Annotated in this window: 51 protein-coding genes (1 of these 51 cut by a window edge); 31 read left to right on the top strand and 20 right to left on the bottom strand. The window is 66.2% G+C overall.

Annotation, left to right across the window (positions count from 1 at the left end; translation table 11 throughout):
* From atpA to ABE463_RS17705, 4 genes are all read left to right on the top strand, one after another.
* Nucleotides 1-244 carry the end of a F0F1 ATP synthase subunit alpha gene (gene atpA, locus ABE463_RS17720; RefSeq protein ID WP_123730108.1) on the top strand. It extends 1,304 nt beyond the left edge of the window, so only the last 244 of its 1,548 coding nucleotides appear in the window; its start codon lies off the left edge, out of view; its stop codon occupies nt 242-244.
* 76 nt (nt 245-320) lie between these two features.
* A complete protein-coding gene (atpG, locus tag ABE463_RS17715) occupies nt 321-1,184 on the top strand; it encodes a F0F1 ATP synthase subunit gamma (protein WP_123730109.1) in 864 nt (287 codons plus the stop codon).
* A gap of 37 nt (nt 1,185-1,221) precedes the next feature.
* Nucleotides 1,222-2,628, top strand: coding sequence for a F0F1 ATP synthase subunit beta (gene atpD, locus ABE463_RS17710; protein ID WP_121040078.1), 1,407 nt, complete (start codon nt 1,222-1,224; stop codon nt 2,626-2,628).
* A gap of 112 nt (nt 2,629-2,740) precedes the next feature.
* Nucleotides 2,741-3,163 (top strand): F0F1 ATP synthase subunit epsilon, encoded by a 423-nt coding sequence (locus tag ABE463_RS17705; RefSeq protein WP_005411127.1) that lies wholly within the window; start codon nt 2,741-2,743, stop codon nt 3,161-3,163.
* A gap of 84 nt (nt 3,164-3,247) precedes the next feature.
* Here the strand turns inward: ABE463_RS17705 and ABE463_RS17700 are convergent, their stop codons facing one another.
* Nucleotides 3,248-3,631 carry a GtrA family protein gene (locus ABE463_RS17700; protein WP_259259010.1) on the bottom strand — a complete coding sequence of 128 codons (384 nt, stop codon included), beginning with the start codon at nt 3,629-3,631 and terminating at the stop codon, nt 3,248-3,250.
* A gap of 84 nt (nt 3,632-3,715) precedes the next feature.
* On the opposite strand from ABE463_RS17700, the gene glmU reads away from it, so the two are divergent.
* Nucleotides 3,716-5,080 carry a bifunctional UDP-N-acetylglucosamine diphosphorylase/glucosamine-1-phosphate N-acetyltransferase GlmU gene (glmU, locus tag ABE463_RS17695; protein ID WP_346469050.1) on the top strand — a complete coding sequence of 455 codons (1,365 nt, stop codon included), beginning with the start codon at nt 3,716-3,718 and terminating at the stop codon, nt 5,078-5,080.
* Between the two features lie 90 nt (nt 5,081-5,170).
* Here glmU and ABE463_RS17690 read toward each other — a convergent pair whose 3' ends face one another.
* The 6 genes from ABE463_RS17690 to ABE463_RS17665 all read right to left on the bottom strand — a co-directional run bounded on the left by ABE463_RS17690 (nt 5,171) and on the right by ABE463_RS17665 (nt 12,567).
* Nucleotides 5,171-6,514, bottom strand: a complete 1,344-nt coding sequence (locus ABE463_RS17690) for an ATP-binding protein (protein WP_346469049.1) — start codon at nt 6,512-6,514, stop codon at nt 5,171-5,173.
* The gene (locus tag ABE463_RS17685) at nt 6,511-7,851 is read right to left on the bottom strand and encodes a sigma-54 dependent transcriptional regulator (protein WP_346469048.1); all 1,341 of its coding nucleotides are present in this window, start codon (nt 7,849-7,851) and stop codon (nt 6,511-6,513) included. Before ABE463_RS17685 ends, ABE463_RS17690 begins: the two co-directional genes overlap by 4 nt.
* Before the next feature lie 131 nt (nt 7,852-7,982).
* Nucleotides 7,983-9,203, bottom strand: a complete 1,221-nt coding sequence (locus tag ABE463_RS17680; RefSeq protein ID WP_346469047.1) for an FtsX-like permease family protein — start codon at nt 9,201-9,203, stop codon at nt 7,983-7,985.
* A 16-nt stretch (nt 9,204-9,219) separates the two neighbouring features.
* Nucleotides 9,220-10,524, bottom strand: coding sequence for an ABC transporter permease (locus ABE463_RS17675; RefSeq protein ID WP_346469046.1), 1,305 nt, complete (start codon nt 10,522-10,524; stop codon nt 9,220-9,222).
* An 8-nt stretch (nt 10,525-10,532) separates the two neighbouring features.
* The gene (locus tag ABE463_RS17670) at nt 10,533-11,258 is read right to left on the bottom strand and encodes an ABC transporter ATP-binding protein (RefSeq protein ID WP_123730117.1); all 726 of its coding nucleotides are present in this window, start codon (nt 11,256-11,258) and stop codon (nt 10,533-10,535) included.
* 43 nt (nt 11,259-11,301) lie between these two features.
* Nucleotides 11,302-12,567: an efflux RND transporter periplasmic adaptor subunit gene (locus ABE463_RS17665; protein ID WP_346469045.1), complete on the bottom strand. Its 1,266-nt coding sequence runs from the start codon at nt 12,565-12,567 to the stop codon at nt 11,302-11,304.
* Nucleotides 12,568-12,771: 204 nt separating this feature from the next.
* Here ABE463_RS17665 and glmS point away from each other — a divergent pair, with 204 nt between their 5' ends.
* On the top strand, nt 12,772-14,613 hold the full coding sequence (gene glmS / locus ABE463_RS17660) for a glutamine--fructose-6-phosphate transaminase (isomerizing) (RefSeq protein ID WP_346469044.1): 1,842 nt from the start codon (nt 12,772-12,774) through the stop codon (nt 14,611-14,613).
* Between the two features lie 382 nt (nt 14,614-14,995).
* Complete coding sequence (locus tag ABE463_RS17655; protein WP_123730120.1) at nt 14,996-15,427, top strand: CBS domain-containing protein; 432 nt, start codon at nt 14,996-14,998, stop codon at nt 15,425-15,427.
* Between the two features lie 62 nt (nt 15,428-15,489).
* On the opposite strand, the gene ABE463_RS17650 is transcribed toward ABE463_RS17655, so the two are convergent.
* The 3 genes from ABE463_RS17650 to ABE463_RS17640 all read right to left on the bottom strand — a co-directional run bounded on the left by ABE463_RS17650 (nt 15,490) and on the right by ABE463_RS17640 (nt 18,759).
* On the bottom strand, nt 15,490-16,941 hold the full coding sequence (locus ABE463_RS17650; protein WP_346469043.1) for a UdgX family uracil-DNA binding protein: 1,452 nt from the start codon (nt 16,939-16,941) through the stop codon (nt 15,490-15,492).
* 1 nt (nt 16,942) lies between these two features.
* Nucleotides 16,943-18,250 carry a putative DNA modification/repair radical SAM protein gene (locus ABE463_RS17645; protein ID WP_346469053.1) on the bottom strand — a complete coding sequence of 436 codons (1,308 nt, stop codon included), beginning with the start codon at nt 18,248-18,250 and terminating at the stop codon, nt 16,943-16,945.
* Between the two features lie 74 nt (nt 18,251-18,324).
* Entirely contained in the window at nt 18,325-18,759 is a 435-nt protein-coding gene (locus ABE463_RS17640; RefSeq protein ID WP_346469042.1) for a VOC family protein, read from the bottom strand.
* Nucleotides 18,760-18,942: 183 nt separating this feature from the next.
* Between ABE463_RS17640 and ABE463_RS17635 the strand changes: the two genes are divergently transcribed.
* The gene (locus ABE463_RS17635) at nt 18,943-19,305 is read left to right on the top strand and encodes a hypothetical protein (RefSeq protein ID WP_346469041.1); all 363 of its coding nucleotides are present in this window, start codon (nt 18,943-18,945) and stop codon (nt 19,303-19,305) included.
* Nucleotides 19,306-19,353: 48 nt separating this feature from the next.
* Here the strand turns inward: ABE463_RS17635 and gloA are convergent, their stop codons facing one another.
* Entirely contained in the window at nt 19,354-19,881 is a 528-nt protein-coding gene (gene gloA / locus ABE463_RS17630; protein ID WP_346469040.1) for a lactoylglutathione lyase, read from the bottom strand.
* A 111-nt stretch (nt 19,882-19,992) separates the two neighbouring features.
* On the opposite strand from gloA, the gene ABE463_RS17625 reads away from it, so the two are divergent.
* The gene (locus ABE463_RS17625; protein WP_346469039.1) at nt 19,993-21,105 is read left to right on the top strand and encodes a PLP-dependent cysteine synthase family protein; all 1,113 of its coding nucleotides are present in this window, start codon (nt 19,993-19,995) and stop codon (nt 21,103-21,105) included.
* A gap of 118 nt (nt 21,106-21,223) precedes the next feature.
* Nucleotides 21,224-23,257, top strand: a complete 2,034-nt coding sequence (locus tag ABE463_RS17620) for a M3 family metallopeptidase (RefSeq protein WP_346469038.1) — start codon at nt 21,224-21,226, stop codon at nt 23,255-23,257.
* Nucleotides 23,258-23,296: 39 nt separating this feature from the next.
* Here the strand turns inward: ABE463_RS17620 and ABE463_RS17615 are convergent, their stop codons facing one another.
* Nucleotides 23,297-24,097 carry an SDR family oxidoreductase gene (locus tag ABE463_RS17615; protein ID WP_346469037.1) on the bottom strand — a complete coding sequence of 267 codons (801 nt, stop codon included), beginning with the start codon at nt 24,095-24,097 and terminating at the stop codon, nt 23,297-23,299.
* On the bottom strand, nt 24,088-24,666 hold the full coding sequence (locus ABE463_RS17610; protein ID WP_259259040.1) for a DUF1415 domain-containing protein: 579 nt from the start codon (nt 24,664-24,666) through the stop codon (nt 24,088-24,090). The genes ABE463_RS17615 and ABE463_RS17610 overlap by 10 nt, the downstream gene beginning before the upstream one ends.
* Nucleotides 24,667-24,877: 211 nt before the next feature.
* Between ABE463_RS17610 and ABE463_RS17605 the strand changes: the two genes are divergently transcribed.
* From ABE463_RS17605 to ABE463_RS17595, 3 genes are all read left to right on the top strand, one after another.
* On the top strand, nt 24,878-26,341 hold the full coding sequence (locus ABE463_RS17605) for a benzaldehyde dehydrogenase (protein ID WP_259259041.1): 1,464 nt from the start codon (nt 24,878-24,880) through the stop codon (nt 26,339-26,341).
* Between the two features lie 14 nt (nt 26,342-26,355).
* A complete protein-coding gene (locus ABE463_RS17600; RefSeq protein WP_346469036.1) occupies nt 26,356-27,483 on the top strand; it encodes an NAD(P)-dependent alcohol dehydrogenase in 1,128 nt (375 codons plus the stop codon).
* An 88-nt stretch (nt 27,484-27,571) separates the two neighbouring features.
* Entirely contained in the window at nt 27,572-28,672 is a 1,101-nt protein-coding gene (locus ABE463_RS17595) for a helix-turn-helix domain-containing protein (RefSeq protein ID WP_346469035.1), read from the top strand.
* Between the two features lie 306 nt (nt 28,673-28,978).
* Here ABE463_RS17595 and ABE463_RS17590 read toward each other — a convergent pair whose 3' ends face one another.
* Nucleotides 28,979-29,461, bottom strand: a complete 483-nt coding sequence (locus tag ABE463_RS17590; protein WP_123730133.1) for a YajQ family cyclic di-GMP-binding protein — start codon at nt 29,459-29,461, stop codon at nt 28,979-28,981.
* Between the two features lie 79 nt (nt 29,462-29,540).
* On the opposite strand from ABE463_RS17590, the gene ABE463_RS17585 reads away from it, so the two are divergent.
* The 3 genes from ABE463_RS17585 (at nt 29,541) to ABE463_RS17575 (ending at nt 32,263) form a co-directional block, all read left to right on the top strand.
* The gene (locus ABE463_RS17585) at nt 29,541-30,437 is read left to right on the top strand and encodes a DMT family transporter (protein ID WP_346469034.1); all 897 of its coding nucleotides are present in this window, start codon (nt 29,541-29,543) and stop codon (nt 30,435-30,437) included.
* Between the two features lie 132 nt (nt 30,438-30,569).
* Nucleotides 30,570-31,577, top strand: a complete 1,008-nt coding sequence (locus tag ABE463_RS17580) for a methionine ABC transporter ATP-binding protein (RefSeq protein WP_346469052.1) — start codon at nt 30,570-30,572, stop codon at nt 31,575-31,577.
* Nucleotides 31,574-32,263, top strand: coding sequence for a methionine ABC transporter permease (locus ABE463_RS17575; protein WP_121039992.1), 690 nt, complete (start codon nt 31,574-31,576; stop codon nt 32,261-32,263). The genes ABE463_RS17580 and ABE463_RS17575 overlap by 4 nt, the downstream gene beginning before the upstream one ends.
* A gap of 132 nt (nt 32,264-32,395) precedes the next feature.
* Here ABE463_RS17575 and ABE463_RS17570 read toward each other — a convergent pair whose 3' ends face one another.
* Entirely contained in the window at nt 32,396-33,007 is a 612-nt protein-coding gene (locus tag ABE463_RS17570) for a lipocalin family protein (protein ID WP_346469033.1), read from the bottom strand.
* 197 nt (nt 33,008-33,204) lie between these two features.
* Between ABE463_RS17570 and ABE463_RS17565 the strand changes: the two genes are divergently transcribed.
* Both ABE463_RS17565 and ABE463_RS17560 read left to right on the top strand, forming a co-directional pair.
* Complete coding sequence (locus tag ABE463_RS17565; protein ID WP_346469032.1) at nt 33,205-33,537, top strand: hypothetical protein; 333 nt, start codon at nt 33,205-33,207, stop codon at nt 33,535-33,537.
* Nucleotides 33,538-33,571: 34 nt separating this feature from the next.
* Entirely contained in the window at nt 33,572-35,668 is a 2,097-nt protein-coding gene (locus ABE463_RS17560) for a prolyl oligopeptidase family serine peptidase (protein WP_346469031.1), read from the top strand.
* A gap of 165 nt (nt 35,669-35,833) precedes the next feature.
* On the opposite strand, the gene ABE463_RS17555 is transcribed toward ABE463_RS17560, so the two are convergent.
* Complete coding sequence (locus ABE463_RS17555; protein ID WP_346469030.1) at nt 35,834-37,030, bottom strand: pyridoxal phosphate-dependent aminotransferase; 1,197 nt, start codon at nt 37,028-37,030, stop codon at nt 35,834-35,836.
* A gap of 111 nt (nt 37,031-37,141) precedes the next feature.
* Between ABE463_RS17555 and ABE463_RS17550 the strand changes: the two genes are divergently transcribed.
* From ABE463_RS17550 to hslU, 8 genes are all read left to right on the top strand, one after another.
* Nucleotides 37,142-39,259 (top strand): S9 family peptidase, encoded by a 2,118-nt coding sequence (locus ABE463_RS17550; RefSeq protein WP_346469029.1) that lies wholly within the window; start codon nt 37,142-37,144, stop codon nt 39,257-39,259.
* Between the two features lie 89 nt (nt 39,260-39,348).
* Nucleotides 39,349-39,771 (top strand): YbaN family protein, encoded by a 423-nt coding sequence (locus tag ABE463_RS17545; RefSeq protein WP_259259054.1) that lies wholly within the window; start codon nt 39,349-39,351, stop codon nt 39,769-39,771.
* 65 nt (nt 39,772-39,836) lie between these two features.
* Nucleotides 39,837-40,082, top strand: coding sequence for a lipoprotein (locus ABE463_RS17540; protein ID WP_019183672.1), 246 nt, complete (start codon nt 39,837-39,839; stop codon nt 40,080-40,082).
* The gene (dapF, locus tag ABE463_RS17535) at nt 40,075-40,929 is read left to right on the top strand and encodes a diaminopimelate epimerase (protein ID WP_346469028.1); all 855 of its coding nucleotides are present in this window, start codon (nt 40,075-40,077) and stop codon (nt 40,927-40,929) included. Before ABE463_RS17540 ends, dapF begins: the two co-directional genes overlap by 8 nt.
* A complete protein-coding gene (locus ABE463_RS17530; protein ID WP_346469027.1) occupies nt 40,926-41,603 on the top strand; it encodes a DUF484 family protein in 678 nt (225 codons plus the stop codon). Before dapF ends, ABE463_RS17530 begins: the two co-directional genes overlap by 4 nt.
* 22 nt (nt 41,604-41,625) lie before the next feature.
* A complete protein-coding gene (gene xerC, locus ABE463_RS17525) occupies nt 41,626-42,516 on the top strand; it encodes a tyrosine recombinase XerC (RefSeq protein ID WP_121039965.1) in 891 nt (296 codons plus the stop codon).
* Between the two features lie 91 nt (nt 42,517-42,607).
* A complete protein-coding gene (gene hslV, locus ABE463_RS17520; RefSeq protein ID WP_019183676.1) occupies nt 42,608-43,159 on the top strand; it encodes an ATP-dependent protease subunit HslV in 552 nt (183 codons plus the stop codon).
* A 148-nt stretch (nt 43,160-43,307) separates the two neighbouring features.
* Nucleotides 43,308-44,681 (top strand): ATP-dependent protease ATPase subunit HslU, encoded by a 1,374-nt coding sequence (hslU, locus tag ABE463_RS17515; RefSeq protein ID WP_121039962.1) that lies wholly within the window; start codon nt 43,308-43,310, stop codon nt 44,679-44,681.
* A 219-nt stretch (nt 44,682-44,900) separates the two neighbouring features.
* On the opposite strand, the gene ABE463_RS17510 is transcribed toward hslU, so the two are convergent.
* Nucleotides 44,901-45,569 carry a TetR family transcriptional regulator gene (locus ABE463_RS17510; protein WP_346469026.1) on the bottom strand — a complete coding sequence of 223 codons (669 nt, stop codon included), beginning with the start codon at nt 45,567-45,569 and terminating at the stop codon, nt 44,901-44,903.
* Nucleotides 45,570-45,799: 230 nt separating this feature from the next.
* On the opposite strand from ABE463_RS17510, the gene smeD reads away from it, so the two are divergent.
* The 3 genes from smeD to ABE463_RS17495 are packed head-to-tail and all read left to right on the top strand — an operon-like array spanning nt 45,800 to nt 51,530.
* Nucleotides 45,800-46,978 (top strand): multidrug efflux RND transporter periplasmic adaptor subunit SmeD, encoded by a 1,179-nt coding sequence (gene smeD, locus ABE463_RS17505; protein WP_346469025.1) that lies wholly within the window; start codon nt 45,800-45,802, stop codon nt 46,976-46,978.
* Nucleotides 46,979-46,990: 12 nt separating this feature from the next.
* On the top strand, nt 46,991-50,137 hold the full coding sequence (gene smeE, locus ABE463_RS17500) for a multidrug efflux RND transporter permease subunit SmeE (RefSeq protein ID WP_259259062.1): 3,147 nt from the start codon (nt 46,991-46,993) through the stop codon (nt 50,135-50,137).
* Nucleotides 50,130-51,530: an efflux transporter outer membrane subunit gene (locus ABE463_RS17495; RefSeq protein ID WP_346469024.1), complete on the top strand. Its 1,401-nt coding sequence runs from the start codon at nt 50,130-50,132 to the stop codon at nt 51,528-51,530. The genes smeE and ABE463_RS17495 overlap by 8 nt, the downstream gene beginning before the upstream one ends.
* Nucleotides 51,531-51,622: 92 nt before the next feature.
* Here ABE463_RS17495 and ABE463_RS17490 read toward each other — a convergent pair whose 3' ends face one another.
* From ABE463_RS17490 to ABE463_RS17480, 3 genes are all read right to left on the bottom strand, one after another.
* Nucleotides 51,623-51,955 (bottom strand): hypothetical protein, encoded by a 333-nt coding sequence (locus ABE463_RS17490; RefSeq protein WP_123730151.1) that lies wholly within the window; start codon nt 51,953-51,955, stop codon nt 51,623-51,625.
* Nucleotides 51,956-52,017: 62 nt separating this feature from the next.
* Nucleotides 52,018-52,296, bottom strand: coding sequence for a hypothetical protein (locus tag ABE463_RS17485; protein ID WP_346469023.1), 279 nt, complete (start codon nt 52,294-52,296; stop codon nt 52,018-52,020).
* Between the two features lie 254 nt (nt 52,297-52,550).
* A complete protein-coding gene (locus tag ABE463_RS17480) occupies nt 52,551-53,003 on the bottom strand; it encodes a nucleoside deaminase (RefSeq protein WP_019186053.1) in 453 nt (150 codons plus the stop codon).
* 78 nt (nt 53,004-53,081) lie between these two features.
* Between ABE463_RS17480 and ubiE the strand changes: the two genes are divergently transcribed.
* Entirely contained in the window at nt 53,082-53,843 is a 762-nt protein-coding gene (ubiE, locus tag ABE463_RS17475; protein WP_070471930.1) for a bifunctional demethylmenaquinone methyltransferase/2-methoxy-6-polyprenyl-1,4-benzoquinol methylase UbiE, read from the top strand.
* Nucleotides 53,844-54,004: 161 nt separating this feature from the next.
* The gene (locus ABE463_RS17470; protein WP_346469022.1) at nt 54,005-55,945 is read left to right on the top strand and encodes a M1 family metallopeptidase; all 1,941 of its coding nucleotides are present in this window, start codon (nt 54,005-54,007) and stop codon (nt 55,943-55,945) included.
* Nucleotides 55,946-56,299: the final 354 nt, after the last annotated feature.

Genomic DNA, 56,299 nt, shown 5'->3' with positions numbered 1-56,299 from the left:
GAAGCAGTACGCGCCGATGTCCATCGCCAACCAGGCGCTGACCATCTACGCCGTCAACGAGGGTTACCTCGACGACGTGCCGGTCAGCAAGCTGCTGGCGCTGGAAGAAGGCCTGCATGCCCACTTCGCCAACACCCAGGGCGAGCTGATCGAAAAGGTCAACGCCACCGGCGGTTGGGACAACGATATCGAGGCTGCCTTCAAGAAGGGCATCACCGAGTTCAAGACCACCGGCAGCTGGTAAGCCGCATGTAGAGCGGGGCTCAGCCCCGCTTCACTGTGACAAAGCGGGGCACCCCTCCGCTCTACGGGAATAAGAGATGGCAAGCGGACGCGAAATCAAAACCAAGATCAAGAGCGTGCAGAACACCCGCAAGGTGACGCGCGCGCTCGAAATGGTCTCGGCCTCCAAAATCCGCAAGGCGCAGGAGCGGATGAAGACGTCGCGTCCGTATGCGCAGGCGATGAAGCAGGTGATCGGTCACCTGGCCCAGGCCAGCACCGATTACCAGCATCCGTTCCTGGTCCAGCGTGACGAGGTCAAGCGGGTCGGTTACATCGTGATCTCCTCCGACCGCGGCCTGGCCGGTGGCCTGAACAACAACCTGTTCCGCAAGATGCTGGGCGAAGTCCGCCAGTACCAGGAAAAGGGCGCCGAGATCGATGTGGTCACCGTCGGCCAGAAGGCCTCGACCTTCTTCCGCCGGGTCAAGGTCAACATGGTCGGCAGCGTCACCCACATGGGCGATGTGCCGCACCTGGAACAGCTGATCGGCGTGATCAAGGTGATGCTCGATGCCTTCACCGAGGGCAAGGTCGACCGCGTGTACCTGGTCTACAACCGCTTCATCAACACGATGACGCAGAAGGCCAGCTTCGATCAGCTGCTGCCGTTGCCGGCCGCTGAGAAGCAGGTCGCGCATCACGACTGGGACTACCTGTACGAACCCGACGCCGCGACCGTGCTCGAGCACGTGATGACGCGTTACGTCGAGTCGCTGGTGTACCAGGCCGTGCTGGAAAACGTGGCCTCCGAGCATGCGGCACGCATGGTGGCGATGAAGTCGGCCAGTGACAACGCGAACAAGCTGATCGGAACCCTGCAGCTGGTCTACAACAAGGCCCGCCAGGCAGCGATCACCCAGGAAATCTCCGAAATCGTCGGCGGCGCGGCAGCAGTCTGACGCGCACAGTCAAAGCACACATTAGAGGATTGCAGCAATGAGTCAGGGCAAGATCGTTCAGATCATCGGCGCCGTCGTCGACGTCGAATTCCCCCGCGAGTCGGTGCCGAAGGTGTACCACGCGCTGAAGGTGGACAACACCGAAATCACGCTGGAAGTGCAGCAGCAGCTGGGTGACGGCGTGGTCCGCTGCATCGCGCTGGGCTCCACCGACGGCCTGAAGCGCAACCTGGTCGCCACCAACACCGAACGCGCCATCTCGGTGCCGGTCGGCGCGGGTACGCTGGGCCGCATCATGGACGTGCTGGGTCGCCCGATCGACGAAGCCGGTCCGGTCACCGCCAGCGACACGTGGGAAATCCATCGTGCCGCGCCGTCGTACGAAGACCAGTCCCCGGCCACCGAGCTGCTGGAAACCGGCATCAAGGTCATCGACCTGATGTGCCCGTTCGCCAAGGGCGGCAAGGTCGGCCTGTTCGGCGGCGCCGGCGTCGGCAAGACCGTCAACATGATGGAACTGATCAACAACATCGCCAAGGCGCACAGCGGTCTGTCCGTGTTCGCCGGCGTGGGTGAGCGTACCCGTGAGGGCAACGACTTCTACCACGAGATGAAGGACTCCAACGTCCTGGACAAGGTCGCGATGGTGTACGGCCAGATGAACGAGCCGCCGGGCAACCGTCTGCGCGTTGCGCTGACGGGCCTGACCATGGCCGAGTACTTCCGCGATGAGAAGGACGAAAACGGCAAGGGCAAGGACGTGCTGCTGTTCGTCGACAACATCTACCGCTACACCCTGGCCGGTACCGAAGTGTCGGCACTGCTGGGCCGTATGCCGTCGGCCGTGGGTTACCAGCCGACCCTGGCCGAGGAAATGGGCGTCCTGCAGGAGCGCATCACCTCGACCAAGAATGGCTCGATCACCTCGATCCAGGCCGTCTACGTGCCCGCCGATGACTTGACCGATCCGTCGCCGGCCACCACGTTCGCCCACTTGGATTCGACCGTGACCCTGTCGCGTTCGATCGCCTCGCTGGGTATCTATCCGGCCGTGGATCCGCTCGACTCGACCAGCCGCCAGATGGATCCGCTGGTCATCGGCCACGAACATTACGACACCGCCCAGCGCGTCCAGCAGACCTTGCAGAAGTACAAGGAACTGAAGGACATCATCGCGATCCTGGGCATGGACGAACTGTCCGAGGAAGACAAGCAGGCCGTGACCCGCGCCCGCAAGATCGAGCGCTTCTTCAGCCAGCCGTTCCACGTGGCCGAAGTGTTCACCGGTTCGCCGGGCAAGTACGTGTCGCTGAAGGACACCATCCGTGGCTTCAAGGCCATCGTCGATGGCGAATACGACCACCTGCCGGAACAGGCGTTCTACATGGTCGGCAGCATCGAAGAAGCGGTCGAGAAGGCCAAGAAGATGGCCGAGAAGGCCTGATGCGGCAGGGACGGGCTCCGGTCCGTCCCGACCGTGACACGGGGTGGGCATCTGCCCACCGCTGCGGAATACCTGCGGTGGGTTCAACCCGCCCCCTAGCGAAGAGAGTTACATGAGCACCATTCGTTGCGACATCGTCAGCGCCGAGCAGGAAATCTTCCGTGGTGAAGCGACCCTGGTCGTGGCCACCGGCGAGCTGGGCGAGCTGGGCATCGCGCCCAAGCACGCTCCGCTGATCACCCGCCTGAAGCCGGGCAAGGTGGTAGTGACCACGCCGAACGGCGAACAGCTCGATTTCGCCATCTCTGGCGGCATCCTCGAGGTGCAGCCGCAGGTCGTGACCGTGCTGGCCGACACCGCGATCCGTGCCCAGGACATCGATGAAGCCTCGGTCCGCAAGGCCAAGGAAGAAGCCGAACGCATCCTGGCCAATCGTGGCGAAGCGATGGAAGTGGCCGAAGCCCAGCAGAAGCTGGCCGAAGCCGTGGTCCAGCTGCAGGCGCTCGAACGCCTGCGCAAGACGCTCAAGCACTGAGTGGAGCGGCGCGACGGCGCCATCCACGAAGGGAAAGACGCCGGCTTGCCGGCGTTTTTTTTTGGCCTGCAGGCGGCGGCCGCGTCAGCGGAAGATCAAGGTCCGCATCAGCAGGAACGACACTGCGGCCAGCCCGCCCTCCACCAGCGGTTTGGCCAGCCACGCATAGCGCAGGCCCAGATGCTCGGCGGCCAGCGTCACCAACAGCGTGCTGATGGTCGTCAGCACGGCCCACAGCAGCAGGAAGCGCGCAAACCGCGCCCAGCCCAGCCGATGTGCACCGTCGCGCGCGAACGTGTAGCGACCGTTGAGCCAGAACCCCAGCACCATGCCTGCCACCCGCCCCAGCAGATTGCCTGGCACGATCGGCATGCCCAGTGCGGTCGCGCCGACGAACACCGCCCAATCCAGCACAAGCTGGACAAGACCGATCACGAGGTAGCTGCTGCCTTGGCGGAGGAGGCTCACGGAGGATTCGCGGCGGACAATCCCACATGTTAACGAGCGGCGCACTAGAATTCCCCTCAACGATTCCCGGAACCCGATCTACCCATGACCCAGCCCCTGCACGTGATCATCCTGGCCGCCGGTGCCGGCAAGCGCATGAAGTCGGCCCTGCCCAAGGTGCTGCAGCCGATTGCCGGCCGCCCGATGCTCGCCCACGTCATCGAGACCGCGCGCCAGTTGCAGCCCGAGGCGATCCACGTGGTGTACGGCCATGGTGGCGAAGCGGTGCGGCAGGCGTTCACGGACCAGCCCGACCTGCGCTGGGCCGAGCAGAGCCAGCAGCTGGGCACGGGCCATGCGGTGCTGCAGGCCATGCCGGAAGTGCCGGATGCGGCGACCGTGCTGGTGCTGTACGGCGACGTGCCGCTGATCCGCGGGGAAACGCTGCGCCACCTGCTGTCGCAGCCGGGCCGCTTGGCCGTGCTGGTGGCCGAGGTCGCCGATCCGACCGGCTATGGCCGCATCGTGCGCAATGCCGAGGGCAAGGTCGGCGCGATCGTCGAGCAGAAAGACGCCACCGATGAACAGCGCAGCATCCGCACCATCAATACCGGCATCATCACCGCCGAATCCACGGCACTGCGCCGTTGGTTGTCCCAGCTCTCCAATGCGAACGCGCAGGGCGAGTATTACCTGACCGACATCTTTGCCGCGGCGGCCAGCGATTACACGCCGGCGGAGATGGCGTTCGTGCAGGACCCGCAGGATGCCGAAGGCGCCAACGATCCGTGGCAGCTGGCGCAGCTCGAACGCGCCTGGCAGCTGCGTGAAGTGCGTGCGCTGTGCGCGCAGGGCGCACGGGTGCTCGATCCATCACGACTGGATATCCGCGGCACGGTCACCGTCGGCAGTGATGTGCAGATCGACGTCAACGTGATCCTGGAAGGGCGCGTGGTGCTGGGTGACGGTGTCAGCATCGGGGCCTTCACCCGGCTCAAGGACGTCACCCTGGCGGCGGGCACCGTGGTCAAGCCGCACTGCGATCTGGACGGTGTGATCAGCGAAGGCGCGGCCGAGATTGGTCCGTTCGCCCGCCTGCGTCCCGGTACCGTGTTGGCCGAAGGGGTGCACATCGGCAATTTCGTTGAGACAAAGAAGGTGGTGCTGGGCGCGGGCAGCAAGGCCAACCACCTTACCTATCTGGGCGATGCCGTGATCGGCAGCAAGGTCAACATCGGCGCCGGCACCATCACCTGCAACTACGACGGCGTGAACAAGTCACAGACCACCATCGGTGATCGTGCCTTCATCGGTTCCAACAGCTCGCTGGTGGCGCCGGTGGTGATCGGCGAGGGCGCGATGGTGGCGGCCGGTTCGGTGATCACCCGCGGCGCACCGGCGGACAAGCTGACTGTCGCACGTGCCCGCCAGGAAACCATCGACGGCTGGAAGCGCCCCACGAAGAAGTAGTGCCGGCCGCTGGCCGGCAACCAAGCAATCCCGGGTTCACGACGGTGCCGGCCAGCGGCCGGCACGACTGGGCGTGCAAGCCGGCTTGCCTCAACCCGCGGGCAGGAAGATCGCGACGCACAGTCCGCCTTCGCGGCGGTTCTGCAGCGAGATCCGGCCGCCATGCGCTTCCACGATTTCCCGGGTCAGCGCCAGGCCCAATCCGGTCCCGTTGCGCTTGGTGGAATAGAACGGCATCAGCGCGTTCTGCAGCACGGCCTCGTTCATGCCCTTGCCGCGATCGAGAACCTCCAGCCGCAGCCACTGCGGCAGGCGGGTCAAACGCACCTCGACGTCATCGGTGGGCGGCTCGGCGTCGGCACATGCCTCGTGTGCGTTCTTGAGCAGGTTCAGCAGTGCCTGGCCCAGCTGGGCGATGTCCACCCGGCTGTGCAGGTCGTCTGGAATCTCCGCCATCCGGAACGGAATCTGGTGCTGCAGTCCGGTGAGGAACATATTCCACTGCACGGTCTGCAGCTGCGGCTGCGGCAGCTTGGCGAACCGCGCATAGCCGCGGATGAAGCCTTCGAGGTGACGTGCGCGGTCTTCGATGGTGGCAAAGACCTCCTCCAGGCGTTCGACCTTGCCACGCCGGACCAGCTCGCCGCCGGAGTGCGCCAGCGACGCGATCGGGGCCAGCGAGTTGTTGAGCTCGTGGCTGATTACCCGTATCACCTTCTTCCAGGTCTGCACTTCCTGCCGGCGCAGTTCCGCCGTCAACAGGCGGATCAACAACAAGTCATGCGGGCGACCATTGAGGTGGAAGTTGCGCCGTGACAGGTGGTAGACCTGTTCGTCGTCCTCATCGCCGTCTTCTTCGCGCACCGCGAACAGGCTGTCGCCGCCGCGGGCGATGGCGTCGCGTAGTTCGACCGGCATGGTCTCCATGACATCGTGCATGCGCTGGCCTTCCAGCTTCCAGCCGTTGTGCAGCAGCTTGCGCGCGGCCAGGTTGGAAAACACCACCCGCTGCAGACCGTCGCCACCGTGGGCCAGCAGCAGCATCGACACGGGCGTGTTCTGCACCATGGTATCGAGCAGCAGCTCGCGCTGGACCAGCTCCTGACGCTGCGCCCGCAGCACATCACCCAACTCGCGATGGGCCTGGACCAGATCGCCCAGCTCGTCGTTGGCGGGCCAATAGATGCCGAAGTTGTACTCGCCATCGCGGTAGCTGCTGGTCGTGCCGGACAGGGCGCGCAGCAGTGAGCGGATCGGTGCGGTGGCACGGCGCAGGCTCCACCACATCAGCGACAACAGCACGATCAGCGAGATCACGGTGACGCCCCAGCCGTGGTCCATCCAGAATGCGAGGTACCACGGGAATGCCGCCGCCAGTGCCAGCACCGGCAGCAGGCGCAGGAACAACCGGAAGGTGAAAGAACGCCGTTTCATTCGCGCGGGATGCCGTAACGGTCCATGCGCCGGTACAGCGCCTGGCGGCTGAGACCGAGTTCGGCGGCGGTCTGCGCGATGATGCCGTGGTTGTGGGCCAGCGCGTTCTCGATCCGGCTGCGGTCCGGATCCACTGCCGTGCTGGTGGCTCGGGGCGCGCTAGTGCGCGGCAGGTTGAGATCGCCCACCTCGATGCGCGGGCCGGTGGACAGCAGTTCGGCGCGTTGCAGCACATTGCGCAGTTCGCGCACATTGCCCGGCCACGGGTGGCGCTGCAGCGCGGTGGCCGCGGCCGTGGACAGCGGCTTGCCACTGTCCAGGAAGCGCTCGGCCAGCGGCAGGATGTCGCCGGGGCGCTCGGCCAGCGGTGGCAACGCCAGCTCGACGGTATTGAGGCGGTAGTACAGATCCTCGCGGAACTGGCCGTCGCGGATCATCGCCGGCAGGTCGGCGTTGGTAGCGCTGATGACGCGCACTTTGACCTGCCGCTCGCGGTTGGAACCCAAGCGTTCGAAACGACCGGTTTCGAGCACGCGCAACAGTTTCATCTGGCCGCTGGGGGAGAGATTGCCGATCTCGTCCAGGAACAGCGTGCCGCCATCGGCGGCCTCGAACTTGCCTTCGCGCGCCTTGTTGGCGCCGGTGTAGGCACCCGCTTCGGCACCGAACAGCTCGGCTTCGATCAGCTCGGAGGGAATCGCACCGCAGTTGAGCGCAACGAACGGGCCCTTGGCGACCAGCGAATTGGCCTGGATGATCTCGGCGATCTTCTCCTTGCCCGCGCCATTCGGGCCGGTGATCAGCACCGGCAGTGCCGAGCGTGCGACCTGGCAGGCCAGGCTCACCACGCGCTCGCTGGCGGCATCGGCGACAACGGCGCCGCGCAGGTCGTAACGGGCTTCCAGCGCCGAACGGTTGCGTTGCTCACGGTCGCGGCGGCGATCAAGTTCCCGGCGGGTTTCAGACAGTTCCAGCAGGTTGTTGACCGTGATCAGCAGTTTGCGGTCGTCCCACGGCTTGGCCAGGTAATCGGCGGCGCCGGCCTTGACCAGATCGACCGCGCTGCTCAGATGCGTCCAGGCGGTCAACAGGATCACCGGCAGGTCCGGGTGGCGTGCACGGATCTGCAGGAACAGCGCTTCGCCTTCTTCGCCGGAGGTCGTGTCTTCGGTGAAGTTCATGTCCTGGATCACCAGGTCCACCGGCTGCTGTTCCAGCAGGGCCAGGCCCTGCTCGGGCGAGAGCGCGTGCAGGGTGTCGATGTCGTGCAGCGAGAACAGCACGTTCAGTGCGGTGCCGACGCTGGCGTTGTCGTCAATGATCAGGATCGAGGGCATGCGGCAGCGTAGGACCGGAAGTGGGATCAAGAGTACCGGAGCGCCGGGCCAAGAGGCAGATGGCCCGGCGAGCGGTGGCCGCCGGACGACAGGCCCCGCGGGAGCGGGGCCGTCCGGGGCGGAGGTGCCGGTCAGGCACTCCGGGTGGCAACAGCGGGTGGAACGGCGGCGGCACGACGTGCCGGGCCGAAGACAGCGATCTGGCCCAGCAGCCACAACAGCACCGCGCCGATCGGCAGGTAACTGATGGGCATGCGCGGCAGCTCGTAGTTGTTCATCAGCCACAGATTGATCGTGTAGGCCATCAACATGCCCAGCACGATGCCGACCGTGGCCAACAGGAAGTTCTCGGTCTGGAAGTACCGCAGGATCTGGCCGCGGGTCGCACCCAATGCCCGGCGGATGCCGATCTGCTTGGTGCGCTGCTGCACCCAGAAACTGGCCAGGCCGACGATGCCCAGCGCGGTGACCACCAGCAGTGCCACGCAGACGGTGATCAGCAGGCCGACCATGGCGCGGTCGTTGGCGAAGTACTTGTTGCGTTGCTCCTCGTAGGTGGATTTGCCGCGGATCAATCGGCTCGAATCGACACGTTCCAGTGCCGTCACCGCCGCTTTGATCACTTCGTCCCGACGCGCGGGATCGGTGACACGGATCAAGTAGAAGCCTTCCTCATAGGTGGCTCGCAGCGGCAGCATGATCGAATACTGCATGTCGCCGTCAACCTGATTCGGCCGGGCCAGCACCTTGACGACACCGACGATGCGCAGTGGCATGGAACCGCTGTAGACCGTCTTGCCCAAGGCATCCCCGCCGGGGAACATCTTGTCGGCAATCGCCTTGGTCACGATGATCGCCGAGCCGGATTTCTCAGCGTCTTCATCGGTCAAGGCGTCCGCTGCGTCGCGGTACTCGTCGCTCTGGAAATCGCGGCCGGCGATCAGGTCCACGCCCAGTGTCTCCAGCGCGCCTTCGCGGGCGAAGTATTGAGAGGTGCTCAGTGTCGAGCGTTCCTGGTTGGGTGTCAGTCCCAGGCCCGTGTTCCAGGAGCTGTTGCGGAACGGAATCTGGTTCAGGGTGACGGCACTCTTGATGCCCGGAATGGCGTGCAATGCCGCCAGGTCTTCGCGGGTGCGCGCAGCGGCATTGACCTGGGTGCCGATGCCACCCAGCCGGACTTCGATCAGTTCAGTCTCGGCGATGCCGCTGGGCTGGTTGATCTTTTCGATGCGCTGCCCGATCAGGAACAGCGCGTTGCAGACGATCGCGCAGGTCAGGGCGATCTCCAGCACGATCAGCGCTGCGGCGGTCTTGTGCCGGCGCAGGGTGGAGAGGATGGGACGGATATCCATGATGTGCTCCGGATCCTTACTGCGATTTGAGTTGGATGGCGGGCGTGACCTGCATGGCGCGCAGCGCCGGCAGGAAGCCGGCCAGCAGGCTGGCCACGAGGGTCAACGCGAAGGTCATCAGCAGCATCTGTCCATCCAGCGTGGCCAGCTTGGCGTAGTCCACCGGCTGCTGGCGCACCGCGTACAGGCCCAACATGGCCAGTACCAGGCCAAGCAGTCCACCGGCCAAGCCGACGGTGCCGGCTTCGATGAGTGATTGCATGAAGATCTGGCCGCGGCTGGCACCCAGTGCCCGACGCACGCCAATCTCGCCGCTGCGGCGCAGGAACTTGGCCAGCAGCAGGCCCACGGTGTTGATCAGGCAGACCAGCAGGAAGCCCATCGCCAGCCACAACTGCAGGCGCACGTCACCGGGGACAACCTTCTTGAAGTCCAGCCACTCCATGACATTGCGCAGACGGACGTTGTTGGGACGCTCGAAGCGGCCGGCCGCACGCTGCTGGTCGGAGTAGTTCTCCAGGTAGCGGCGGTACTCCGCAGCCTGCCCGGGGTTCTCCAGCTCTACCCAGTACTGGATCCAGGTGCAGCTGGCGGTCGGGCCGGTCGGGTCGGGTTCGTTGCGGCGACCGAAGCAGTCCATGCTGCCGCTACGGTCGAACTTCAGCTCGATGGCCGTGGTGAAGGGAACGAACACGTCCTCGCTGTCGCCATAGCGACCGGTATTGAGATCGTAGAAGTGTGGATTGGGGTGCCAGTCGTCCAGCACGCCGACCACAGTCATCGTGTTGCCATTGATGCGAAGCGACTTGCCGACGCTGTTGGCGCCATCAAACAGCTTCTGGTTGAGCGTCTTCGTGATCACCGCGACCCTGCCGCGGCCTTCGTCATCTGCTTCCTTCCATCCCTGGCCGTACTTGAACGGGGTATCGAACATCGGGAAGAAGTCGCCAGAGGTGTAGCGCGAATCCGTTACGAATGGACGCAGCGTGCTGCTGTCCGGTTCGATGGTGACACCGCCGCCGGTCATCATCGCCTGGCGCTTGGCATGTTTCTCGCTCAGCAGTTTGGTGGCGTCGAAGCGGGTCAACTGGTCGGCCGGCTCTTCGCCAGGCTGATAGCCAAGCGCCGACTGCGGATCAATCTGCACGCTGAAGAGCCGATCACTCTTCTGCGGAATCGGATCGCCGGACAGCACGTGGAACACGGTCAGCGTGGTCATCGAGGCGCCGATCCCCAGCGCGATGGCGACCACCATCAGCGCGGTCAGCACCTTGTTGCGCCGGAAGCTGCGCAGGGCCAGTCGGAAGTAGTAGGCGAGCATGGCGGGCCTCAGTCGTTGGCAATGGCGGCGGCGACGGACGGACGCGGCGTGGCAAGCACCGGATCGCGCAGCAGGTCGGTGACCTGGCCATCGACGATATGCACGTTGCGCTTGGCGCGCGCGGCCAGTTCCGGATCATGGGTGACCATCACGATGGTGGTGCCCTTGGCGTTGATCTCTTCCAGCAGTTCCATCACGCCACGCGCCATCTGGCTGTCCAGGTTGCCGGTCGGTTCATCGGCCAGCAGCAGGCGGGGGCTGCCCGCCAGGGCACGCGCGATCGCGGCGCGCTGCTGCTGACCGCCCGACAGTTCGGCCGGGTAGTGCTTCATGCGCGAGCCCAGGCCCACCTGGGCCAGCGCATGTTCGATGCGCTGCTTGCGCTCTGCCGCCGGCATGCCGCGGTAGCGCAGCGGCACATCGACGTTGTCGAACAGGTTGAGGTCGGAGATCAGATTGAAGCCCTGGAAGATGAAGCCGATCTTCTGATTGCGCAGCCGGCTGCGCGCGTCGTCGCCGAGCTGGCTGACGTCCTGGCCATCGAGCAGGTAGGTGCCGCTGGTGAAGGTCTCCAGCAGACCGGCGATGTTGAGGAAGGTGGTCTTGCCCGAACCGGACGGACCGGTCACGGCGACGAATTCCCCTTCGCGGACGTGCAGGTCCAGCGACCGCAGGGCATGGGTTTCCACCTGTTCGGTGCGGAAGACTTTGGCGACCGAGCGCATTTCAAGCATGGCTGTGTTCCTTTGAAGGCCGAGAAGATCGAAAGGGAGTGAATCAGTTGATGGACACGCGCTCGGCATCGCCGAACAGATCGCTGCCGGACACCACGACACGATCGCCGGGTTGCAGGCCAGAGAGGATTTCAACTTCGCCCAGGCTGCTCACACCGAGCTTGACCGGGCGGCGGACGGCACTGCTGCCGTCCATGACATAGGCGTAGCCGTTGCCCTGTTCAACGAACGGGCCACGCTCGATTTTCAGTGCGTTGCGACGGGTATCAAGCAGCACGCGTGCCTGCATCCGCTGGCTCTGGCGCAGGCCCTGCGGCTGCTTTTCGGAGAAGCGGATGCGGGCGTTGACCTCGCCAGCGACCACTTCCGGAGACACGGCGGAGATCTCGCCGGCGAACTGGCCGCTGCCGCCGGTGAGCTGGGCGGGCATGCCGATCGACAGCTCACGCGCGAAGCTCTCCGGCACCTTGATCTCGATCTCGAAGCGGGACAGATCGACCACGCCCAGGATCGGTGCATTGGCGACCACGTTGGTGTGCTGGGTGGCCTGCACCTGGCCGACCTGGCCATCGAACGGGGCACGCAGGGTGAGCGCATCGACCTGACGTTCGACTTCGGTCACCACGGCGCGCTGGCGATCGGCCAGCAGGCGCTTGTTGCGCGCGTCCAGATCGGCACCCTGTGCTTTCAACATCGCATCCTTGCGGGCATGTTCCAGCTGGATGTCGCTCTTCTTGACCGTGTCTTCAGCCTTGGCGACATCGACCTGCGGTACCGCGCCGCCATCGAAGCCGCGCTTGTAGCGCTCCAGATCGCGCACTGCGGCCTGGCGTTCGATCACGGCCTGGTCGGTGTCTTTCTGGGCAGTGGCGCGGGCGAGGGTGGCATCCAGGGTGGCGCGGCTGGCCTCGGCCTGCAGGCCGGCCAGCGTGGCCTGTTCCTGGGCCAGTTTGCTGCGCAGTTCCGGGCTGTCGATCACGGCCAGCTCCTGGCCCTGCTTGACCACGTCACCGGCCACGACCTTCAGGGTCACCGTACCTGCGGAGATCGCATACAGCACCGGATTGTTGGCGGCGATCACGCGGCCGTCGGCGGCGATGTCGCGGACCATGTCACCCCGGGTGACCTCTGCGACGCGGACACGGGCGCCGTCAAAGGAGCGGCTGGCGCCGAGCCACGCGCGGGCGGCGAAGCCGATCGCCAGCAGCACGACCAGGGCGGCGACCGCCGGCCACAGCCAGCGCTTCCACGGGGCGGGCGCGGCGTGCGAGGAAAGGGTCTGGTCCTGGGCGGAAGTGTCGCGGATCATCGGGCTCGTTCGCGGTTGGGTTGTGAAGTACGAAAGCAGACTTCGTGCCAACTTTTCACCCTTTGAAAACAAGGGCTTGCGAATCATGCGGCGTGTCCGGGTGTCCGCGGACACCGGACCGGACACTTTCGTTAAGCGGACAGCGCCCAAGCCGCCCGGGTCGCCACGCTAGAATGCGAGGCTAACCAGCAGGGATAAGAATCTATGTGCGGCATTGTGGGAGCGATCGCGCATCGCGACGTGGTACCGGTACTCATCGAAGGACTGAAGCGACTGGAATACCGGGGCTACGATTCCTCCGGCATTGCCGTGATCGACACCTCCGCGGCCGAGCCCGATGTCCGCCGCGTACGCCGTACCGGCCGCGTGGCCGAGATGGAGAAGGCGGCGGCGAACGAAGGCTTCCAGTCGCTGCTCGGCATCGGCCACACCCGCTGGGCCACCCACGGTGGCGTGACTGAAGCCAATGCCCACCCGCACATCAGCCACGGTGTGGCGCTGGTCCACAACGGCATCATCGAAAACCATGAAGAGCAGCGCGAGAAACTGCGCGCGCTGGGCTACACCTTCGAGTCGCAGACCGACACCGAAGTGATCGCGCACCTGATGCACCATCACCTCAAGGAAGGCGACAGCCTGCTCTCGGCGCTGCAGCGCACGGTCAAGGAGTTGACCGGTGCGTACGCGCTGGCGGTGATGAGCCGTGCAGAGCCGGACCACTTCGTCTGCGCGCGCATGGGCTGCCCACTGCTGGTCGGCCTGGGCGAGGGCGAGAACTTCGTCGCCTCCGATGTCTCGGCGATCATCCAGGCCACCCGCACGGTGATCTTCCTGGAAGAGGGCGATACTGCCGACATCCGCCGCGACGGCGTGCAGGTGTACGACGAGCACAACCAGCCGATCGTGCGGGATGTGCACCTGTCCGATGTCTCGCTCGCGTCGCTGGAGCTGGGCCCGTACCGCCACTTCATGCAGAAGGAAATCCACGAGCAGCCGCGCGCGCTCGGTGACACCATCGAAGCGGCGATCGATGCCGGTGGCTTCCCGGCCACGCTGTTCGGCAAGAACGCCGAGGCGGTGTTGTCGGGTATCGAAGGTGTGCAGATCCTCGCCTGCGGCACCAGTTACTACGCCGGCCTGACGGCACGCTACTGGATTGAATCCATCGCCGGCCTGCCGTGCAGCGTGGAGATCGCCAGCGAGTATCGCTACCGTGCGGCGTACGCCAATCCCAAGCATCTGATCGTCACCATTTCCCAGTCCGGCGAAACGCTGGATACGATGGAAGCGCTCAAGTACGCCAAGTCACTCGGCCATCTGCACACGCTCTCGATCTGCAACGTGCCGGAGAGCGCGATTCCGCGTGCCAGCGAACTGGTCTGCTACACCCGCGCCGGTGCCGAGATCGGCGTTGCCTCGACCAAGGCCTTCACCACCCAGCTGGCCGCGCTGTTCCAGCTCACCGTGGTGCTGGGCAAACTGCACGGCCGCATCGATGCCGCGCAGGAAGCGGACTATCTGGAGCAGCTGCGCTTCCTGCCGGGCAGTGTGCAGCACGCGCTCAACATGGAGCCGCAGATCGCCGCATGGGCCGAGCGCTTCGCACGCAAGAGCAGTGCACTGTTCCTGGGGCGTGGCCTGCATTACCCGATCGCGCTGGAAGGCGCGCTCAAGCTCAAGGAGATCACCTATATCCACGCCGAGGCGTACCCGGCCGGTGAGCTCAAGCACGGCCCGCTGGCGCTGGTGGATGAGGACATGCCGGTGGTGGTGATCGCGCCGAACGACAGCCTGCTGGAGAAGGTCAAATCCAACATGCAGGAAGTGCGTGCGCGCGGTGGCGAACTGTTCGTGTTCGCCGACCAGGACAGCAATTTCGTCGAGTCCGATGGCGTACACGTGATCCGCACGCCGCGGCATGTGGGCGCGCTGAGCGCGGTGGTGCATACCATCCCGGTGCAGCTGCTGGCGTACCACACCGCATTGGCCCGCGGGACAGACGTGGACAAGCCGCGCAATTTGGCCAAGAGCGTGACAGTGGAGTGATGTGCCCGCCGCCCAGGCGCTGACTCGTATCTAGGGTGGCCCTGCGGGGGCACCCTTTTTTTGTGCGATCACCCGGTTGTAGAGCCACCCCATGGGTGGCTGCGGGAGCCGGAGCGAAGAGCAGCCACCCATGGGGTGGCTCTACACGGCCGTCTGCACCGGAACTTTAGTCTCAGTCTGCGGCGGCATTCAGCGACGGTTTTACTCACGGTGCCATTCTCAGGGTCGTGCACCGCGTTCCACGACGAACCGTCCCAGATTTGCAAACTCCTGGGCCCGGGTGCGGTCGTAGAATCGAGTGACCGAGGCAGGTGCATCGCCACCGACCTCGCTGCAATCAGGCGCATCTCTCGACTTCAGTACCCTGCACCAGGAAACAAGAATGAACGTCCGCGAACTCCTGCAATCCAAGAAAGAAACGATCGTCACCATCGATGTGGAAGACACCATCGGTGCAGCGGCCCACAAGATGAGCGCGCACAAGATCGCTGCCCTTGTGGTCATGAAAGACGATGCCCCGGTGCGTATCATTTCCGAGAAAGACATCGTGCGCACGCTGGCCGACGACGGCCCGCAGGCCGGGCGCCGGGTGATTTCCACGCTCCCGTCGGCAGGGTTGGAAGGGATCGGGCCGGACGCGACGCTCAAGCAGGCGATGGCGCTGATGACCTACTCGCGTCACCGCCATCTGATGGTGACCGAAGACGCCAAGCTGGTCGGCATCCTGAGCCTGGGCGATATCGTGAAGAATCTGCTCAGCGAGCTGGAGCTGGAAAAAGCGGTGCTGCAGGACATCTACATGGCGGCGCACTGACACTGCCCGTGTCCTGCTGACGGGTAACGCCGGCCGCCGGCCGGCAACCCCACGCTGGAGAATCAACGCCGGTCTTCAAGGCCGGTCAGCCGCTGAAGGTCCGACAGCAGCAGCCGATAGGCTGCCTGCTGTGGCTCACCTGCCGGCTGCCGCAACACCCACGACGGATGCACCGTCGCGAATGCGCGGGTGCCGTCCTCCAGGGAGTGCCAGCGTCCGTGGTTCGCCATCAGGTTGAACCCGGCGCCGAACACCGCGGTGGCTGCACTCGCCCCCAGGCAGACGATCACCTGCGGTCGCACGTTCTCGATCTCGCCCATGAGCCACGGCCGGCAGGCGTTGATGTGGGTGATCTGCGGCTTGCTGTGAATGCGACGCTTGCCGCGCCGTTCAAAGCGGAAGTGTTTGACCGCGTTGGTCAGATAGAGCGCGCGGCGATCCATGCCAAGCTCGCGCAGGGCGCGATCCAGCAGCTGTCCGGCGGGACCGACGAACGGGTGCCCGCTGAGGTCCTCGCTGTCGCCGGGCTGCTCGCCCACCAGCATGATCCGTGCGTCGTGCGGGCCTTCGCCGAACACGGTCTGCGTGGCCGGCTCCCAGAGTGGGCAGCGTCGGCACGCGGCGGCCGCATCGCGCAGGGCATCGAGTGTGGCAGGTGGGGTATCCGATACTGGCGTGGGTGAGGCGATGGCCTCGGGGATACGCCGTCGCGGGGCCTGTGCTTCACGGTCGTGCATCTCCTGCACCCGGTCGCCGGCATCGCGGACGAGCTGTGGCAGCAACGACGCCTCCGGCAGGTGCTTCCAGTATCTGGCCGGCATCTCCTGCTGCATCATCCGCGTGTTGAGGCGCGCCGGATTGAAGATGTTGGCGTAGTAGGTGCGCCACAGTTCCTCGCGCGCATCCTCCACGGGCGCATCGCTCTGGCGCCCGCCCGGACCGAACGACAGCGCCTGCCCATCCCAGTGCACGCTGCGGTACGGCGTCAGGATCGCCCAGCGCATGCCGGCGAAGCGCCGCGCGAAGAACGGCGCCACGCGGTCCACGATAGGGTGATCCGGTTCGAACCAGGCAATGAAGGCATCCTGCTCACCGGGCACTTCGCGGAAGCGGACGAACGCTTTCATTTTGTGCGTGTCGCGGCGGACTGCCTGGCTCAGGGCCATGGCGCGCAGCACGTCGGGATCGGCGGGGTTGGACAGCAGGCTGCGCTCGCCATGGGTGATGCGCCAGAGCATGCGGTAGAGCAGCGACATCCGTTGCGGATCGCGATGGCACAGGCAGATGGCGGCCAGCTCGACAAACGCTTTGGAGACATACCTCTGCGGCTCGTCGCGTACTGCGCTGCCGTCGTCCAGCGCGGTCAGCGACGGTGCATCGAGCAATGACGCCCCCTGATCCTGCAGCCAGTCCAGCTGATCCGGTGGCACCGCGTGGCGCAAGGCCAGGCGCGCGGCCGCGCGCCATGCATCCAACGACCACGCCGGGTCGACACGCACACTCCAGCGTGACATGTCAGTGGGCAGCAGCGTCGGGGAACAATGCGCCCTGTCGCGGCGGTGGCGCCAGCCGCGCCCGCAGCGCCGCCGGGTCATCCAGTGCACGCCGCGGATGATGGTCGGCCAACTGCACGAACGGCAGCAGCTTGCTCATCGGTGCACGCAGGCGGGCCACATCGGCCACGCGCAGGCGTCCATGGCGTCGCGCCATCAGCACCCGCTTGACGTTGCGCACGCCGAGCCCGGGCACGCGCAGCAGCAGTTCCTTGGGGGCGATGTTGAGATCGACCGGGAAGCGCTCGGGGTGGCGGATCGCCCAGGCCATCTTCGGGTCGATGTCCAGGTCCAGCATGCCGCCCTGGGTGGTATCGGTGATTTCCTCCACACCGTACCCGTAGAAGCGCAGCAGCCAGTCGGCCTGGTAGAGGCGATGCTCGCGTGCCAGCGGTGGCGCCTGCAGGGGCAGCGCCTTGCTGGCATCGGGAATAGGGCTGAAGGCGGAGTAGTAGACGCGGCGCATCCGATAATTACCGTACAGATTATCGGCCGCGCTGAGGATCTGATTGTCGCTGGCACCGTCTGCACCGACGATCATCTGGGTGCTCTGCCCGGCAGGGGCGAAGCGGGGCGCCCGCGCGCGCCGCCCGCGCGGGGCCGGTGACGGTGACGGTGCAGCGACCGTATTTCCGTCTGGAGGATCGGACTTGCGCGCCTCTTTGGCTTCCTCGATCTGCCAGCGCAGCTCACCCATGGCGCCCCGGATCGACGGCAGTGACTTCTCCGGTGCGAAACTGGCCAGCCCGGCTTCGGTGGGCAGCTCGATGTTGATCGACAACCGATCAGCATGGCGTCCGGCGGCGGCGAGCAGCTCCGGTGATGCTTCGGGAATGGTCTTGAGGTGGATGTACCCGGCGAACCGGTGTTCCTCGCGCAGCACCCGCGCCACTTCCACCATCCGCTCCATGGTGTAGTCGGCGTTGCGGATGATCCCACTGGAGAGGAACAGGCCTTCGATGTAGTTGCGCTTGTAGAAATCCATCGTCAGCGCGACCACTTCGTCCACGCTGAAGCGGGCCCGCTGCACGTTGCTCGACACGCGGTTGACGCAGTACGCGCAATCGTAGATGCAGAAGTTGGTCAGCAGGATTTTCAGCAGCGACACACACCGGCCATCCGGCGTGTAGCTGTGGCAGATGCCCATGCCCTCGGTGCTGCCGATGCCACCGGACGTGCGCGAATCGCGCTTGCCCGCGCCGCTGGAGGCGCAGGACGCATCGTATTTTGCGGCATCGGCAAGGATCGCCAGTTTGCGGATCGTCTCCATGGAACGACCGTACTGGGTGGCGGTCTCATCCAGTGAGACGGATCTGCCCATGCCTGAAGAATTCAGATTTCAGCTCAGCCGTCGAAGGTCACCTTCACCGATTCGGCGCTGTACGTCGCGGGGCCATGGAACACCACCTCGATGTTGTTGCCATCCGGATCCAGCGCGAATGCCGCGTAGTAACCGGGATGGTAAGGGCGTTCGCCCGGCGCACCATTGTCCTTGCCGCCGTTGGCCAGTGCAGCCTGGTGGAAGGCGTCCACGGTCGCGCGGTCGCGGGCCTGGAAGGCGAGATGATGGCGGCCGGTGAGTTGGCCCAGCGCGGCGTCACTGTCCGCCGTTGAAATGAACAGCTCATCGGCCCAGAAATAGGTGTCGCCTTCACCGGCAATCGGGATGCCGATCGTGTCGAACACGGCCTGGTAGAAGCGGCGGCAGGCGGCGAGATCCTTGACTACCAGCTGCAGGTGATCGATCAGGCGGCCGCGGTGCAGTTCCATCGTTTCCATACCGACTCCGTTGGGTGGGTGGACGGTCCGCAGGTATACCACTGGACGCGGTTGGACGCAGTGTCGCCGTCCCGACCTTGCTGACCACGCGCGGGGACCTGTCGGCCGCGGCCCTTCCGCCAGCCCACGCGCTGACCTACGCTGCGCGCTGGCGTCATGAACGCGCAGGCGGAGGAGGGAACGATGCTGTGGATGGTGATGATGGCCCAGGCGGTCGCAGGCGACGCCGGCTATGAACAGGTGCGCGCACTGGCGCAGCGTGATGAAGCCAGCTTGGCGCCGGCGGCGTACACGGAAATGCTGGACAGCATGAGCCGGGTGGGCGGCGCGAGTTTCGCGCGGTGCATGCCGACCCCCGCGCCGGAGACGCTGGCACCGTTCACAGTGGTGCTGCAGCTGGATGCGCAGGGCAAGGTGGTGCGGACGTGGCGCGAAGGCGACGAAACGGTCGCACGCTGCGTCGATGCGGGGTTCGCCGGGAAAACCCTGTTCGTGCCACCGAAGGCGCCGTTCCACGCGGCCTTCGAGTTCCAGGTCCAGCCATGACGGCCACGACGCGCCGGTACCTGCCGGCGCATCGCGGAGCGGCCGGGATCAGGCGATCGGGGTGTTGGAGATGATCTCCACCCAGTAGCCGTCCGGGTCCTTGATGAAGGCCAGGTGCTTCATGCGGCCATCTTCCAGGCGCTTCTGGTAGGGCACCTGCAGCGCATCGAAACGCTTGCAGGCGGCCTGGATGTCCGGCACGGACACGCAGATGTGGCCGAAGCCGCGCGGATCGCTGTTGCCGTCGTGATAGACCGCGCCGGCCTGGGTTTCGGTGCCGTGGTTGTGGGTCAGCTCCAGCACGCCCGGAATTCCGGCCATCCAGACGCGGCGGGCATCGTCACCGTCGGGAATCTGCGTGCCGGCCGGCAGCAGGGCCAGGAAGTACAGGCTGAAGTCGGCGTCGGGGAAGTGGCGCAGATCGATCAGGCGGAAGCCGAGCACGCCGGTGTAGAAATCCAGCGAAGCGGTGGCGTCTTTGACGCGCAGCATGGTGTGGTTGAACACGAAGCCGGTGGTTTCGGCCGGCGGCTGGGCGGCGACACCGGGCTGGTTCTGGAAGGCGGCGAGGCTCATGGGGGCATCCTGGGGGCAGGGCCGCATCGGTGCGGCGGATGCGTCATTTTACCGGTCCCGGCCGGGCGGGGTGGCGGGTAGAATGGTGTGTCTCCCTGACCAGCGTTCATCATGTCTCAGCGTGAATGGGTGGCGTCCGCCATCCGCAAGATCGAAGCCGATTTCAACCGTTCGGCCGATACCCACCTGATCCCGATGGACCTGCCGGGGTTCGATGGCATCGACCTGTATTTCAAGGACGAATCCAGCCATCCCACCGGCAGCCTGAAGCATCGTCTGGCCCGGTCGCTGTTCCTGTACGCGCTGACCAACGGCTGGCTGCGTGAAGGGCGCCCGGTGATCGAAGCGTCCAGCGGCTCCACGGCCGTATCCGAGGCGTATTTCGCCCGGCTCCTGGGCCTGCCGTTCATCGCGGTGATGCCGGCCACCACGTCCCCCGAGAAAATCGCGGCGATCGAGTTCCACGGCGGCCGCTGCCACCTGGTGGAGCGCGCCTGCGACCTCAACTGCGATTCCGAAGCGTTGGCCCGCGAAACCGGTGGCCACTTCATGGACCAGTTCACCTACGCCGAGCGCGCCACCGACTGGCGCGCGAACAACAACATCGCCGAATCGATCTTCAAGCAGATGGCCGAGGAGCCGCACCCGGTGCCCGAGTGGATCGTGTGCAGCCCGGGCACCGGCGGCACCGCGGCCACGCTGGGTCGCTACGTGAGCTACCGCCGGCATGACACGCGCATCCTGTGTGCGGACCCGGAAGTGTCGGTGTTCTACGACGGCTACTGCGCCGCGCTGGCCGGGCAGCCCTGGCGCGAGTTGACCTGCAGTGGCGGCTCGCGCGTGGAAGGCATCGGCCGGCCGCGGGTGGAATCCAGCTTCATTCCGACCAGCGTCGATGCCATGGTCAAGGTGCCCGATGCGCTGAGCCTGGCCGCGATGCGCCATGTCAGCCGCCAGCTGGGCCGTCGCGTCGGTGGCTCCACCGGCACCAATTTCATCGGCGTGCTGCAGGCCGCGCAACTGATGCGCGATGCCGGACGCAGCGGCTCGATCGTCACCATCCTGTGCGACAGCGGCGAGCGCTACGCGCACAGCTACTACAACCCCGAGTGGTACCCGAAGCAGGGCATCGACGTGGAGGGCGCCGATGCCCAGCTCGCCGCGGCGGTGGCGGGGCAGGGCCTGCCGGTGCTGCCCTGCGTTTCGCTGGAAGCGTTGTACTGAGCGGGACACCGGGTGTGGCGTGAACCTGGCCCATCGGTGCACGCCGGGGCCTTGTGCGGGGCAGGGGGCAATGCCATATCGTGGGGTGATGCCGCTGCAGCGGCCCCGTTGTCTGGAGATGCCTGTGACCCCCACCAACCCCCTGCTCGATTTTTCCGGCCTGCCGCGTTTCGATGCGATCCAGCCTGAGCACATCGCCCCGGCGATCGACGCCCTGCTGGCCGAGGCCGAGGCGGCGGTAACGACCGCCGAGACCGTCACCCCGGTGACCTGGGCGACCTTCGCCGATCCGCTGGACGATGCCACTGAGCGCCTGTGGCGTGCGTGGGGGCAGGTGGGCCACCTGCAGGCTGTGGTGAATACCCCGGCGCTGCGCGAGGCCTACAACGCCAACCTGCCCAAAGTGACGCGCTTCGGCAGCGCACTGGGCCAGAACCTGGCGCTCTACCAGCAGTACCGTGCCCTGGCCGCTGCGCCGGAAGCGGCGCAGTACGATCCGGCACGCCGCAAGGTGCTGGAGAACGCCCTGCGTGATTTCCGCCTGGGCGGTGCTGAACTCGATGACGCCGGCAAGGCGCGCTACAGCGCGATCCGCGAGGAACTGTCCGCGCTCTCGGCGACGTTCTCGCAGAATGTGCTCGATGCGACCGATGCCTGGTCGCTGCACGTGGAAGACCGCGCCGAACTGGCTGGCCTGCCGGACGATGTGATCGCCGCTGCCCGCGCTGCCGCAGCGAAGGATGGCCTGCCCGGCTGGAAGCTGACCCTGCAGATGCCGTGCTATATCCCGGTGCAGACGTACGCCGAAGATCGCCCGCTGCGTGAGGCGCTGTATCGCGCCAACGCGGTCCGCGCCTCCGAATTCGGCGATGCCGGGCTGGACAACAGCGGCAACATCGATCGCGTGCTGGCGCTGCGTGCGGAGCTGGCCGCGCTGCTGGGCTTTGCCAACTACGCCGAGTATTCGATCGCCACCAAGATGGCCGAAGATGCGCCGCAGGTGCTGGGTTTCCTGCGCGATCTGGCGGCGCGTGCCAAACCGTATGCACAGCGCGACCGTGCCGAGCTGGAGGCCTTCGCGCGCGACGAACTGGGTCTGGCCGCGCTGGAGGCATGGGATCTGGCCTTCGCGGCGGAGAAGCTGAAGCAGGCGCGCTACAGCTATTCCGAGCAGGACGTGAAGCAGTACTTCACGGAGCCGAAGGTGTTGGACGGCCTGTTCAGCGTGATCCGCAGCCTCTACGGGCTGGAGGTGCAGCCGGACAGCGCGCCGGTGTGGCACCCGGACGTGCGCTTCTTCCGGGTGGTCGATGCGCAGGGCGCGCTGGTGGGTCAGTTCTATCTCGACCTGTACGCGCGCGAAGGCAAGCGCGGTGGCGCGTGGATGGACGATTGCCGCAACCGCCGCGAGACCGCTGCCGGTGTGCAGACGCCGCTGGTGTACCTGGTCTGCAACTTCGGCAAGGGGGCCGCGGGGCAACCGGCGACCTTCAGCCACAGCGATGTGACCACCCTGTTCCATGAAATGGGACATGGCCTGCATCAGTTGCTGACCTGCATCGGCGAACTCGGCGTGGCCGGGATCAATGGTGTGGAGTGGGACGCGGTGGAACTGCCGAGCCAGTTCATGGAGAACTTCTGTTGGGAATGGGACCGTGTGCAGGCCATGACCGCGCACGTGAGCACCGGCGAGCCGCTGCCGCGCGCACTGTTTGACCGCATGCTGGCCGCACGCAATTTCCAGAGCGGCATGTTCACCGTGCGCCAGCTCGAGTTCGCCCTGTTCGACATGCAGCTGCACAGTGATTTCGACCCGACCCAGGACAGCGTGCAGGCCCTGCTGGAGCGCGTGCGCGATGAGGTGGCGGTCAACCGGCCGCCGGCCTGGAATCGCTTCCCCAATCAGTTCAGCCACATTTTTGCCGGTGGCTATGCGGCGGGCTACTACAGCTACAAGTGGGCCGAAGTGCTCAGTGCCGATGCCTATGCCGCGTTCGAGGAAGCCCCGGACAAGGTGACCGAGACCGGTCAGCGGTTCCGCGATGAAGTGCTCTCGCGGGGCGGCAGCCGGAGTGCGGCAGAAAACTTCGCTGCGTTCCGTGGGCGCGCGCCGACCGTGGACGCGCTGCTGCGGCACAACGGGATGGTGTGACCCGACACTACCCGGCAGCCTGATCGGACGGCACGTGGCTCATTCGGCGTAGATCATCTTGCGGGTCATGCCGCCGTCGACGATGTGGTCCTGGCCGGTGATGAAACCGGCCAGGTCCGAGAGCAGGAACACCGCCAGCGCGCCGATGTCCGGCGGCTGGCCAACCCGGCCGACCGGATGCTGCGCCTGATCGCGGCGCGAGAGCTTGGGCGTGCGCCGGCGTGAGGGTGCCTGCCAGGCATCGGTGGTGATCCAGCCGGGGCTGATGCTGTTGACCCGCACCGCCGGCCCTTCGCTCAACGCGAGTGCATGGGTGAAGGCGACCAGCCCGCCCTTGGCTGCGGCATAGGCTTCACTGTCCGGTTCGGACTGCCATGCACGCGTCGAGGCGATGTTGACGATGGCCCCGGCGTGCTCGCGCAGGGCGGGCAGGGCGTGTTTGCTGCACAGGAAGGCGCCATGCAGGCTGGAAAGGCGGCGTTGCCACTCAGCCAGCGGCATCTCCGCCAACGGCATGCCATGGGCACTGGCGATGCCGGCATTGTTGACCAGGCCATCCATACGGCCAAAGCGCTTCAGCGTCGCCTTCATCAGCGCCTGCACACTGCGCTCGCTGGCCACGTCCGCGCGCTGGAACGCCGCGCGCTCCGGCAGCGCCCATTCGGTCAAACAGGCCTTGCCGGCATCGGCATCCAGGTCGGCGATCATCACGCTTCCGCCAGCGCCCAGCACCGACTGCGCGATGCCGCGGCCCACCCCCTGCGCACCCCCGGTGATCACCACCACGCGATCGCGCAGCGGCTGTGCCGGCCAGTCGAGAATGGCCGGGGTCAGTGGCACGGCGGCATGTCGTTGCGGCCCAGCAGGCGCGTCCAGCCTTCGATGCCGAGTTTGTCCAGCGTGTCGATGTTGCGCTCCACGATCACGTCCGGATCCGGGAACGCGGCGACCGCACGCTCGACGCTGTCTTCGCGCAGCAGGTGCAGGGTCGGGTAGGGCGCGCGGTTGGTGTAGTTGCTCACGTCATCCGGCGCCGCGCCGGCGAACTGGTACTGCGGATGGAAGCTGGCCACCTGCAGGATGCCCTGCAGATCCAGTGCTTCGATCGCCGCATCGGCGTTGTCGAGGAAATCGTTGTAATCCAGGAAATCGGTCAGCACGTCCGGATGCACGATCAAGGTGGTGTCGATCTGTTCGGCCGGCGTATCGCGCAGCAGGATCAGCTCTTCGGCCAGTTCTTCGACTAGGGCTTCCGGGGTGGTCGCATCGCTGAGCACGAAGCGCACCTGGTCCTTCACGTACACCGCTTTGGCGAACGGGCACAGGTTCAGGCCGATGACGATCTGCTCCAGCCATTTCCGGGTCTCGGCGATGGGGTCGTGGGTGGCAGTGAGGGACGCATCGTTCATGGCGGGCGGTGTCGCTGGCTGGGGCTGTTGATTGTACGGCGCGGCGGTGAAGCGGGCGGGTGATCGGCTCCACTGTCCATTAACTGGACACCCGTCATCCTGATAAACCCTTATCCGGCAATCACTTGCAGTGATCGAGCCAACGGCCAATAGGCAGTGGCCCGCCGCAGGTATCCAATGGCCGGGTACACGACGCAAGGAGTTTTCCGTGATGGCAACACACGCATTCCTGCCGACGGCCACATGGTCCGGCAAGCTGTTCGAGGGTCAGTGGAGCCCGGGTGCAGGCACCCAGGACGTGGTCGAACCCGCCACCGGCGAGCGGCTCGGTGAGATCGCGATGGCCGACCCCGCGCAGATCGCACGCGCGGCCGCCACTGCCGCCAACGCACAGCGCGACTGGGCCAGTGCCCCGTATGACACTCGCGCGCAGGTCCTGCGCCGTGCCGCGCAGCTGGCCGAAGAACACAACGACGAGATCGTGCAGTGGCTGGTCCGCGAAAGTGGCTCCACCCAGCTCAAGGCCGGCTTCGAGGCCAAGGTGAACACCAAGGCGCTGCATGAAGCGGCGGCGCTGCCCTCGCGCAGCATCGGCGAAGTACTGCCGTCCGAACCGGGCCGTCTGAATCTGGCGCGCCGCCGACCGCTCGGCGTGGTGGGTGTGATTGCGCCATTCAATTTCCCGCTGTATCTGGCCATGCGTGCGGTGGCCCCGGCACTGGCGCTGGGCAATGCGGTGGTGCTCAAGCCCGATCCGCGTACCGCCGTGTGCGGTGGCTTCGTGATCGCACGCCTGTTCGAGCTCGCTGGTCTGCCTGCTGGCCTGCTCCATGTGTTGCCGGGCGATGGTGCGGCCGGTGCGGCGCTGACCAGTGACCCGAACATCGCGATGATCCAGTTCACCGGGTCCACCGGTGCCGGGCGCAAGGTGGGTGAAGCGGCGGGCAGACACCTGAAGAAAGTGTCGCTGGAACTGGGCGGCAAGAACTCGCTGATCGTGCTCGACGATGCGGACATGGATCTGGCCATCGCCAACACGGCGTGGGGCGTCTACCTGCACCAGGGCCAGATCTGCATGGCCACCGGCCGCGTGCTGGTCCAGCGCAGCATCCATGCGCGCTTCCTGGAAAAGCTGGTGGCCAAAGCCAAATCGCTCAAGGTCGGCAATCCGGCCGACGGCGAGGTGGCGATCGGGCCGTTGATCAATGCCCAGCAGCGCGACCACGCCGCGCGCATCGTCGCCGAGGCGCAGGCCGCCGGTGCCACCCTGGCCACCGGCGGTGGCTACAAGGATCTGTACTTCGAGCCGACCGTGCTCAGCGATGTGAGCCGCGACAACCCGGCCTTCCACGAAGAAATCTTCGCCCCGGTCGCGGTCGTGGTGCCGTTCGATACCGATGACGAGGCGGTGGAGCTGGCCAACGACAGCGAGTACGGCCTGTCGATGGCGATCGTGTCCAGCAACGTGGGCCGCGCGCTGAAGCTGGGCGAACGGCTGCGCACCGGCCTGCTGCACATCAACGACCAGACCGTGAACGATGAGGTGATCAATCCCTTCGGTGGCGTCGGCGCCTCCGGCAACGGCACCAGCATCGGTGGCCCGTCCAACATCGACGAGTTCACCCAGTGGCAGTGGATGACCGTCAAGGGCGAAGCGCCCGCGTACCCGATCTGATCCAGGAGATTCTCATGACCGCAACAGCAGAACTGCGCGACATCACCGTGGCCGTGGTGCGCGAAAAAGAACAGCCCTTCACGATCGAGAAGGCGCGCATCCGTGGCCCGCAGGACGATGAAGTGCTGGTCCGCGTGGTCGCCACCGGCCTGTGCCATACCGACCTGATCGTGCGTGACCAGTACTACCCCGTGCCGCTGCCGGCGGTGCTCGGCCATGAAGGCGCGGGCATCGTCGAAGCGCTCGGCCCGGGCGTGAAAGACCTCAAGGTTGGCGACCATGTCGTGCTGACCTACGGCGCCTGCGGTCACTGCAATCCCTGCAGCGGCGGCCACGGTGCCTACTGCAAGGATTTCTTCGGCCTGAACTTCGGTGGCGGTGCGTTGGACGGCTCCACCGCGATCCAGGATCCGGACGGCAACCCGCTGCACGATCACTTCTTCGCGCAGTCCTCCTTCGGTACCTACGCACTGAGCCGCGAAAACAACGCGATCAAGGTGCCCGACGATGCGCCGATCGAGCTGCTTGGCCCGCTTGGCTGCGGCATCCAGACCGGTGCCGGTGCGGTGATCAACTCGCTCAAGGTGACCGCCGGCAGCAGCTTCGCCAGCTTCGGTGCCGGCGCGGTCGGGCTGAGCGCGGTGATGGCCGCACGCGTGGCCGGTGCGACGACCATCATCGCCATCGATGTGGTGCCTTCGCGCCTGGAGCTGGCCAAGGAACTGGGCGCCACGCACGTGATCAACAGCCGCGAGGTCGATGTGGTTGAAGCAGTGCGCGCGATCACCGGCGGCGGCGCGAACTTCGCCCTGGAATCCACCGGTCGTCCGGAGGTGCTCGCGCAGGGCATCGAGGCACTCGGCGGGTTGGGGGTGATTGGCGTGGTCGGCGCGCCGAAGCTGGGCACCAAGGCCGAGTTCGACGTCAACAACCTGCTGCTGGGCGGGCGCAGCATCCGCGGCATCGTCGAAGGCGACAGCGTGCCCAAGGTGTTCATTCCGCAGCTGGTGCAGCTGTATCAGCAGGGCCGCTTCCCGTTCGACAAGCTGGTCAAGTTCTACCCGCTGGACCAGATCAACCTGGCCGCCGAGGACAGCACCCGCGGTGTCACCCTCAAGCCGATCCTGACCATCGGCGGGTGAAACGGTCCGTCGCTGGCATGCATGCCTGCGACGACGTACCAGTCAGCTTTGCGGGAGTAGGCTGTCGGTCCGAGGTGGAGATCGACCGATGGCCGCGATGGTTCTGGAACAGCAGCAGGTATTGGCCGCCGCCCGTCAGCGTTTTGCCGAGGGCGGCGCGTTGATGGACAGCGTGGTCAGCCCGCCGGTGCAGCGCTCCTGGGAGCGCTCGCGACAGGCCGGCGTGCAGCCGCGGCAGGAGCCGTACTATGCGCCGCTTGCCGCGGCTGCCACGCGCCTCGACGACCCTGCCGACCGCCGCCTCGCACGCTGTGTGCGCGAGGACATGGACCACCTCTGGGCCGCCTTCGGTGGCCGCCAATGGACCCTGTTCTGCGTCAACGCCGACGGCCTGGTCGTCGCCCAGCGCGAACATGGCCTGGCCGACGTGCCGGTGCTGCGCCCGATCCAGATCGGCCGCCGCCTGCGCGAAATCGACATTGGCACCACCGCACCGGCCTGCAGCCTGGCCGAAGACGCGCCTGCACTGGTGCGCGGCAACGAGCACTACCTGGACCGCTTCGCCTCGGTGTTCTGCCTGAGCGTCCCGCTGCATGGATTGGATGGCGAAGTACTGGGCGCACTGGACATCACCGGCACCGGCGAACGCGATGCAGAGCTGCTGCACGGCTACTTCCGCCAGGCCGCGCTGTCGGCCGAGAACCGCCTCATGCAGGACCACCGCCCCTGCCACCTGCTGGCCGTACAACACGACACCCGCTGGCTGCACTCGCCGCTGCAGGGCCTGCTGGCCATCGAAGAAGACGGCCATGTGCGCGCCGCCAACCGCGTGGCCCGCCGCCTGTTTGGACTGCCGCGTCGCGGCCACTTGCCCGTTCTCACCCTGGACCGCCTGTTTGCCGGCGCCAGCGCCCACCAGCGCCGCCGCCTGCTGCAGAGCGGCCCTGCCCACCGCGTCCGCCTGGACGACGACACCGCCGTGCACGTCCAGTACCTGCGCGGACCACTCGCACCGCATGCCAGCGTGAAGCTCGATGTGCAGCATGCCAACGCCACGAACGCATCACTGCGCGCGCAGAACACACAGCACGTCCGCGAGACCGTGGCTGCCCACCAGGGCAACGTCAGCGCCGCCGCACGCCAGCTCGGCATCTCACGCACCACCCTGTACAAGCTGATTCGCGCGTAGCGGCCAGCGCCCGGCGGTACACACGCCGGAAGCCGCATCTTTTCGATCTGCGCAACGAGGTTGCCGGCCACGGGCCGGCACTACCGCTTTGCTTGCCTATCCGGTGACGCATTGTCGGCGCGGCGGGTGGGGCCAGGCCTTGCCCGGACCATGAGCGGCATGGATGCCGCGACATGAGCCCCCATGGATGGGTTTACGGCGGGTCCGGGCAAGGCCTGGCCCTACCCGACGCAGCGCGCCAGCAATAAATCGCCAGCGCTTTTCGCTGAATCACCAGCGCGTTGCGCTACAGCCCTTCGGCCAAGATCAATCGCGGAAATTATCAAACTGCAGCGGCACCTCGAACGTCTCCTTCCGCAACAGCGCCATCGCATCCTGCAGATCATCGCGCTTCTTGCCCGTCACCCGCAGCTTGTCGCCATTGATCTGACTGTCCACCTTCAACTTGGCCTCCTTGATCTTCGCCGCGATCTTCTTGGCCACCTTCTGCTCGATCCCCTGCTTGACCGTGATCTTCTGCCGCGCACCGGCCAGATTCGATTCGATATCACCAAACTCCAGGCACGCCGCATCGATCTTCCGCGCCGTCAGGCGCTGACGCAGGATGTCCGTCATCTGCTGCAACTGGAAATCGCTCGGCGCGGACTGACTGATCACGCTGTCTTCCAGCACGTACTTGGCGTCCACCCCCTTGAAATCGAAGCGCGTGGACAGCTCGCGGTTGGCCTGGTCGACCGCATTGGTCAGCTCGTGGGTGTCGACTTCGGAAACGACGTCAAAAGAGGGCATGGGGAGAACTCCAACGGGTGAATGCCCCATTCTAACCAACCCGCCATGGACGGCCCGTCCCCGGCGGCGATAATGGGCCATGAACACCCAACGCTCCCCCTCCCGCGCCGTCGCCTGGATGCTGATGGCCGTGGCCTGCTTCTCGCTGATGGATGCCGGCATGAAGCAGCTGGCCAGCAGCTATCCCACCCTGCAGGTCACCTTCCTGCGCGGCGCGGCCTCGCTGCCGTTCGTGCTGGTCTGGGTACTGGCCACCGCCGGCCCGCGCTCGCTGGTGCCCAAGCGCTGGGTCCTGCACCTGTTGCGCGGCGTGCTCGGCATGGCGATGATCGGCTGCTTCGTGTTTGCCCTGCGCAGCCTGCCGCTGTCTACGGCCTACACCATCTATTTCGTTGCCCCGTTGCTGATCGCCGCGCTGTCGGTGCCCCTGCTCGGGGAGAAGGTCGGCCCGCGCCGCTGGATCGCCATCGGCATCGGCCTCGTCGGCGTGCTGGTCGTGCTGCGGCCTGGCGTCGGCGGCTTCATCTCGCTGCCCGGGCTGATGGTCCTGCTGGCTGCGACCGCCTACGCACTGGCCGCGATCACGGTCAGCATGCTGACCCGCACCGATACCCCCCAGTCGATGGTGGTGTGGTTCCTGGTGATCATGGCCGTCGGCGCGGGTCTGCTGGCGATCCCCGACTGGCGGCCACTGCAGCTGGGCCATGCCGCGCTGATCGCCGGCATGGGCCTGGCCGGGGCAGGGGGGCAGGTTGCCCTGACCCGCGCTTTCCAGCTGGGCGAAGCCTCCATGATCGCCCCCCTCGAGTACACCGGGCTGGTCTGGGTGATCGGCTGGGATCTGCTGTTCTGGGGCGCGCTGCCCGACTCGGTCACCTGGCTGGGCGCGGCGATCATCGTGGCCTCCGGCCTGTATCTGCTGCACCGGGAGCGGGTCCGCCAGGTGCAGCCGCCCAGACCGCTGGACCACCCCTGAGCCGGCCTGGGTGGGCCATGACGCCGCCTTATAATCAAACGGAATATGATTCGATCCTGCCGCGCGGGCCAGGGCCGTCCCGCGCTGGTAGGCTGCACGCCCCCTCCCGTCGATGCCCCGGTTGACCGCGAAGTGATCGAGTTCCAGCGCCTGCACAAATCCTATGCCGTCGGCGGCCGCGCGATTGCCGCGCTGCAGCCGCTGGACCTGACCATCGAGGCCGGCGAAGTGTTCGGCATCATCGGCCATTCCGGCGCGGGCAAATCGACCCTGATCCGGCTGATCAACCGGCTGGAGGAGCCCACCGGCGGCCGCCTGCTGATCAATGGCGAGGATGTCACCGCGCTCGATGCCGAGGGCCTGCGCGTGCTGCGCCGGAAGATCGGCATGATCTTCCAGCACTTCAACCTGCTCTCATCGCGCACGGTGGCCTCCAACGTCGCCTTCCCGCTGGAGCTGGCCGGGACGCCGCGGGAGGAGATCGACGCGCGGGTCAACGAACTGCTGCATACCGTCGGCCTGGAAGCGCACGCCAACAAGTACCCGGCGCAGCTGTCCGGTGGCCAGAAGCAGCGTGTCGGCATCGCCCGCGCCCTGGCTACCCGCCCGCAGATCCTGCTGTGCGATGAGGCTACCAGCGCACTGGACCCGCAGACCACCGCCTCGGTGCTCAAACTGCTCGGCAAGATCAACCGCGAGCTGGGCCTGACCATTGTGCTGATCACCCACGAGATGGACGTGATCCGCCGTGTCTGCGACCGCGTTGCGGTGCTCGATGCCGGCCACCTGGTCGAGACCGGCCCGGTCACCGAGGTGTTCCTGCACCCGCAGCACCCGACCACCCGCCGCTTCGTGAGCGAGTCCGAACAGGTGGACGAGGGCGAGTTGCACAAGGATTTCGAGGCCGTCGCCGGGCGCATCGTGCGCCTGACCTTCCTCGGCGCCGACACCTACGAACCGCTGCTGGGGCGCATCGCGCGCGAGACCGGCGTGGACTACAACATCCTGTCCGGCCGTATCGACCGGATCAAGGACACCCCGTATGGCCAGCTGACCGTGTCGCTGGTCGGGGGCGACGTGCAGGCCGCACAGGCCGGCTTCGTCGCCGCCGGTGTCCACCTTGAGGAGCTGCGCCGATGATCCTGGCCACCGCAGGCGGGTTCTTCCGCCATCTCGACGCCGGCAAATGGGCCGATATCGGCCAGGCCACGCTGGATACCCTGCTGATGCTCGGCGGCTCGCTGCCGCTGACGCTGCTGATCGGCCTGCCGCTGGGCGTGCTGCTGTTCCTGACCGGCTCGCCGCAGCTGCACCGCAAGCCGGTGCTGTATGGCGCGCTCGCGCTACTGGTGAACCTGCTGCGTTCGGTCCCCTTCATCATCCTGATGATCGTGCTGATCCCGCTCACCCTGTGGATGATGGGTACCTCGCTCGGTGTCCGCGGCGCGATCGTGCCGCTGGTGATCGGTGCGGCGCCGTTCTATGCACGCCTGGTCGAAACCGCGCTGCGCGAAGTGGACCGCGGCGTGATCGAAGCCACCCAGGCGATGGGCGCTACCACCTGGCAGCTGGTCACCCGGGTGCTGCTGCCTGAAGCGCGGCCTGGCCTCATCGCCGGCGCCACCGTCACCGTGATCGCCCTGATCGGCTTCACCGCGATGGGCGGTGCGATCGGCTCGGGCGGCCTGGGCGACCTGGCGTTCCGCGATGGCTATCAGCGTTCGCATACCGACGTGGCCCTGGTCACCGTGGTGCTGCTGCTGGTGCTGGTGCAGATCCTGCAGATGATCGGCGACCGCTTGGTCTCGCACTACAGCCGGAAATAACCGGTCGGTACGCCATCCTCGACGCCGCGTCGTGGCTGGCCCTCCAGGCCGAGTACGACCTGAAGACGCTGCCGACGCGGCAGGAAATCGAGCGCAGGGTGCAGCCGCGCGAGGCCGGCCTGACCGCCGCCCTTAGCGGACGTTCGGCACTTCAAAGCCCAGCCGGTCCACCTGCTCGGGGTGCTGCGGCACGCGCTTGAGCTTGTCGGTGTTGACCCCGTAATCGTCACGCAACCGGGTGGCGAGCTCCTTGTAGAGCTCCTTGTCCATGTCCGGCTGGCGCGCGAACACCCAGGCCATCTCGCGGCCAGGGTAGCCGAGCATCGCCCACGAATAATCCGGCGCGACTTCCAGCACGCGGGTGTGGGTCGGCACGACCTTGTAGAACCAGGTGCGCCAGTTGTGGTTGCCGCTCTTTTCGTCCACCGAAGCGCGCACCGTCAGCTCCTGCAGTGGTTCGGAGAAGCCGTTGCGGTAGCGGTAGGTGATGGACACTTTCTGGTCGCCACGCAGGCGGAATTCGTTGACGCTGGCGACGTGGCCGCGCTCGATCGGATTCGGCACGCGGCCGATCACATACCAGGTGCCCATGAAACGCTGCAGGTCGATCGGCGCACCGGCGCTGTCGACGGCGACCGGGGTCTGCGCGGGTTCCGGCTTGGTCTCATGGCGGAACGCACAGGCAGACAGCAATGCCATCGAGGAGACCAACAGGACAGCGCGAAGCGGGCGGTTCGAAGACATGCGGCGGGTGGCTCCAGTGGCTGGCAGAGGCATGGTGGGTGGGACAGCGGAGAACGTCAATGGCGGCGCAGCGGTTGCGTGACCGATTCACACTGACGCGACACCGGCGACCCTCCCGACACCGTGCCGTACAAGGTCGCAGCCCTTGAGATGGCGGCGCGGCAAGGTGACGCATCACTTTCGCACGGAGCTGTGTCATGACCCTGTCGTCTTCCTCGCGTTTGTCCGACCGTCCCGATCCCCGCGTGCTGCGTTGCGTCAGACAGGCCGCCCTTGCCGGGATGGCTCTGGTCCTGGTCTGGCCGGCCGCGCGGGGGCACAGCGAGTGGATCGGCTGGCTGCCGATGTGGCTGATCGGCATGCCGCTGATGGCCTGGTGGAGCCTGCATCGCTTCCGCCTGCCGCTGGTCGGCCTGCTCAGCCGCACCGCCCGCCGCCGCCGGGGACCGCAGGCGCGGCGCCGCAGCCGCCCGCTGGCACGCCCGGCGCGGCCTGACCTTCGACACGTGAGCCGCGGCCAGCCGGTGTGATAGCGTCCCAAGGCTATGAACGCCTGGAGCTGCAATGTCACGATTCGCTTCCGCCTGCCTAGTGGCAGGTCTGATCTCCGCTGGTGCGGCGGGAACCGCCATGGCCGCTGACGCCCCCGCGGATAAGTACGCCTGGCTTGAAGACGTCACCGGCGACAAACCGCTGGCGTGGGTCAAGGAACAGAACGCCAAGTCCGAAGGCCGTCTGGCCTCGACGCCAGCCTTCAATCAGATGGAGACCAGCATCCGCGAGGTGCTCGATTCCGACGCCAAGATTCCCGGCGTGCAGAAGATCGGTGACTACTACTACAACTTCTGGAAGGACAAGCAGCACGAGCGCGGCCTGTGGCGCCGCACCACGCTGGCCGAGTACCGCAAGGCCTCGCCGCAGTGGGAAACCGTGCTGGACCTGGATGCACTGAACAAGGCCGAGGGCGAGAACTGGGTCTGGCACGGCGCCGACTGCCTGCGCCCGGACTACTCGCGCTGCCTGATCGCGCTGTCGCGCGGCGGCGCCGATGCCGATGTCACCCGCGAGTTCGACCTGGCCAACAAGACCTGGATCAAGGACGGCTTCTTCCGCCCCGAATCCAAGGGGGGCCTGAACTGGATCGACCGCGACACCGTGTTCGTCTATACCGATTTTGGTACCGGCACGATGACCACGTCCGGTTATCCGCGCGTGGCCAAGCTGTGGAAGCGCGGCACCCCGCTGACCTCGGCCTCGGTGGTCTACGAAGGCAAGCCCGATGACATGTACATCGCGGCCATGCACGACGATACCCCCGGCTACGAGCGCAACCTGGTCAGCCGCACGCTGGCCTTCTACAACAACGAGCTCTACCTGCGTGCCGACGATGGCAAGCTGACCAAGATCGATGCGCCCAACTCGGCCGAAAAGGGCCTGCGCAAGCAGTGGCTGACCCTGGAGCTGCGCGAGCCGTGGACCGTGGGCGGCAAGACCTACGCCGCCGGCTCGCTGCTGGCCACCAAGCTGGACGATTACCTTGCCGGCAAGCGTGACTTCGACGTGCTGTTCGCGCCGACCGAGACCACCTCGCTGGCCGGCACCAGCTGGACCAGGAATCATCTGGTCCTGAACGTGCTGGACGACGTGAAGAGCCGTCTTAGCGTGCTGACGCCGGGCGACAGCGGCTGGAAGACGACGGCCTTCACCGGCGCGCCGTCGTTCGGCACCGTGGCCGTCGGCGCAGTGGATGCCGATGACAGCGATGCGGTGTGGATGACCGTCACCGATTACCTGACCCCGACTACCCTGGCCATTGCCGAGATCGGCAAGCAGCCTGAAGTGCTCAAGACCATGCCGGCGTTCTTCAATGCCGATGGCAAGGTGATCGAGCAGCACTTCGCCACCAGCAAGGATGGCACCCGCGTGCCGTACTTCGTGGTGCACCGCAAGGACATGAAGCTGGACGGCTCCAACCCGACGCTGCTGTACGGCTACGGTGGCTTCGAGATTTCGCTGACCCCGTCCTACTCCGGTGGCATGGGGCGCGCGTGGCTGGAGAAGGGCGGCGTGTACGTGGTCGCCAACATCCGCGGCGGTGGCGAGTATGGTCCGCGCTGGCACCAGGCGGCGCTCAAGCAGAACCGTCACAAAGCCTATGAAGACATGGCCGCGGTCGCCCGCGATCTGGTCAGCCGCAAGATCACCTCGGCCAAGCACCTGGGCGTGCAGGGTGGCAGCAACGGTGGCCTGCTCACCGGCAATATGCTGACCCAGTACCCGGAACTGTTCGGTGCGGTGGTGATCCAGGTCCCGCTGCTGGACATGAAGCGCTACAGCCACCTGCTGGCCGGTGCCTCGTGGATGGCCGAATACGGCAATCCGGACACGGCCGATTGGGCGTTCATCAAGACCTTCTCGCCGTATCACCTGTTCGACGCCAGCAAGACCTACCCGCCGGTGCTGTTCACCACCTCCACGCGCGATGACCGCGTGCATCCGGCGCATGCCCGCAAGATGGCGGCCATGATGATCGACGCCGGCAAGGACGTGACCTACTACGAGAATATCGAAGGCGGTCACGGCGGCGCGGCGAACAATGCGCAGGCCGCGCATATGTCGGCGTTGGCCTATAGCTTCCTGTGGGAGCAGCTCTCCAAGTAAGCTCGGGGTGCTCGACGGCCAGGGGCGGTCGAGCAGCCGGCAGGGAGTGAGCCTGCCGCGGACGTTGTAGCCCCCTGGAGAAGACTCCGGGTGGTGGGGCGTCAGGTTGGCTCCACCCCATTTTCAGCGCCACGCAGCGATGCGTGGCGTTTTTTTATGGGCCGCTCACCGCACCCATGTTTCCAGCCCGCGCGCGATGCGCCGCACCGCTTCTCCCAGGCGAGGCACGTCCTGCGTGTAGGCCAGCCGCACATGCGCGTTGGCGCGGTGGTGGCCAAAGTCCAGGCCCGGCGTGAACGCCACATGCTCCGTTTCCAGGAAATGCGCACAGAACGCCTGCGCATCATCGGTGAAGGCGCTTACGTCGGCGTAGAGATAGAACGCGCCTTCCGGCTCCACTTCGATGCGGAAGCCCAGCGCACGCAGCGCCGGCAGCAGGTAATCGCGACGCTCGCGGAACGCCGCGCGCCGCTGTTCGAAGATCGCGATCGCCTCCGGTTCGAAACACGCCAGCGCCGCATGCTGGGCGATGCTCGAGGCGCTGATGTACAGATTCTGCGCGAGCTTCTCCAGCTCACGCACCGCCTGCGGCGGCGCCACCAGCCAGCCCAGGCGCCAGCCGGTCATCCCGTAGTACTTCGAGAAACTGTTGAGGACGAACGCTTCATCATCGACCTGCAGCACGCTGGCCGCGTCCATGCCGTAGGTGAGGCCGTGGTAGATCTCATCCACCACCAGATGCCCGCCGCGTGCCTTCAGCGACTGCGACAGCGCCGCGAGCTGCGCCGCCGAGAGCACGGTGCCGGTCGGGTTGGCCGGGGAGGCGACCAGCGCCCCCACGCTGTCTGCGTTCCACTGCCGTTCCACCAGCTCCGGCGTCAGCTGGTAGGCCGTCTCCGGCCCGACCGGCACCAGCTGCGCGGCCCCTTCCACCAACCGCAGGAAGTGCCGGTTGCACGGGTAGCCGGGATCGGCCAGCAACCAGTGCTTGCCGGGATCCACCAGCAGGCTGCTGGCCAGCAACAGGGCGCCCGAGCCACCCGGGGTGACCAGGATCCGCTCGGGGTCGATCTGTACCTGGTAGCGATCCTGGTAGAAGCCCGCAATCGCCTCGCGCAGCGCGGGCAGGCCGCGGGCCGCGGTGTAGCGCGTGTGGCCGGCTGCCAGCGCGGCCTGGCCGGCGCGCACGATCGGTGCGGCGGTGGTGAAGTCCGGCTCGCCGATCTCCAGGTGGATCACATCGTGGCCAGCCTGCTCCAGCGCCTGCGCGCGGGCCAGCAGCGACATGACGTGGAAGGGTTCGATGTCCTGGCTGCGGCGGCTGTAGCCGGTGCTGGTCGGGGGCGTGCGGGAAGTATCCATGGCCTGATGATAGGCGCAGTGACCAACGACAGGCTTGCTGCTGGCCTACCCGCCAGCACAGACTGCACGGACACGGACGCCATTGCATTCCCCCGCCAGGAGCCTTATCTCGTGAAACCCGCCCTTTGTTTACTGGTTGCCAGCCTCATGACCTCCAACGTGCACGCCGCCCCCGCGCTGACCCCGCCCGACGCCGAGAAGCACCCGCACACGGTGAAGGCTCCCTTTGGCGCGACCCGCAGCGACGATTACTACTGGCTGCGCGACGACAAGCGCGAAGACGCGAAGATGCTGGCCTATCTGAATGCGGAGAACGCCTATACCGATCAGGTGGTGGCCCCGCTCAAGCCGCTGGAAGACACCCTGTACAAGGAGATCGTCGCCCGCATCAAGCAGGACGATGCCAGCGTGCCCTCGCGTGACCGCGGCTACTGGTATTACACCCGTTTCGAAACCGGCAAGGACTACCCGATCCAGGCGCGCCGCAAGGGCAGCATGGAGGCGCCGGAAGAGATCCTGCTCGACATCAACACGATGGCCGAGGGCAAGGGCTACTTCAACGTGGGCGATGCCGATGTCAGCCAGGACAACCACCTGCTGGCCTGGGCCGAAGACGATGTCGGCCGCCGCCAGTACGTGATCCGTTTCAAGGACCTGCGCACCGGCGAGGTGCTGCCGGATCGCATCGAGAACGTCTCGCCCAATGTGGTCTGGGCCGACGACAACCGCACCCTGTTCTATGTCGAAAATGATCCGGACACCCTGCTCACCGTGCGCGTCAAAAAGCATGTACTGGGTACCCCGGCCAGCAGCGACGTGCTCGTGTATGAAGAGAAGGACGACAGCTTCTACATGGGCGTGGGCCGCACCCGCGATGATCGTTTCCTGACCATCGAGCTGCACAGCACGGTGAGCTCGGAAACGCGCTACGCCCCGGCTGCCGATCCGCAGGCGTTCACGGTGCTGGCGCCGCGTGCGCGCGATGTGGAATACGACGCCGACCACTTCAACGGTCGCTGGGTGATCCGCACCAACGCTGCGGACGCGAAGAACTTCAAGATCGTCACCGCGCCCAGCGATGCCACCGCGCGCAGCCAGTGGAAGGACTGGGTCGCGCACGATGACGCCGTGCTGATCGAAGGCTTCGAACTGTTCGACGGCTTCACCGCGATCGCCGAGCGCTCCAACGGCCTGGAACGCGTGCGCCTGCTGTTCCCGGATGGCCGCCAGGATTACGTCAAGGCAGATGAGCCCGCCTACTCGATGGGGTTGGCCGCCAACAGCGAGCACGACACCCCGTGGCTGCGTTACGCCTACACCTCGCTGACCACGCCCACCACCACCTACGAGCTCAACACCGTCACCGGTGAACGCCGCCAGCTCAAGCAGCAGCCGGTGATCGGCTATGACCCGTCCCAGTACACCACCGAGCGCGTGTGGGTGACGGCCCGCGATGGCGTCAAGGTGCCGGTGTCGCTGGTCTACCGCAACGGCTTCAAGAAGGACGGCACCGGCGCGCTGTACCAGTACGCCTACGGCAGCTACGGCATGTCGATGGACCCGGGCTTCAACCAGACCGTGGTCAGCCTGCTCGATCGCGGCGTGGTGTATGCCATCGCCCACATCCGCGGCGGCCAAGAAATGGGCCGTGCGTGGTATGAGGACGGCAAGCTGCTCAAGAAGCAGAACACGTTCAACGATTTCGTCGATGTCACCCGCGAGCTGGTCCGTCAGGGCTATGCCGCCAAGGACCGCGTCGCCGCCTCCGGTGGCAGCGCCGGTGGCCTGCTGATGGGCGCGGTGGCCAACCAGGCGCCGCAGGATTATCGGGTGATGGTCGCCCAGGTGCCGTTCGTCGATGTGGTCACCACCATGCTCGACGCCAGCATCCCGCTGACCACCAACGAGTATGACGAGTGGGGCAACCCGGAGCAGCGCGAGTATTACGACTACATGCTGAAATACTCGCCGTACGACAACGTCAGCAAGCAGGCCTATCCGGCCCTGTTCGTCGGCACCGGCCTGTGGGATTCGCAGGTGCAGTACTGGGAGCCGGCCAAGTGGGTGGCCAAGCTGCGCGATGACAACACCGGCCACTTCCCGATCGTGTTCCGTACCAACATGGACGCCGGCCACGGCGGCAAATCCGGCCGCTTCCAGCGGTACCACGAGTTGGCCGAGTCGTACGCGTTCGTGCTCGACCAGCTTGGCGTGACCCAGGGCCGGTAATGCCGGTCGCTGGCCGGCGACCCCGTGTCGTCGGCCAGCGTAGTGAGGCCGCCATCGCGGCGGCCCGTCCGGGTCGCTATGCTGACACCATGTCCCGGCCCGAACGCCCCGTGGTTTCCGAAGCACCGGCTGCGCGGCGACGGGTGCGTTTTCGCTGGGCGTGGTGGCTGCTGGCCTACGTCAGCCTGGGCACCGGCATCGTCGGCATCTTCGTGCCGGGTCTGCCCACCACCGTGTTCATCCTGATCTCGGCCTGGGCCGCCTCGCACGGCTCCGAGCGCCTGCACAACCGTCTGCTGGCGCACCCGCAGTTCGGCCCGGCGATCCGCAACTGGCAGGCGCACGGCGCGGTCAGCCGTCGCGGCAAATGGATGGCGACCCTGACCATGGCGGTATGCGCGGGCATCATGCTGTGGTGCGTGCCGATCGCCTGGGTGAAGTGGCTTTCCATCGGAAGCATGACCTGCGTGGCGCTGTGGCTGTGGTCCCGGCCGCTGCCTCCAAGGGGGTGATTCCTGCGCTGCCTGTTCATCCAGCCGGCACCCAAGCGCCCAAACACCGCGGCTATACTCGGAGGATGAAGACATCCCCCCGTACCCTCATCTCCCTGACGCTGGCCGCCTCGGCGCTGCTGGTGCTGTCGGCCTGTGGCAACAAGGGCCCGCTGGTCCTGCCGCAGAAGCCGGTCCCGGTCGAAGAACAGCTGGTTGAACCGGCGGCCGACGACGCTACGCCGCCGGCCGCCGATGCCGATACCGATTCCCCGGTGGTTCCTGATCCCGTTGAAGCCCCGGCGCTGAAGGCCAATGACGGGAATGAGTAAGTCGAACACCTCCGCGGCGCTGCGCTTCACCAAGATGCATGGCGCCGGCAATGATTTCGTGGTGTTGGACCTGCGCGATGGCAGCGCACCGCCGGATGCTGCGCTGGCCGCGCGTCTGGCCGATCGCCACACCGGCGTGGGCTGCGACCAGATCCTGACCATCGAGCCGCCCAAGGCAGAAGGCTCGGTCGCCTCGTACCGGATCTGGAATGCCGATGGCAGCAGCTCCGAGCAATGTGGCAACGGCGCGCGCTGCGTGGCGGCCTGGCTGGTGCGCGATGGCGCCGCCACCGGCAGCACGTTCGCGATCGACAGCCCGGTCACCACCCATGCAGTCGAACGGCTGGGCGAAGACCAGTACGCGGTAGCCATGGGCGTGCCGCGTTTCGAGCCGGAGAACGTGCCGCTGATCGGCTTCGCCCGCGCCCGCGAGGAATATCTGCTGCCGCTGCAGGGCGACACGGTGCGCTTCGGCGCGGTTTCGATGGGCAACCCGCATGCCGTGATCGAAGTGGGCCTGGTCGATGCCGCCCCGGTCGAGCGTTTGGGCCCGCTGCTGCAGCAGCACGCCTCGTTCCCGAAATCGGTCAACGTCGGTTTCGTGCAGGTGCTCAGTCCGCAGCACGCGCGCCTGCGCGTGTACGAGCGCGGCGCCGGCGAAACCCTGGCCTGCGGCAGTGGCGCCTGCGCCGCGGCCGTGGTGATGATGCAGCGCGGTCGCCTGCAGCGCGATGCCACGCTGTCGCTGCCCGGCGGCGACCTGCGCATCCGCTGGCCGGCCGATGATGCACAGATCGTGATGTCTGGCCCCGCAGCCTTCGTCTTTGATGGAGAGTGGAACGCATGAGCGAGACCGCCGAGAAAATCGGGTCGCACGAAGTAGCCGCCTGGCTGCGTCGGCATCCGACCTTCCTGAAGCAGTTCCCGGACCTGGCCCTGACCCTGGTGGTGCCGCGCGATGACGGCCCCACTGCGTCACTGGCGAGCTACCAGCTGGACGTGCTGCGCGACAAGAACCGTGAGCTGTCGCGACGGCTGGCCGATCTGGCCGCCAATGCACAGATCAACGAGCGCTTGGCGGTCCGCACGCACCAGCTGACCCTGGCACTGATGAAACAGGACTCGGCGGCAGACACCCTGCGGGCGATGGCCGCCTCGCTGGAAGAAGATTTCGCCGGGGATCTGGTCCGCTTGATCGTGCTGCATCCCGTCGCCGGGCTGGAGCAGGCGCCGTGGCTGCAGGTGATCGAAGAGAGCAGCCCGCTGCTGGGTGTGTTCCGCGATTGCCTCAAGGATGGCGAGCCGATCTGTGGCCGCCTGCAGGCGGACAAGAACACCGTGCTGTACGCCGGGCGCGCCGAGGAAGTGCAGTCCAGCGCGCTGCTGCCGCTGCCGGGTGTCGGCCTGATCGCGGTCGGCAGCCATGATGGCAATCGGTTCTACCCGGGCATGGGCACGCTGTTCCTGCGCATGATGGGCGAATCGCTGGTCGTCGCGCTGCAGCGCTTCGCCTCGCCATAACGCACCTTCGAGCGGAGTCGCCGTGAGTACCGCGCAGGACTTCCTGTCGCACCTTCAAGTGGAGCGTCGCATGTCGGCGCACACGCTGGATGCTTACCGTCGCGATCTCGATGCACTCGCGGCGTGGTCGGAAGGGCAGGGTGCAGTGATCGATACGCTGGACAGTGCGCAGCTGCGCCAGTTCATCGCTGCCGAACACCGCCGTGGACTGTCGCCCACCTCGCTGCAGCGCCGGCTTTCGGCGTGCCGCAGTTTCTACGCGTGGCTGCTCAAGCACCACCGCATCGCCGCTAATCCGGCCACGGGGCTGAAAGCGCCCAAGGCGCCGCGCAAACTGCCGCAGGTGCTCGATGCCGATGAAGCCGTGCAGCTGGTCGAACTGCCTACCGATGCGCCGCTCGGCCTTCGCGATCGCGCGCTGCTTGAACTGTTCTATTCCTCCGGGCTACGCCTGAGTGAACTGTGTGCGCTGATCTGGCGCGACCTGGATTTCGATACCGGGCTGGTCAACGTACTGGGCAAGGGCAACCGCGAGCGCCGCGTGCCGTTCGGTTCGCATGCGCGCACCGCGCTGCAGGGCTGGCGGGCCGACAGCGGCGGCGCGGCAACCGCACCGGTATTTCCCGGGCGCAAGGGCGGGCCCATCACCCAGCGCGCCGTGCAGATCCGCATCCGTCAGCTGGCCCAGCGCCAGGGCCTGTTCAAACACGTACATCCGCATATGCTGCGGCACAGCTTCGCCAGCCACATCCTGGAGTCCTCCGGTGATCTGCGCGGTGTGCAGGAGCTGCTTGGCCATGCCGATATCGCCACCACGCAGATCTATACCCACCTGGATTTCCAGCATCTGGCCAAGGTCTACGATGCCGCGCACCCGCGCGCCAAGCGCCGCAAGAGCGGCAACGAAAGCTGAATCGATCCGCTGCGGCATCCGGGCGCAGGGCAGGGCGGGTTGAAGCGTCGGGCAGAGACCCCACCTCAGTCTTTGTCACCCCGGAGGCTCCATGGACCCCAGTCAGAACCCCAACGTATTTCATGCCACCACCATCATCTCGGTGCGGCGCAACGGGCATGTCGCCGTCGCCGGCGATGGCCAGGTCACGCTCGGCCACACGGTGATGAAGGGCAACGCCCGCAAGGTGCGCCGTCTGGGTCGCGAGGGCCAGGTGCTGGCCGGCTTCGCCGGCGCTGCCGCCGATGCCTTCACCCTGTTCGAGCTGTTCGAGGCCAAGCTGGAAAAGCACGGCCAGCTGCAGCGTGCTGCAGTGGAACTGGCCAAGGATTGGCGCACCGAGCGCCGCCTGGGCAAGCTCGAAGCGCTGCTCGCCGTCGCCGACAAGGACACCTCGCTGATCATCAGCGGCACCGGTGATGTGATCGAGCCGGAAGACGGCATCATCGCGATCGGTTCCGGCGGCTCCTATGCCCTCTCGGCCGCCCGCGCGCTGATGGCGCATACCGAACTGGATGCACGCACGATCGCCACCGAGTCGATCAACATCGCCGGTGACATCTGCATCTACACCAATCGCAACGTGGTGGTCGAAGAGCTTTGACCCGGAGGGTCAACGCTCGGTAGCGCCACGCCATGCGTGGCTGCGGTATCCGGTCAGCCACGCATGGCGTGGCTCTACATCAGCGTTACGTCGCTGCCAGGCAGGCCGGTGATACGTCATTCCACCCCATATCCTCGTGAGCACACCCATGCCGCACAAGATTGAAGTTTCGTCCGCCACCATGACCCCGCGCGAGATCGTGCAGGAACTGGACCGGCACATCGTCGGCCAGCACGACGCCAAGCGCGCGGTCGCCATCGCGCTGCGCAACCGCTGGCGCCGCATGCAGCTGCCGGCCGAGCTGCGCAACGAAGTCATGCCCAAGAACATCCTGATGATCGGCCCGACCGGCGTCGGCAAGACCGAGATCGCGCGTCGCCTGGCCACGCTGGCCAATGCGCCGTTCGTCAAGGTGGAAGCCACCCGTTTCACCGAGGTCGGCTATGTCGGCAAGGACGTGGAGCAGATCATCCGCGACCTGGCCGACACCGCGGTCAAGCTGTATCGCGAGCAGGCCAAGGTCCGCGTGCGCACCCAGGCCGAAGAGCGCGCCGAAGACCGCATCCTGGATGCATTGCTCCCGCGCCGCAGCACCGGTATCGGCTTCGATGCCGAGGCCGCGCGCAACGAGCCGTCCGCGCAGGACAACGAGACCCGTATCAAGTTCCGCCGCATGCTGCGCAACGGTGAGCTGGACGAGCGCGAGATCGAACTGGAAGTGTCGGCCAACGTCAGCATGGACATCATGACCCCGCCGGGCATGGAGGAAATGGGGCAGCAGCTGCGCCAGATGTTCTCCAGCATGGGCGGTGCGAAGGCACAGAAGCGTACGCTGTCGATCAAGGCTGCGCGTCCGCTGTTGATCGAGGAAGAGGCCGGCAAGCTGGTCAACGAGGACGATATCCGCAGCGCGGCGATCGAAGCCTGCGAGCAGCACGGCATTGTGTTCATCGATGAGATCGACAAGGTCGCCAAGCGCGGTGACAACGTCGGTGGCGGCGATGTGTCGCGCGAGGGCGTGCAGCGCGATCTGCTGCCGCTGGTGGAAGGCTCCAACGTGTCCACCAAGTACGGCACGATCAAGACCGACCACATCCTGTTCATCGCCTCCGGCGCGTTCCACTTGGCCAAGCCCAGCGATCTGATCCCGGAGCTGCAGGGTCGTTTCCCGATCCGCGTGGAACTGGGCGCGCTGAGCAAGCAGGACTTCGTGCGCATCCTGACCGAGCCGAAGGCCGCGCTGACCAAGCAGTACGAAGCGCTGCTGCAGACTGAAGGCGTCTCGATGAAGTTCACGGTCGATGCGGTGGACCGCTTGGCCGAGATCGCCTTCCAGGTGAACGAGCGTCAGGAAAACATCGGCGCGCGCCGCCTGCACACCGTGCTGGAGCGCCTGCTGGATACGCTGAGCTATGAAGCCCCGGACCGCGATGGCGAGACCATCAGCATCGACCAGGCCTACGTCGACGCGCACCTGGGTGAGCTGGTGCAGGATCCGGACTTGAGCCGCTACATCCTGTAACGGCACGCAACGATCGGGTGGTAGGAAGAACGGCGGCACTTCGGTGTCGCCGTTTTTTTTGGTTTTTCTGTCAAAGGCTGTCTCCGTTTGGGGCTGCCGCGAGCGTGAGGGCCCCGCAGCGACCGGCAGGCCCCTCGGCAAATGTCCCCCGGCCGCCGCCGGAGGACATTCGCCGGCAAGGGCATCGCGACCCAGCGCTCGACCAACCCGCCCTTCGCCTCAGGCGTCGTCGTCGGTTGGCAGGGCGGTCGGCGGGGCGCCCGGGGTGAATACACCCGGCTGCACGAATGCGCTGAGGATCGCATCCAGCGTCTGCGCGCCATCGCGCTGGATCTCGAACAGCTCCGGTTCCAGCATCGCGCTATACAGCACCCCGGTCAGGCTGGTGCTCACGATGCGCGCCACCGTGTCCACGTCCACCCCCTCGCGCAGCTGCCCCAACTCCCGCGCGCGCTGGAACGCGGCCGCGAAAATGCCCAGCTCCTCACGCGATGCCTCCAGCTGCAGCGCCTGCATTGCCTGGCTTTCCACAGACAGATCGTTGCGCAGCATGATTTCCATCATGTTGCGCAGACGCTCGTCCTCGGCCAACTCCTGGAATGACACCAGCAGTGCCGAGCGCAGGTCCAGGATCGGTGTGGTGCGCTTGGCCGAGGTGGTGCGTCGCAGCCGCTCGATGAACGGCACGCGCTCGCGATCGATCATCGCGGTCAGCACTTCGGTCTTGTTCTTGAAGTGCCAGTACACCGCGCCGCGGGTGAATCCGGCGCGCGCACCGATCATCGCCAGGCTGGTGCCGGCGACCCCGTATTCATGGAAACAGAGCTGGGCCGCGTCGAGGATGCCCTCGCGGGTGGCCTGCGCCTCTTCTTTGGTTTTTCTGGCCATTGCGCTGTGCAGTTGCTGGATGAAACCGGCCTGAATTGTACCGCTTTACAAACAAACATGCATGTATGTATATTTGCGCCCCCTGATCCTCAGCGAGGACTGCCTGTGAAAGCCGGCGGGTCTCGTTTCGGATATTTGTCGTCATTTGCTGCCTGTTTGTCGTCATTCTTCGCTTTTATCGGAAGTTGTGCTGCAGGCGCGCCCTTTTCCGTCTGCGAGCCCCTACCGCCATGTCCAGATCCCCGTACCGTCTTCTCGCGCTGTCCCTCGCGATCGCCCTGACCGTGTCCGCCTGTGGCGGCGGTGAGCAGGAGGGGCCGCAGGGCGGCCCCGGCCAGGTGACTGTGGCCACCCTGAAAGCCGAGCAGGTCGGCCTGACCCGCGAGTTGCCGGGCCGCACCAATGCCTTCCTGGTCGCCGAAGTGCGCCCGCAGGTCAACGGCATCGTGGCCAAGCGGCTGTTCACCGAAGGCGGCCTGGTCACTGCCGGGCAGCCGCTGTATCAGCTTGATGACGCCAGCTATCGCGCCCAGGCCAACAGCGCCCGTGCCCAGCTGGCCCGCGCCGAAGCCACCGCCAATGCTGCACGCCTGAGCGCCAAGCGCATCGGCGAGCTGGCCAAGGTCGAGGCGGTCAGCACCCAGGACAACGAAAACGCGATCGCTGCGCTGAAGCAGGCCGAAGCCGATGTCGGCGCCGCGCGTGCCTCGCTGGACGCCGCCAACGTGACGCTGGGTTATGCGCGCATCACCGCGCCGATCAGCGGGCGCATCGGCAAGTCCTCGGTGACCCAGGGCGCGCTGGTCAGCGCCGGCCAGGCCGAAGCGCTGGCCACCGTGCAGCAGTTGAACCCGATCTATGTCGACCTGACCCAGTCCGCCAGTGAGCTGCTGCAGCTGCGCCGCGAACTGGCCAGCGGCCGTCTGCAGGACAACCAGACCCTGCCGGTGACGATCCTGCTCGATGACGGCACCGAGTTCGATCACAAGGGCACCCTGGAATTCTCCGAAGTCAGCGTGGATCCGACCACCGGCAGCTACGCGCTGCGGGTCAAGGTCGAGAACCCGGACCAGGTGCTGATGCCGGGCATGTACGTGCGCGCCCAGGTCGGCAGCGGTGTTCGCGACAACGCGATCCTGGTGCCGATGCAGGGCATCGCCCGCGATCCCAAGGGCGATACCAGCGCCATGGTGGTCGGCAAGGACGACAAGGTCGAAGTGCGGCAGGTCAAGGTCAGCCGTTCGCTCGGCGACAAGTGGCTGGTCGAAGACGGGCTGAAGGCGGGTGACAAGGTCATCGTCGAAGGCCTGCAGAAGATCCAGCCGGGCATGCCCGTGCAGGCCACCGAAATGGGCGCGGCCCCGGCCAAGCCGGCCGCCGCGCCGGCGGCTCCCGCCGCCCAGCAGTAACCGGAGAATTCCATGGCACGTTTCTTCATTGATCGCCCCATCTTCGCGTGGGTGATTGCGATCATCATCATGCTCGCCGGCGGCCTGGCGGTGCTCAAGCTGCCGGTGTCGATGTACCCGGAAGTGGCACCGCCGGCCGTCGAGATCAGCGCCAGCTACCCGGGTGCATCGGCCAAGGTGGTCGAGGACTCGGTGACGCAGATCATCGAGCAGAACATGAAAGGCCTGGATGGCCTGATCTACTTCTCGTCCAACAGCTCGGCCAACGGCCAGGCGACCATCACCCTCACCTTCGAGAGCGGGACCAACCCGGATATCGCGCAGGTGCAGGTGCAGAACAAGCTGCAGCTGGCCATGCCGCTGCTGCCGCAGGAAGTGCAGCGCCAGGGCATCAACGTCGCCAAATCGAGCAGTGGCTTCCTGCAGGTGCTGGGCTTCGTGTCTGAAGACGGCAGCATGGATGCCAACGACATCTCCGATTACGTCGGCTCCAACATCGTCGATCCGCTGAGCCGCGTGCCAGGCGTGGGCAACATCCAGGTGTTCGGTGGCAAGTACGCCATGCGCATCTGGCTGGACCCCAACAAGCTGCACACCTACAAGCTGTCCACTGCCGAAGTGATCGCCGCGATCACCGCGCAGAACGCGCAGGTCGCCATCGGTCAGCTCGGCGGCGCGCCGTCGATCAAGGGCCAACAGCTCAACGCCACCATCAACGCGCAGGACCGCCTGCAGACGCCGGAGCAGTTCCGCAACATCATCGTGCGCAGCGCGCAGGACGGTGCCGAACTGCGCCTGTCCGATGTTGCCCGCGTCGAGCTGGGTGCTGAGTCGTATGACTTCGTGACCCGTTACAACGGCAAGCCGTCGTCGGGTATCGCGATCACGCTGGCGACCGGCGCCAATGCGCTGGACACCGCCAATGGCGTGCGTGCGGCGCTGGATGAGATGGAGCCGAACTTCCCGGCCGGCCTGAAGGCCGTGGTGCCGTATGACACCACGCCGTTCGTGCAGGTCTCGATCAAGGGCGTCATCAAGACCCTGATCGAAGCCATCGTGCTGGTGTTCCTGGTGATGTACCTGTTCCTGCAGAACTTCCGCGCGACCCTGATCCCCACGATCGCGGTGCCGGTGGTGCTGCTGGGTACGTTCGGCATCCTGGCCGCGCTGGGCTTCTCGGTGAACATGCTGACCATGTTCGCGATGGTGCTGGCGATCGGCCTGCTGGTCGATGACGCGATCGTGGTGGTGGAGAACGTCGAGCGGATCATGTCCGAGGAAGGACTGTCACCGCTGGAGGCCACACGCAAATCGATGACCCAGATCACCGGCGCGCTGGTCGGCATCGGCCTGGTGCTGTCGGCGGTGTTCGTGCCGATGGCCTTCATGAGTGGCGCCACCGGCGTCATCTATCGCCAGTTCTCGGCCACCATCGTCTCGGCGATGGCGCTGTCGGTGCTGGTCGCGATCGTGCTGACCCCGGCGCTGTGCGCCACCATGCTCAAGCCGCTCAAGAAGGGCGAGCACCACGTGGCCCACAAGGGCTGGTCGGGGCGCTTCTTCAATGCGTTCAACCGCGGTTTCGACCGTTCCAGCAATGGCTATCAGCGTGGCGTGCGCGGCATTCTCGGCCGTCCGTGGCGTTTCATGGGCGTGTTCGCCGCGCTGGCGCTGGTGATGGGCCTGCTGTTCATGCGCCTGCCCAGCTCGTTCCTGCCCAACGAAGACCAGGGCATCCTGATGGCGCTGGTGCAGACCCCGGTCGGTGCCACCCAGGAGCGCACGCTGGAATCGATCGACAAGCTCGAAAAGCACTTCATGGAGAACGAGGCCGACGCGATCGAGTCGATCTTCTCGGTGCAGGGCTTCAGCTTCGCCGGCATGGGCCAGAACGCGGGCATGGCCTTCGTCAAGCTCAAGGACTGGAAGGACCGCGATGCCGATCAGGGCGCGATGCCGGTGACCGGTCGCGCGATGGCGGCGCTGGGCGGAATCAAGGATGCCTTCATCTTCGCCTTCCCGCCGCCGGCGATGCCGGAACTGGGTATCGGCTCGGGGTACACCTTCTTCCTGAAGGACACCAGCGGTGCCGGTCACCAGGCGCTGCTGGATGCACGCAACCAGCTGCTCGGCATGGCCGGGCAGAGCAAGCTGCTGGCCAACGTGCGCCCCAACGGCCAGGAAGATACCCCGCAGCTGCGCATCGACATCGACGTCGGCAAGGCCAGTGCGCTGGGCCTGTCGCTGGAAGCAGTCAACACCACGCTCGCCGCAGCCTGGGGCAGCAGCTACATCGATGACTTCATCGACCGTGGCCGGGTCAAGCGCGTGTACGTGCAGTCCGATGCGCCGTTCCGCATGAACCCGGAAGACTTCAACCTGTGGTCGGTCAAGAATGCGGCCGGTGAGATGGTGCCGTTCTCGGCCTTCGCCAGCCAGCGCTGGGACTACGGTTCGCCGCGTCTGGAGCGCTACAACGGCGTGTCCGCGATGGAGATCCAGGGTGAGCCGGCGCAGGGTGTGGCCTCGGGCGATGCGATGAACGAAGTGGAGAAACTGGCCAAGCAGTTGCCGGCCGGTTTCGATATCGAGTGGACCGCGCTGTCCTACCAGGAACGCCAAGCGGGCTCGCAGACACCGCTGCTGTACACGCTCTCGCTGCTGATCGTGTTCCTGTGCCTGGCCGCGCTGTATGAGAGCTGGAGCGTGCCGACCTCGGTGCTGCTGGTGGCGCCGCTGGGCATCCTCGGTGCGGTGCTGGCCAACACCATGCGTGGCATGGAGCGCGATATCTACTTCCAGGTGGCGATGCTGACCACGGTGGGTCTGACCAGTAAAAACGCGATCCTGATCGTGGAGTTCGCCAAGGAAAACCTGGAGAAGGGCGCGGGCCTGATCGAGGCGACGATGCACGCCGTGCGTGACCGTCTGCGCCCGATCATCATGACCTCGCTGGCCTTCGGTCTGGGCGTGCTGCCGCTGGCGATCGCCTCCGGTGCCGGTTCCGGCGCACAGCAGGCCATCGGTACCGGTGTGCTCGGCGGCATGCTGGTCGGCACGGTGCTGGGTGTGTTCTTCATCCCACTGTTCTTCGTGGTGGTGCAGCGCGTGTTCAATCGCAAGAAGTACGGCAAGAACGCCGGAGGTTCCGATGCGTAAGCCCATGATGGCCAGCCTGGCGCTGGCCGTGAGCCTGGTGCTGTCCGGCTGCTCGACGCTGGAGCCGCGCAGCACCGAAGTCGCCCCGGCGATTCCCGCGCAGTGGCCGGCAGCGGCCACCGCAGGCGTGCAGGGCGCCACCATGGCGGATGTCGCCGACATCGGCTGGCGTGATTTCTTTGTCGACCCGCGCCTGCAGGCGGTGATCACCCAGTCGCTGGAGAACAACCGCGACCTGCGCGTGGCCGTGCTCAATGTCGAGCGTGCCCGCGCGCAGTACCGGATCCAGCGCGCTGACCGCGTGCCGGCGATCGGTGTGCAGGGGCAGATGACCCGCAGTGGCGGCGATGCCCCGGTGACCGAGCAGTTCAGTGCCAACCTCGGCGTGGTCGAGTTCGAACTGGATCTGTTCGGCCGCGTGCGCAATCTCAGCCAGGCGGCCCTGCAGCAGTACTTCGCCGAAGCGGCCAACCGCCGCAGTGCGCAGCTGTCGCTGGTGGCCGAGGTGGCCAATGCGTGGCTGACCCTGGGCGCGGACAGCGAGCAGCTGCGGATCGCCCAAGCGACGCTGGCGACCTATGAGGACTCGCTGCGCCTGACCGAGGCCCGCCGCCAGCTCGGCGGCGCCTCGGCGCTGGAACTGAGCCAGACCCGCACCCTGGTGGAAACCGCGCGCACCGATGTGGCGCGCTTTGCCGGCCAGGTCGCGCAGGACCGCAATGCACTGGTGCTGCTGGCCGGTGGGCCGGTCGATGCCGCGCTGCTGCCGCAGGCCGAGGTGACCGACGTCGCCAGCGTGCGGCCACTGCCGGCAGGCGTTCCGGGCGATGTGCTGCTGCGGCGGCCGGACGTGATGGCCGCCGAGCATGTGCTGCTCTCGGCCAACGCCAACATCGGCGCTGCGCGCGCAGCGTTCTTCCCGTCGATCAGCCTGACCGGCAACATCGGTTCGGCCTCGTCGGAGCTGTCCGGCCTGTTCGACAGTGGTACGCGCGTGTGGAGTTTCATTCCCAAGCTCAACCTGCCGATCTTCCAGGGCGGCAAGCTGCGCGCCAATCTGGGTATGGCCACGGCAGATCGCGATATCGCGCTGGCGCAGTACGAGAAGGCGATCCAGTCCGGCTTCCGTGAGGCCGCCGATGCGCTGGCCCTCAACGAGAGCCTGGACGCGCAGTTGTCGTCGCAGCAGGCGCTGGTGGCAGCGGCCGAGCAGGCGCAGCGGTTGTCGCAGGCCCGCTATGACGCCGGCCTGGACAGCTTCCTGACCCTGCTGGATGCGCGGCGCACGGCGTACACCGCACGGCAGTCGCTGGTCAGCACACAGCTGGCCCAGCAGTCCAATCAGGTGGCGTTGTACAAGGTGCTCGGCGGCGGTTGGCACGAGCGCGGATGAGGCAACGCGGGTGCGGCCAGCCGGTCGCACCCGTCGTGCATCATGGAGCGGGATGACCTGGCGGGGTGCCGGTCAGGAGGCGTCTGTGCAGGTCAGGCGCGTGCGTGCAGCCGCGGGCGCGACGCCTGGTCCTGGCGACCGGCGAGGTAGACATGTTCCCAGCACTGATCGACGAACTGGCGTGCCTGGTCTTCGGACAGGCGCGGCATGATCTGCAGCGCGTAGTGGGTCTGGAACATTTCATCGCGCTCCTCATCACTGGCGCGCGGTTGCGTGATCAGTGAATCGCAGGCGAATTTGATCCACGGCACGTAGTGGCCGAAGGAGCCCGTCCCGAGGTTGCCGTCGGCATGACGCTGGCGCCAGTGGCTCACTTCGGCGTCGACATCGATGACGGCAGGGATGGAGATCTGGGCGGAAGACATGGTCACTTCAATATGGGAAGAAGGGAATCTGGATGATGGCGTAGGGCGCGGTGCAAGCGGTGTCATGGCGATGTGGAGCCGGTGTGGCGACGTTCGCCACGAATCTCGCCCAGCAGTTGCGCGTGGTGGACAACGCCGAGGCGTTCGGCCAGCGTCGCCAGCCGGTTGCAGACCACAACGTGATGATCGGGATGGGACCGCGTCAACTCATCCTGGATGGCCTGGTAGGCATCCCAGAAAGGCGCGGCGTTGCGGTGGCGTGCGTAGTGCACCTGCAGTCTTTCCCACGCGTCAATCAACGCAGGTTCGACGGAGGAGGTGCGGCGGGTTTGGGCATGCATGACGTCTCCTCGACGATGGTGCCCCCTGTGCAACCACCTTAAGACGTTCATGCAGCGCGGTTGTTAGTGCGGCGTGTTCGCTGCGTCCGGCACCGGTCGACGCCGCGTGACGGCACGTCGCGCAGATACCCACGGCACAGGGTGTTCAGGCCAGGATGACTCACTGAAGCATTCAGAACGCTGCCGTGCCCGCGCAGGGTGTGTGGCGACTGCGCGGGCACCCGGAGGGGGCATCCGCGCGGAATCGTCCGCTCTTACTCGCCGATGTCTTCGTTCCAGACCTCGGGATGGGCGCTGATGAAGCCGCCGAGCAGATCGATGCATGCCTGGCTCTGCATGTCGATCACCTTGACGCCGTTCTCGCGCAGCCACTCGATGCCGCCCTGGAAGGTGACCGACTCGCCCACCACCACCGTGCCGATGTTGAACTGGCGCACCAGCCCGCTGCAGTACCAGCAGGGGGCCAGGGTGGTCACCATGATGGTGTCCTGGTAGCGGCGCTGGCGGCCGGCCTTGCGGAAGGCATCGGTCTCGCCGTGCACGGACGGATCGCCCTCCTGAACGCGGCGGTTGTGGCCGCAGCCGAGCAGGCGGCCGTCGTTGTGGTACAGCGCGGCGCCGATCGGGATGCCGCCCTCGGCCAGGCCCTGGCGGGCTTCGGCGATGGCGGTTTCGAGCAGGGCGGCGTAGTCGGGGGTCGTGATCATGCGCAATCCAGGAACGTGAAGGCCTCCATGATAGTAGGCAGCCTGCCGCAACGGCGCCGGCGGTGCGATAATCGTCCCATGAGCGAATCCCCCTACAAGACTGGCACCACCCATTTCGGCTTCCGCGATGTCGCTGCGAAGGACAAGCAGAAGCTGGTGGGCGAAGTGTTCACCTCGGTCGCGCGCAGCTACGACCTGATGAACGATCTGATGAGCCTGGGCATCCACCGGGCGTGGAAGCGCTACTACGTCGCCACCGCGCAGGTGAAGCCGGGCGATCGCGTGCTGGATCTGGCCGGCGGCACCGGCGATATCGCCGCGCTGATCAAGGAGCGGGTGGGTGATGAGGGTGAAGTGGTGCTGGGCGATATCAACGCCGGCATGCTCTCCGTTGGCCGTGACCGGCTGACCAACCGCGGCCTGGTCGCGGGCCTGAACTACGTGCAGTGCAACGCCGAGGCGCTGCCGTTCCCGGACGCGAGCTTCGACCTGGTCACCATCGCCTTCGGCCTGCGCAACGTCACCGACAAGGAAGCCGGTCTGCGCGAGATGCACCGCGTCCTCAAGGTCGGCGGCCAGGCACGCGTGCTGGAGTTCTCCGAAGTCACCGCTGACTGGTTCAAGCCGATCTACGATTTCCACTCGTTCAAGATCCTGCCCAAGCTGGGCCAGCTGTTCGCACGCGATGGCGACAGCTACCAGTACCTGGCCGAGAGCATCCGCAAGCATCCGCCGCAGGAGCAGCTCAAGACCATGATGGCCGAGGCCGGTTTCGAACGTTGCCACTACAAGAACCTGACCGGCGGCATCGTCTCGATCCACTCCGGCTACAAGCTCTGAGTCCGTGACCCGGGTTCGGCAAGGGACTCGGGCCACGGCAGGTCGCCATGCGCGCGGGCCTGCCACGCGCGGCCGGCTGAATGCGCAAACCGCCACCTATGGCCTGCGCGCGGTCCCGGGACAGGGGTAAACTGGTCGTTTCACCCTGATCGGTCCCGTTCATGCGATCTCCGTTCCTGTTGATTCCCCTCGCCGTCGCCCTGGCGTCCGGCTGCTCCAAAGAACCGGCGGCTCCGACCGTCGATCCCACTGCCAACGCGCTGGCGAGCACTGCCATGAAAGCGGACAGCCGCAGCCACGATGAAAGCTCGTACGCCGAGCCGGACAAGGTGGTCGTCAAGGACCTCGCGCTGGATCTGAAGCTGGATTTCGACAGCAAGCAGATCGGTGGCACCGCGACCTACACCCTGGAGTGGAAGGACAAGGCCGCCAAGCAGCTGGTGCTGGACACCCGCGAGCTGACCGTGGAGAAGGTCGAGGCGATCGCCGCCGACGGCAAGACCGCGCCGCTGCCCTTCGTGCTGGCCCCGGCCGACAAGGTGTTCGGCAGCAAGCTGAGCATCGAGACCCCGGACCAGCCGGCCAAGGTCGTGATCACGTATCACACCGCACCGACCGCCTCGGGCCTGCAGTGGCTGGAGCCGTCGATGACGGAGGGCAAGAAGCTGCCCTTCATGTTCAGCCAGTCGCAGGCGATCCACGCCCGTTCGTGGGTGCCGCTGCAGGACACCCCGAGCGTGCGTTTCACCTACAGCGCGCACGTGGTCTCACGCCCGGACGTGATGGTGCTGATGAGCGCCGACAACGATCCCAAGGCCGCGCGTGATGGTGATTACACCTTCAAGATGCCGCAGCCGATCCCGTCCTACCTGCTGGCCATCGCCGCTGGCGATCTGGTGTTCGAACCGATTTCCGGCCGCTCCGGCGTCTGGGCCGAACCGACCATGGTCGGCAAGGCCGCCAAGGAATTCGAAGACACCGAGAAGATGATCGGCACCGCCGAGAAGCTCTTCGGCGAATACCGCTGGGGCCGCTACGACATGCTGGTGCTGCCGCCGTCGTTCCCGTTCGGTGGCATGGAAAACCCGCGTCTGACCTTCGCCACCCCGACCGTGATCGTCGGTGACAAGTCGCTGGTCTCGCTGGTCGCCCACGAACTGGCGCACAGCTGGTCGGGCAACCTGGTGACCAACGCCAGCTGGAAGGACATCTGGCTCAACGAAGGCTTCACCACCTACGTGCAGGGCCGCATCACCGAGGCGCTGTACGGCCAGGAGATGGCCGAGATGGAGCGTGAGATCGACCAGAACGATCTGCTCGCCGAAGTGAAGGACATGAGCGCGGCCGATCAGGCGCTGGCGCTGCCGCCGCTGAGCGAGCGTGACCCGGACGAGGCATTGAGCCAGGTCGCCTACGTCAAGGGCGCATGGTTCCTGCAGTTCCTGGAACAGCGTTTCGGCCGCGAGACGTTCGATCCGTTCCTGCGCGGCTGGTTCGATGACCACGCCTTCCAGAGCGCGAACACCGACCAGTTCGTCGAATACCTGAAGAAGAATCTGCTGTCCAAGAAGCCGGGCGCCGTCAGCGACGCCGAGCTGAAGGCGTGGCTGGATGAGCCGGGTATTCCGGCCTTCGCGACCAAGGCCCGCTCGCGCAACTTCTCCATCGTCGATACCGCGCGCATCGCCTGGCAGGGCAGCAACACGCTGCCGACGGCGCAGATCACCGGCGAGTGGGGCACCCAGGAGTGGGTGCACTTCATCGACGGCCTGGGCAAGACCCTGCCGGTCGACAAGCTGGCTGCGCTGGACAAGGCTTACCACTTCACCGGTACGGCCAACGGCGAGATCGCGATGCGCTGGTACCCGCTGACGATCCGCAGCGGCTACAGCGAAGCGAACGAAGCCGCCGGCGCCTTCATCGAGCGCGTCGGTCGCCGCAAGCTGATCATGCCGATCTACGCCGAACTGGTGAAGACGCCGGAAGGCCTGGCGTTCGCCAAGGCGGCCTTCGCCAAGGCCAAGCCGGGCTACCACCCGATCACCACCGGCTCGGTCCAGGACATGCTGGACAAGGCCGAGGCGGGCACGGCCAAGCCGTAATCGCCAGACGTATCGGTTGAACGAAAAACGGCGGGGAAACCCGCCGTTTTTTTATGCGCGTCTGCGTACCGCGAGCCGAGCCCCCCAGGGGCCGGCAGGCCCCTCGGCAAATGTCCCCCGGCCGCCGCTTGGCGGCGACGGCCTCCTCCTTGATTTTGCCCAGGGGCCTACCGGCCCCTGGGGGGCTCGGCTCGCGGTACACGTGCAGACAACTGCGCTTTTCTGTGAGAGCCGCGGTTCTCGATCCGTGGGGCGCGGTGGCCGTGGGGGGGGAATAAAGGCGGGGGGGGCGGCCGCCGGCCCACCCCCGGGGGCATTAGGCCGGCCCCGCCTCGCGACCCACCCCCCCACCAA

Source organism: Stenotrophomonas sp. TWI819 (assembly GCF_039673075.1).
GTDB lineage: Bacteria > Pseudomonadota > Gammaproteobacteria > Xanthomonadales > Xanthomonadaceae > Stenotrophomonas > Stenotrophomonas rhizophila_B.
This window is presented reverse-complemented; position numbering and strand designations above follow the sequence as displayed.

What these genes read in the sequence shown, in the direction of transcription:
- ABE463_RS17655 (WP_123730120.1), top strand. Translation starts at nt 14,996, where the DNA reads ATGAACGTCCGCGAACTCCTGCAATCCAAGAAAGAAACGATCGTCACC.
- ABE463_RS17600 (WP_346469036.1), top strand. Translation starts at nt 26,356, where the DNA reads ATGACCGCAACAGCAGAACTGCGCGACATCACCGTGGCCGTGGTGCGC.
- ABE463_RS17545 (WP_259259054.1), top strand. Translation starts at nt 39,349, where the DNA reads ATGTCCCGGCCCGAACGCCCCGTGGTTTCCGAAGCACCGGCTGCGCGG.
- hslU (WP_121039962.1), top strand. Translation starts at nt 43,308, where the DNA reads ATGCCGCACAAGATTGAAGTTTCGTCCGCCACCATGACCCCGCGCGAG.
- gloA (WP_346469040.1), bottom strand. Translation starts at nt 19,881, where the DNA reads ATGAGCCTCGCCGCCTTCCAGAACCAGCCCGGTGTCGCCGCCCAGCCG.
- ABE463_RS17565 (WP_346469032.1), top strand. Translation starts at nt 33,205, where the DNA reads ATGACCCTGTCGTCTTCCTCGCGTTTGTCCGACCGTCCCGATCCCCGC.
- ABE463_RS17590 (WP_123730133.1), bottom strand. Translation starts at nt 29,461, where the DNA reads ATGCCCTCTTTTGACGTCGTTTCCGAAGTCGACACCCACGAGCTGACC.
- ABE463_RS17665 (WP_346469045.1), bottom strand. Translation starts at nt 12,567, where the DNA reads ATGATCCGCGACACTTCCGCCCAGGACCAGACCCTTTCCTCGCACGCC.
- ABE463_RS17530 (WP_346469027.1), top strand. Translation starts at nt 40,926, where the DNA reads ATGAGCGAGACCGCCGAGAAAATCGGGTCGCACGAAGTAGCCGCCTGG.
- ABE463_RS17570 (WP_346469033.1), bottom strand. Translation starts at nt 33,007, where the DNA reads ATGTCTTCGAACCGCCCGCTTCGCGCTGTCCTGTTGGTCTCCTCGATG.
- ABE463_RS17645 (WP_346469053.1), bottom strand. Translation starts at nt 18,250, where the DNA reads ATGGAGACGATCCGCAAACTGGCGATCCTTGCCGATGCCGCAAAATAC.
- hslV (WP_019183676.1), top strand. Translation starts at nt 42,608, where the DNA reads ATGGACCCCAGTCAGAACCCCAACGTATTTCATGCCACCACCATCATC.
- ABE463_RS17495 (WP_346469024.1), top strand. Translation starts at nt 50,130, where the DNA reads ATGCGTAAGCCCATGATGGCCAGCCTGGCGCTGGCCGTGAGCCTGGTG.
- glmS (WP_346469044.1), top strand. Translation starts at nt 12,772, where the DNA reads ATGTGCGGCATTGTGGGAGCGATCGCGCATCGCGACGTGGTACCGGTA.
- ABE463_RS17585 (WP_346469034.1), top strand. Translation starts at nt 29,541, where the DNA reads ATGAACACCCAACGCTCCCCCTCCCGCGCCGTCGCCTGGATGCTGATG.
- ABE463_RS17605 (WP_259259041.1), top strand. Translation starts at nt 24,878, where the DNA reads ATGGCAACACACGCATTCCTGCCGACGGCCACATGGTCCGGCAAGCTG.
- ABE463_RS17690 (WP_346469049.1), bottom strand. Translation starts at nt 6,514, where the DNA reads ATGAAACGGCGTTCTTTCACCTTCCGGTTGTTCCTGCGCCTGCTGCCG.
- ubiE (WP_070471930.1), top strand. Translation starts at nt 53,082, where the DNA reads ATGAGCGAATCCCCCTACAAGACTGGCACCACCCATTTCGGCTTCCGC.
- smeD (WP_346469025.1), top strand. Translation starts at nt 45,800, where the DNA reads ATGTCCAGATCCCCGTACCGTCTTCTCGCGCTGTCCCTCGCGATCGCC.
- atpG (WP_123730109.1), top strand. Translation starts at nt 321, where the DNA reads ATGGCAAGCGGACGCGAAATCAAAACCAAGATCAAGAGCGTGCAGAAC.
- ABE463_RS17640 (WP_346469042.1), bottom strand. Translation starts at nt 18,759, where the DNA reads ATGGAAACGATGGAACTGCACCGCGGCCGCCTGATCGATCACCTGCAG.
- ABE463_RS17595 (WP_346469035.1), top strand. Translation starts at nt 27,572, where the DNA reads ATGGCCGCGATGGTTCTGGAACAGCAGCAGGTATTGGCCGCCGCCCGT.
- ABE463_RS17485 (WP_346469023.1), bottom strand. Translation starts at nt 52,296, where the DNA reads ATGCATGCCCAAACCCGCCGCACCTCCTCCGTCGAACCTGCGTTGATT.
- dapF (WP_346469028.1), top strand. Translation starts at nt 40,075, where the DNA reads ATGAGTAAGTCGAACACCTCCGCGGCGCTGCGCTTCACCAAGATGCAT.
- glmU (WP_346469050.1), top strand. Translation starts at nt 3,716, where the DNA reads ATGACCCAGCCCCTGCACGTGATCATCCTGGCCGCCGGTGCCGGCAAG.
- ABE463_RS17610 (WP_259259040.1), bottom strand. Translation starts at nt 24,666, where the DNA reads ATGAACGATGCGTCCCTCACTGCCACCCACGACCCCATCGCCGAGACC.
- ABE463_RS17670 (WP_123730117.1), bottom strand. Translation starts at nt 11,258, where the DNA reads ATGCTTGAAATGCGCTCGGTCGCCAAAGTCTTCCGCACCGAACAGGTG.
- ABE463_RS17625 (WP_346469039.1), top strand. Translation starts at nt 19,993, where the DNA reads ATGTCTCAGCGTGAATGGGTGGCGTCCGCCATCCGCAAGATCGAAGCC.
- ABE463_RS17675 (WP_346469046.1), bottom strand. Translation starts at nt 10,524, where the DNA reads ATGCTCGCCTACTACTTCCGACTGGCCCTGCGCAGCTTCCGGCGCAAC.
- smeE (WP_259259062.1), top strand. Translation starts at nt 46,991, where the DNA reads ATGGCACGTTTCTTCATTGATCGCCCCATCTTCGCGTGGGTGATTGCG.
- ABE463_RS17650 (WP_346469043.1), bottom strand. Translation starts at nt 16,941, where the DNA reads ATGTCACGCTGGAGTGTGCGTGTCGACCCGGCGTGGTCGTTGGATGCA.
- ABE463_RS17555 (WP_346469030.1), bottom strand. Translation starts at nt 37,030, where the DNA reads ATGGATACTTCCCGCACGCCCCCGACCAGCACCGGCTACAGCCGCCGC.
- ABE463_RS17490 (WP_123730151.1), bottom strand. Translation starts at nt 51,955, where the DNA reads ATGTCTTCCGCCCAGATCTCCATCCCTGCCGTCATCGATGTCGACGCC.
- ABE463_RS17560 (WP_346469031.1), top strand. Translation starts at nt 33,572, where the DNA reads ATGTCACGATTCGCTTCCGCCTGCCTAGTGGCAGGTCTGATCTCCGCT.
- ABE463_RS17470 (WP_346469022.1), top strand. Translation starts at nt 54,005, where the DNA reads ATGCGATCTCCGTTCCTGTTGATTCCCCTCGCCGTCGCCCTGGCGTCC.
- ABE463_RS17635 (WP_346469041.1), top strand. Translation starts at nt 18,943, where the DNA reads ATGCTGTGGATGGTGATGATGGCCCAGGCGGTCGCAGGCGACGCCGGC.
- ABE463_RS17620 (WP_346469038.1), top strand. Translation starts at nt 21,224, where the DNA reads ATGCCTGTGACCCCCACCAACCCCCTGCTCGATTTTTCCGGCCTGCCG.
- ABE463_RS17575 (WP_121039992.1), top strand. Translation starts at nt 31,574, where the DNA reads ATGATCCTGGCCACCGCAGGCGGGTTCTTCCGCCATCTCGACGCCGGC.
- ABE463_RS17510 (WP_346469026.1), bottom strand. Translation starts at nt 45,569, where the DNA reads ATGGCCAGAAAAACCAAAGAAGAGGCGCAGGCCACCCGCGAGGGCATC.
- ABE463_RS17680 (WP_346469047.1), bottom strand. Translation starts at nt 9,203, where the DNA reads ATGGATATCCGTCCCATCCTCTCCACCCTGCGCCGGCACAAGACCGCC.
- ABE463_RS17480 (WP_019186053.1), bottom strand. Translation starts at nt 53,003, where the DNA reads ATGATCACGACCCCCGACTACGCCGCCCTGCTCGAAACCGCCATCGCC.
- ABE463_RS17685 (WP_346469048.1), bottom strand. Translation starts at nt 7,851, where the DNA reads ATGCCCTCGATCCTGATCATTGACGACAACGCCAGCGTCGGCACCGCA.
- ABE463_RS17540 (WP_019183672.1), top strand. Translation starts at nt 39,837, where the DNA reads ATGAAGACATCCCCCCGTACCCTCATCTCCCTGACGCTGGCCGCCTCG.
- ABE463_RS17705 (WP_005411127.1), top strand. Translation starts at nt 2,741, where the DNA reads ATGAGCACCATTCGTTGCGACATCGTCAGCGCCGAGCAGGAAATCTTC.
- atpD (WP_121040078.1), top strand. Translation starts at nt 1,222, where the DNA reads ATGAGTCAGGGCAAGATCGTTCAGATCATCGGCGCCGTCGTCGACGTC.